This window comes from Bradyrhizobium sp. 31Argb (assembly GCF_043638955.1).
Taxonomy (GTDB): domain Bacteria; phylum Pseudomonadota; class Alphaproteobacteria; order Rhizobiales; family Xanthobacteraceae; genus Bradyrhizobium.
This window is the reverse complement of record NZ_JBEGDB010000029.1, coordinates 1-49,388: the sequence shown is the minus strand read 5'-3', so window position 1 is coordinate 49,388 and position 49,388 is coordinate 1. Positions and strand designations below refer to the sequence as shown.

43 protein-coding genes and 1 pseudogene are annotated in these 49,388 nt (G+C 63.8%); 19 read left to right on the top strand and 25 right to left on the bottom strand.

Annotation, left to right across the window (positions count from 1 at the left end; all coding sequences use genetic code 11):
- Nucleotides 1–197 precede the first annotated feature (197 nt).
- Together AAFX91_RS08465 and AAFX91_RS08460 are read right to left on the bottom strand one after the other, a co-directional pair.
- On the bottom strand, nucleotides 198–818 hold the full coding sequence (locus tag AAFX91_RS08465) for a GNAT family N-acetyltransferase (RefSeq protein WP_394566155.1): 621 nt from the start codon (nucleotides 816–818) through the stop codon (nucleotides 198–200).
- 66 nt (nucleotides 819–884) lie between these two features.
- Entirely contained in the window at nucleotides 885–1,100 is a 216-nt protein-coding gene (locus AAFX91_RS08460) for a DUF1127 domain-containing protein (protein WP_130578270.1), read from the bottom strand.
- A 118-nt stretch (nucleotides 1,101–1,218) separates the two neighbouring features.
- On the opposite strand from AAFX91_RS08460, the gene AAFX91_RS08455 reads away from it, so the two are divergent.
- Nucleotides 1,219–2,118 carry a transcriptional regulator GcvA gene (locus AAFX91_RS08455; protein WP_394566154.1) on the top strand — a complete coding sequence of 300 codons (900 nt, stop codon included), beginning with the start codon at nucleotides 1,219–1,221 and terminating at the stop codon, nucleotides 2,116–2,118.
- 122 nt (nucleotides 2,119–2,240) lie between these two features.
- Entirely contained in the window at nucleotides 2,241–3,551 is a 1,311-nt protein-coding gene (locus tag AAFX91_RS08450) for an MFS transporter (RefSeq protein ID WP_394566153.1), read from the top strand.
- A 116-nt stretch (nucleotides 3,552–3,667) separates the two neighbouring features.
- On the opposite strand, the gene AAFX91_RS08445 is transcribed toward AAFX91_RS08450, so the two are convergent.
- From AAFX91_RS08445 to AAFX91_RS08435, 3 genes are read right to left on the bottom strand one after another with little or no spacing between them, the layout of a single operon-like run.
- Nucleotides 3,668–4,081, bottom strand: coding sequence for a Rieske (2Fe-2S) protein (locus tag AAFX91_RS08445; protein ID WP_394566152.1), 414 nt, complete (start codon nucleotides 4,079–4,081; stop codon nucleotides 3,668–3,670).
- 52 nt (nucleotides 4,082–4,133) lie between these two features.
- The gene (locus AAFX91_RS08440; RefSeq protein ID WP_394566151.1) at nucleotides 4,134–5,243 is read right to left on the bottom strand and encodes an amidohydrolase family protein; all 1,110 of its coding nucleotides are present in this window, start codon (nucleotides 5,241–5,243) and stop codon (nucleotides 4,134–4,136) included.
- Nucleotides 5,240–6,322: an amidohydrolase family protein gene (locus AAFX91_RS08435; protein WP_394566150.1), complete on the bottom strand. Its 1,083-nt coding sequence runs from the start codon at nucleotides 6,320–6,322 to the stop codon at nucleotides 5,240–5,242. Before AAFX91_RS08435 ends, AAFX91_RS08440 begins: the two co-directional genes overlap by 4 nt.
- A 158-nt stretch (nucleotides 6,323–6,480) precedes the next feature.
- Between AAFX91_RS08435 and AAFX91_RS08430 the strand changes: the two genes are divergently transcribed.
- Entirely contained in the window at nucleotides 6,481–6,960 is a 480-nt protein-coding gene (locus tag AAFX91_RS08430) for a CinA family protein (protein ID WP_282529515.1), read from the top strand.
- Between the two features lie 182 nt (nucleotides 6,961–7,142).
- On the opposite strand, the gene AAFX91_RS08425 is transcribed toward AAFX91_RS08430, so the two are convergent.
- The 9 genes from AAFX91_RS08425 to AAFX91_RS08385 form a co-directional block, all read right to left on the bottom strand.
- A complete protein-coding gene (locus AAFX91_RS08425) occupies nucleotides 7,143–8,450 on the bottom strand; it encodes an HlyD family type I secretion periplasmic adaptor subunit (protein ID WP_130578277.1) in 1,308 nt (435 codons plus the stop codon).
- A complete protein-coding gene (locus tag AAFX91_RS08420; RefSeq protein ID WP_394566149.1) occupies nucleotides 8,447–10,192 on the bottom strand; it encodes a type I secretion system permease/ATPase in 1,746 nt (581 codons plus the stop codon). Before AAFX91_RS08420 ends, AAFX91_RS08425 begins: the two co-directional genes overlap by 4 nt.
- 235 nt (nucleotides 10,193–10,427) lie before the next feature.
- Nucleotides 10,428–11,420, bottom strand: a complete 993-nt coding sequence (locus tag AAFX91_RS08415) for an ABC transporter ATP-binding protein (protein ID WP_130578279.1) — start codon at nucleotides 11,418–11,420, stop codon at nucleotides 10,428–10,430.
- Complete coding sequence (locus AAFX91_RS08410; protein WP_394566148.1) at nucleotides 11,417–12,829, bottom strand: amidase; 1,413 nt, start codon at nucleotides 12,827–12,829, stop codon at nucleotides 11,417–11,419. The genes AAFX91_RS08415 and AAFX91_RS08410 overlap by 4 nt, the downstream gene beginning before the upstream one ends.
- Nucleotides 12,826–13,023, bottom strand: a complete 198-nt coding sequence (locus tag AAFX91_RS08405) for a hypothetical protein (RefSeq protein ID WP_394566147.1) — start codon at nucleotides 13,021–13,023, stop codon at nucleotides 12,826–12,828. Before AAFX91_RS08405 ends, AAFX91_RS08410 begins: the two co-directional genes overlap by 4 nt.
- Nucleotides 13,020–14,087 (bottom strand): ABC transporter ATP-binding protein, encoded by a 1,068-nt coding sequence (locus AAFX91_RS08400; RefSeq protein WP_394566146.1) that lies wholly within the window; start codon nucleotides 14,085–14,087, stop codon nucleotides 13,020–13,022. The genes AAFX91_RS08405 and AAFX91_RS08400 overlap by 4 nt, the downstream gene beginning before the upstream one ends.
- A 3-nt stretch (nucleotides 14,088–14,090) precedes the next feature.
- Nucleotides 14,091–14,978 (bottom strand): ABC transporter permease, encoded by an 888-nt coding sequence (locus tag AAFX91_RS08395; protein WP_394566145.1) that lies wholly within the window; start codon nucleotides 14,976–14,978, stop codon nucleotides 14,091–14,093.
- Nucleotides 14,979–14,982: 4 nt separating this feature from the next.
- Nucleotides 14,983–15,936: an ABC transporter permease gene (locus tag AAFX91_RS08390; RefSeq protein ID WP_130578283.1), complete on the bottom strand. Its 954-nt coding sequence runs from the start codon at nucleotides 15,934–15,936 to the stop codon at nucleotides 14,983–14,985.
- A gap of 201 nt (nucleotides 15,937–16,137) precedes the next feature.
- Complete coding sequence (locus AAFX91_RS08385; RefSeq protein WP_394566144.1) at nucleotides 16,138–17,793, bottom strand: ABC transporter substrate-binding protein; 1,656 nt, start codon at nucleotides 17,791–17,793, stop codon at nucleotides 16,138–16,140.
- Nucleotides 17,794–18,005: 212 nt separating this feature from the next.
- Here AAFX91_RS08385 and AAFX91_RS08380 point away from each other — a divergent pair, with 212 nt between their 5' ends.
- Complete coding sequence (locus AAFX91_RS08380) at nucleotides 18,006–19,613, top strand: ABC transporter substrate-binding protein (RefSeq protein ID WP_282529522.1); 1,608 nt, start codon at nucleotides 18,006–18,008, stop codon at nucleotides 19,611–19,613.
- Between the two features lie 203 nt (nucleotides 19,614–19,816).
- Here AAFX91_RS08380 and AAFX91_RS08375 read toward each other — a convergent pair whose 3' ends face one another.
- Nucleotides 19,817–22,045, bottom strand: coding sequence for a CHASE2 domain-containing protein (locus AAFX91_RS08375; protein ID WP_394566143.1), 2,229 nt, complete (start codon nucleotides 22,043–22,045; stop codon nucleotides 19,817–19,819).
- Nucleotides 22,046–22,130: 85 nt separating this feature from the next.
- Nucleotides 22,131–27,635 (bottom strand): nidogen-like domain-containing protein, encoded by a 5,505-nt coding sequence (locus AAFX91_RS08370; RefSeq protein WP_394566142.1) that lies wholly within the window; start codon nucleotides 27,633–27,635, stop codon nucleotides 22,131–22,133.
- Between the two features lie 677 nt (nucleotides 27,636–28,312).
- Between AAFX91_RS08370 and AAFX91_RS08365 the strand changes: the two genes are divergently transcribed.
- Nucleotides 28,313–29,047 carry a transglutaminase-like cysteine peptidase gene (locus AAFX91_RS08365; protein WP_394566141.1) on the top strand — a complete coding sequence of 245 codons (735 nt, stop codon included), beginning with the start codon at nucleotides 28,313–28,315 and terminating at the stop codon, nucleotides 29,045–29,047.
- A 110-nt stretch (nucleotides 29,048–29,157) separates the two neighbouring features.
- Here the strand turns inward: AAFX91_RS08365 and AAFX91_RS08360 are convergent, their stop codons facing one another.
- From AAFX91_RS08360 to AAFX91_RS08335, 6 genes are all read right to left on the bottom strand, one after another.
- The gene (locus tag AAFX91_RS08360; protein WP_394566140.1) at nucleotides 29,158–30,357 is read right to left on the bottom strand and encodes an ABC transporter substrate-binding protein; all 1,200 of its coding nucleotides are present in this window, start codon (nucleotides 30,355–30,357) and stop codon (nucleotides 29,158–29,160) included.
- A gap of 256 nt (nucleotides 30,358–30,613) precedes the next feature.
- Complete coding sequence (locus AAFX91_RS08355; RefSeq protein ID WP_394566139.1) at nucleotides 30,614–32,452, bottom strand: AMP-dependent synthetase/ligase; 1,839 nt, start codon at nucleotides 32,450–32,452, stop codon at nucleotides 30,614–30,616.
- A gap of 89 nt (nucleotides 32,453–32,541) precedes the next feature.
- Complete coding sequence (locus tag AAFX91_RS08350; RefSeq protein ID WP_394566138.1) at nucleotides 32,542–33,330, bottom strand: ABC transporter ATP-binding protein; 789 nt, start codon at nucleotides 33,328–33,330, stop codon at nucleotides 32,542–32,544.
- A gap of 4 nt (nucleotides 33,331–33,334) precedes the next feature.
- Nucleotides 33,335–34,093 (bottom strand): ABC transporter ATP-binding protein, encoded by a 759-nt coding sequence (locus tag AAFX91_RS08345; RefSeq protein WP_130578291.1) that lies wholly within the window; start codon nucleotides 34,091–34,093, stop codon nucleotides 33,335–33,337.
- Nucleotides 34,090–35,241 carry a branched-chain amino acid ABC transporter permease gene (locus AAFX91_RS08340; RefSeq protein ID WP_394566137.1) on the bottom strand — a complete coding sequence of 384 codons (1,152 nt, stop codon included), beginning with the start codon at nucleotides 35,239–35,241 and terminating at the stop codon, nucleotides 34,090–34,092. The genes AAFX91_RS08345 and AAFX91_RS08340 overlap by 4 nt, the downstream gene beginning before the upstream one ends.
- A 5-nt stretch (nucleotides 35,242–35,246) precedes the next feature.
- Entirely contained in the window at nucleotides 35,247–36,122 is an 876-nt protein-coding gene (locus AAFX91_RS08335) for a branched-chain amino acid ABC transporter permease (RefSeq protein WP_394566136.1), read from the bottom strand.
- Nucleotides 36,123–36,415: 293 nt separating this feature from the next.
- Between AAFX91_RS08335 and AAFX91_RS08330 the strand changes: the two genes are divergently transcribed.
- The 3 genes and pseudogenes from AAFX91_RS08330 to AAFX91_RS08320 all read left to right on the top strand — a co-directional run bounded on the left by AAFX91_RS08330 (nucleotide 36,416) and on the right by AAFX91_RS08320 (nucleotide 39,671).
- Nucleotides 36,416–37,168: an ABC transporter ATP-binding protein gene (locus AAFX91_RS08330; protein ID WP_394566135.1), complete on the top strand. Its 753-nt coding sequence runs from the start codon at nucleotides 36,416–36,418 to the stop codon at nucleotides 37,166–37,168.
- Nucleotides 37,165–38,687: pseudogene (locus AAFX91_RS08325) on the top strand (permease). Before AAFX91_RS08330 ends, AAFX91_RS08325 begins: the two are co-directional and overlap by 4 nt.
- A gap of 171 nt (nucleotides 38,688–38,858) precedes the next feature.
- The gene (locus tag AAFX91_RS08320) at nucleotides 38,859–39,671 is read left to right on the top strand and encodes an MBL fold metallo-hydrolase (protein ID WP_394566134.1); all 813 of its coding nucleotides are present in this window, start codon (nucleotides 38,859–38,861) and stop codon (nucleotides 39,669–39,671) included.
- A gap of 115 nt (nucleotides 39,672–39,786) precedes the next feature.
- On the opposite strand, the gene AAFX91_RS08315 is transcribed toward AAFX91_RS08320, so the two are convergent.
- Complete coding sequence (locus AAFX91_RS08315; RefSeq protein WP_394566133.1) at nucleotides 39,787–41,043, bottom strand: aminopeptidase; 1,257 nt, start codon at nucleotides 41,041–41,043, stop codon at nucleotides 39,787–39,789.
- Nucleotides 41,044–41,617: 574 nt separating this feature from the next.
- On the bottom strand, nucleotides 41,618–41,929 hold the full coding sequence (locus tag AAFX91_RS08310; RefSeq protein WP_394566132.1) for a helix-turn-helix transcriptional regulator: 312 nt from the start codon (nucleotides 41,927–41,929) through the stop codon (nucleotides 41,618–41,620).
- 397 nt (nucleotides 41,930–42,326) lie between these two features.
- Here AAFX91_RS08310 and AAFX91_RS08305 point away from each other — a divergent pair, with 397 nt between their 5' ends.
- The 11 genes from AAFX91_RS08305 to AAFX91_RS08255 all read left to right on the top strand — a co-directional run bounded on the left by AAFX91_RS08305 (nucleotide 42,327) and on the right by AAFX91_RS08255 (nucleotide 48,691).
- Nucleotides 42,327–43,697, top strand: a complete 1,371-nt coding sequence (locus tag AAFX91_RS08305; protein WP_394566131.1) for an AAA family ATPase — start codon at nucleotides 42,327–42,329, stop codon at nucleotides 43,695–43,697.
- A 73-nt stretch (nucleotides 43,698–43,770) separates the two neighbouring features.
- Nucleotides 43,771–44,139 (top strand): hypothetical protein, encoded by a 369-nt coding sequence (locus AAFX91_RS08300; RefSeq protein WP_394566130.1) that lies wholly within the window; start codon nucleotides 43,771–43,773, stop codon nucleotides 44,137–44,139.
- A gap of 65 nt (nucleotides 44,140–44,204) precedes the next feature.
- A complete protein-coding gene (locus tag AAFX91_RS08295) occupies nucleotides 44,205–44,492 on the top strand; it encodes a hypothetical protein (protein ID WP_394566129.1) in 288 nt (95 codons plus the stop codon).
- Between the two features lie 146 nt (nucleotides 44,493–44,638).
- Nucleotides 44,639–44,788, top strand: a complete 150-nt coding sequence (locus AAFX91_RS08290) for a hypothetical protein (RefSeq protein ID WP_394566128.1) — start codon at nucleotides 44,639–44,641, stop codon at nucleotides 44,786–44,788.
- Between the two features lie 60 nt (nucleotides 44,789–44,848).
- Nucleotides 44,849–45,916, top strand: coding sequence for a hypothetical protein (locus AAFX91_RS08285; protein WP_394566127.1), 1,068 nt, complete (start codon nucleotides 44,849–44,851; stop codon nucleotides 45,914–45,916).
- A gap of 12 nt (nucleotides 45,917–45,928) precedes the next feature.
- Nucleotides 45,929–46,456 (top strand): hypothetical protein, encoded by a 528-nt coding sequence (locus AAFX91_RS08280; RefSeq protein WP_394566126.1) that lies wholly within the window; start codon nucleotides 45,929–45,931, stop codon nucleotides 46,454–46,456.
- A complete protein-coding gene (locus AAFX91_RS08275) occupies nucleotides 46,456–46,695 on the top strand; it encodes a hypothetical protein (protein WP_394566125.1) in 240 nt (79 codons plus the stop codon). The genes AAFX91_RS08280 and AAFX91_RS08275 overlap by 1 nt, the downstream gene beginning before the upstream one ends.
- Nucleotides 46,661–46,975: a hypothetical protein gene (locus tag AAFX91_RS08270; protein WP_394566124.1), complete on the top strand. Its 315-nt coding sequence runs from the start codon at nucleotides 46,661–46,663 to the stop codon at nucleotides 46,973–46,975. Before AAFX91_RS08275 ends, AAFX91_RS08270 begins: the two co-directional genes overlap by 35 nt.
- A gap of 172 nt (nucleotides 46,976–47,147) precedes the next feature.
- Nucleotides 47,148–47,528 (top strand): hypothetical protein, encoded by a 381-nt coding sequence (locus tag AAFX91_RS08265; RefSeq protein ID WP_394566123.1) that lies wholly within the window; start codon nucleotides 47,148–47,150, stop codon nucleotides 47,526–47,528.
- Nucleotides 47,528–47,857, top strand: a complete 330-nt coding sequence (locus tag AAFX91_RS08260) for a hypothetical protein (RefSeq protein ID WP_394566122.1) — start codon at nucleotides 47,528–47,530, stop codon at nucleotides 47,855–47,857. Before AAFX91_RS08265 ends, AAFX91_RS08260 begins: the two co-directional genes overlap by 1 nt.
- A gap of 414 nt (nucleotides 47,858–48,271) precedes the next feature.
- Nucleotides 48,272–48,691: a hypothetical protein gene (locus AAFX91_RS08255; RefSeq protein ID WP_394566121.1), complete on the top strand. Its 420-nt coding sequence runs from the start codon at nucleotides 48,272–48,274 to the stop codon at nucleotides 48,689–48,691.
- Here AAFX91_RS08255 and AAFX91_RS08250 read toward each other — a convergent pair.
- The gene (locus tag AAFX91_RS08250; protein WP_394566120.1) at nucleotides 48,681–48,983 is read right to left on the bottom strand and encodes a hypothetical protein; all 303 of its coding nucleotides are present in this window, start codon (nucleotides 48,981–48,983) and stop codon (nucleotides 48,681–48,683) included. The genes AAFX91_RS08255 and AAFX91_RS08250 overlap by 11 nt on opposite strands.
- Between the last annotated feature and the right edge of the window lie 405 nt (nucleotides 48,984–49,388).

Genomic DNA, 49,388 nt, shown 5'->3' with positions numbered 1-49,388 from the left:
ATGGATGCAGCGATCCGATCACCTCAAAAGCTCTTGTGCCACGGGGGCCGTCCACATATGGGTCCCGGGTCCCGGCTACGCCAAAGGCTTCGCCGCGGCGCGCAAGCCCGGGACGACACTAGAGTGATGGCGGGCAGCCTCGTAAGCAACAAAAAGAAAAAAGCCCGGTTCTGGGGCGGCCAGAACCGGGCCAGTGATCAAACCGCAAGCGAGGAGAAAGCGGCCTTGTCGGCGGCAGCGAGCCGCCAACTGGCACATGGGATATCCCGCGGTTCGATAGCGATGTGTTTCGCAAAGCGCACCAGCTTCCAGTCGCCGGGGCTGTTGGTGAAGGCGTAACCTGCCTTTTTCGCCAGCCCGATCATGGCGTCGTTGGAACGCAAGGTGTCGCCGAACAGGCGCACCGCACCGAGCGCAGCGGCGCGGCATTCGAGATTCTTCAGGAGCGCCCGGCCGATGCCCTGGCCCTGCCAGCGGTCGTCGATCGAGACGCCGAACTCGATGCTCGCATCCTCCGCATGGAAGGCATAGCGCGCTTCGCCGACGATGACTTCGAAGCCGTCAACCATCACGGTGGCGACCACGCTGAACTGCTCGCGCTCGCCGACATGCACGAAATTTTCCAGCACGTTCTTCGGCAGTTCGCGCATGGCGCCAAAGAAACGGTTGTAACGGGAGCGAGTCGAGAGCGAGCGGAAGTAATTCTGCAGCTCCTCCGCATCGCGCGGCTCGACGAAACGCACGGTGATCTTGTCGCCGCTGCGCGAACGCAGCACGTCGGAATACTGCTTGAGATCGTCGAGACGCAGGGTGGTCATGACACGCTCTCCGAAAGAAATTGGCTGGCGCCCCGCTTCGGCGGCGACGCCAGCATTGGCGTCATCTCATGCCCGCCAGAAGGGTTTTTCGGCTTCGTGGGCGACGTCGCTCCAGGACTTGCCGATGTCGTGGAGATCGCGCTCGGACCACTGGGCCAGCTCGCGGCGCGTCTCGTAGCGCTGATGCCAGACGTGGAGGGTCTCGCTTAATTGGGTGAAGGCCTTTGCGAACAGGCCCTGTCCATGATGATTTATCATCGATTCATGGGTGCAAGTGGACATGCTCAGCTCCTATCGCTAATCTGTCACACGCAATATCGGCGCTATTTCTGCCTTGCACAAACGACACTTTGTCCCGCTTCACATGAGATAAAGTCATATATCAGGACGGATGCAGGAGATGACCGCGAGGCTGCCTTCGCTGAACGGTTTGCGGGCCTTCGAGGCCGCGGCGCGGCACCTGAGCTTCACCCAGGCGGCCGCCGAGCTGAACGTGACGCAGACCGCGATCAGCCATCAGATCAAGCGGCTCGAGCAGGAGCTCGGCGTCCGGCTGTTCGTGCGGCAGAACCGGGCGCTGACGCTGACGCCAAAGGCGGCCGAATATCTCCCCGGCGTCCGCGCTGCCTTCAACGACCTGAAGCTTGCCACCGACCGGCTGCTGCGGCGCGAGGACGACCACGTGCTGACAGTGTCGACGCTGGCCTCGCTCGCCGCGAAATGGCTGCTGCCGCGGCTTTCCACATTCCAGGAGGCGCATCCCGGCGTTGACGTCCGCATCACCACCTCGACCAGCCTGGTCGACTTCCAGCGCGACAATGTCGACGCCGCGATCCGCTACGGCCGCGGTCAATGGCAGGGATTGCGGGCCGATTGGCTGATGGCGGACGAGCTGTTTCCGGTCTGCAGCCCGTCGTTGCTCAAAGGTGAGAAGCCGCTGAAATGCCCTGAAGACCTCCGCGGCCACGTGCTCTTGCACACCAGCAACGCCAACAGCGACGACTGGCGGCTGTGGCTGACGGCGGCCGGGCTGCCGGCCGACCTCTCAAAACAACCGGGCATCACCTTCGACCTGATCTTCGTGACCATCCAGGCCGCGATCGACGGCATCGGCGTCGCCATGGGCCGGACATCCTACGTGCAGGACGACATCGCCAAGGGGCGGCTGCTGGTCCCCTTCAAGATAACGCTCCCCGCCGATGCCGGCTTCTACCTGGTCTCACCGCAGGCACGGGCTGATTCGCCGAAGCTCGCGGCGTTCCGGCAGTGGATGGTGGCATCGGCCCAAAGCAAGGCCTGAAGACCTGAAAAACCTGCAGATTTCCGGGTGACCGGCGCGTTTGCGGGTTGGTCGCATCGACTAGCTGTGCCAAATTGCCGCGCAGACGAGGCTTTTCGTCGCAGCACGGGGAGAAGACGCGCATGGCGCCAACGAGCACGGCAGAGATACCGCAGATCAAATCGCGCATCGGCGCCATCCTGCGCGCGACCAGCGGCAATTTCCTCGAGCAGTTCGATTTCTTCCTGTTCGGCTTTTATGCGAGCGCGATCGGCAAGGCGTTCTTCCCCTCCGACAACGAGACCGCCTCGCTGCTCAACACCTTCGGCGTGTTCTGGCTCGGCGCGCTGATGCGCCCGGTCGGCGCGATCGTGCTGGGCGCCTATATCGACCGCATCGGACGCCGCAAGGGCTTGATCGTCACGCTGGCGATCATGGCTGTGGGCACGGTGGTCATCGCGATCTGCCCGAGCTATGCAACGATCGGCATTGCCGCGCCCGTCATCGTGCTGATCGGCCGGCTGCTGCAGGGCTTTTCCGCCGGCGTCGAGCTTGGCGGCGTCTCGGTCTATCTGTCGGAGATCGCAACGCCCGGCAACCGCGGCTTCTACACCTCGTTCCAGTCGGCGAGCCAGCAGGTCGCGATCTTCGTCGCCGCGATCGTCGGCTATGTCCTGAGCGAGATGATCTCGCCGGCGACGGTGTCGGCCTGGGGCTGGCGCATCCCGTTCTTCATCGGCTGCCTGATCATCCCCTTCATCTTCGTGCTGCGGCGGACGCTGGAGGAGACGCCGGCGTTCCTCGCCATGAAGCGGCATCCGTCCGCGTCCGAAGTGTTCGCGTCCGCGCTCGCGAACTGGCGCATCGTGATCCTCGGCATGATGATCGCGATCCTGACCAGCGCGACCTTCTACTTCGTCACCGTCTACACGCCGACCTTCGGCAAGAACGTGCTGAAACTGTCGACGCATGACGCACTGCTGGTGACGCTGCTGGTGGCAGTGACCAATTTCATCTGGAACCCGGTCGGCGGCGCGGTCTCCGATCGGCTCGGCCGCAAGCCGGTGCTGCTGACGATCGCCGGGCTTTCCTTGATCACGGCCTATCCTGCACTGCACTGGCTGGTTGCCGCGCCGACCTTCGGCAAGATGCTGGCGGTCGAGATGATGTTCTCGTTCTATTTCGGCGTCTACAGCGGCACCATGCTCGGCTGCCTGGTCGAGATCGTGCCGTCGCATGTGCGCACCACCTGCTTCTCTCTGGCTTTTGCACTGGCGGCGGCGCTGTTCGGCACGTTCACGCCATTTGCCTCGACCTGGCTGATCGACCACACCGGCGACAAGGCCTCGCCGGGCTTCTGGCTGATGCTCGCGGCAACGCTCGGCATCATCGCGACCTTGACGGTCTATCGTGGCGGCGAGCGAGTCGAGGCGCGCGAAGCGGTTGCCGCCTGACGGAGCAATTACCGGGGAGCGCGAAGCCGTAGGGTGGGCAAAGCGCAGCGTGCCCACCATCGCGAGCACAGCATGAAATGGTGGGCACGCTTCGCTTTGCCCCCCCTACAACTCCACTACAAATCCACCACGACGTAGTCGCGTTCCACCGAGACCGCGATCGTCTCCGCGACATACGGACCCTTCACCACGTTCGTGCCCGGCTCGACATTGACCGGATAGGCCCGCGCACGGAAGCGCTTGGGGTCGCAGTAGGACTGGCCGGTGCGGATGTCGAATTCCCATCCGTGCCAGGGACAACGGATGATCTCGCCGAGTTTCGTGTACTCGATCTCGCCCGGATCGGACGATTGCGCGAGCCCGATCAACGGTCCCTCGCACAGCGAAGCGCCTTGATGCGGGCAGCGGTTCAAGAGGCCGAAGAACTCGCCCTTGACGTTGAAGACCGCGATGGGCCGGCCGTCGATCTCCATGAACTTCCGTGTGCCCGGCGGCAGTTCATTCACCGGGGCAACCACATGCCTGACCATCAGCGATTCTCGCGCATGATCTTTTCGGAAAACCGGTTCCCACTTTTCCGGATCATGCGAGCCCGTACAGCTTGCGCGCGTTGTCGAGATAGAACGCCTGCTTGTTGGCGTCGCTGACACCGGCCGGCAGCACGCGCGAGGGCTCGTCATAGTCCCAATGCGGGTAGTCGGTCGCGAACAACAGCCTGTCCCAGCCGATCCACTCGATGATCTGGAACAGATGCTCGCGGCTATCAGGATCCTCCATCGGCTGCGTGGTCCACCAGATATGGTCGCGGATATAGTCCGACGGCTTGCGCCTCAGATGCGGCACCTCGGCATGTAGCCGCTCGAACACCTTGTCGAGCCGCCAGGCCAGCGACGGCGCCCAGCCGAAGCCGGCCTCGACCATCACCATCTTCAGTTTCGAAAAACGCTCGAACACGCCTTCGAGCACGAGGCTCGCCAGCGCGGTCTGCTGGCATTGCGAGTGGCCGACCATCTCCTCGATATAGAAGCTCGGCCAGCCGGAGGCGGTGATTGGATTACCGCCGAAGCCGAAGGCATGGACGCCGACCGGAAGCCCGGCTTCCTCCGCGGCCTCATAGATCGGCCAATAGCGACGCTGACCGAGCGGCTCGACATTGCGGCTCAGCAGCAGCACCTGAACGAAGTTCGCATCGCCGGCGCGCCTGCGGATTTCCGCGGCCGCGGCTTGCCCGTCCTCATTGGCGACGACGACAGAACCCTTGAGGCGCGCGTCCTTGCTGGTCCATTTCTCGATCTGCCAGTCGTTGATCGCGGAACAGATCGCCGCCGCCAGATCCTGATTGCGGATGCCCTGCCCGGTGTTGAGCGGGTTGAGCACGCCGAGCGCAACATTGTTCGGATCGAGATGCTGCTGCTGCATGAAGGAGAGCGAGGAGCCTTGCGGCCCGCCTTCCGGCGGATAGGCGTCGCGGCGCGACGCATTCGGCTGCGCCTTGGGATAGGGCGGGCCACCCATCATGCCCTGATAGGGATGCACACCGAAGGTTTCGAGATGTGCGTGCCAGCGTTTGGCGAGGAATGGATAGAGCTCAGTTTGGGTAGCGCGCGCCGGATGGATGTCGCAATCGGCGATCGCGGTCTTGATGCTGGTGGACGATGCCGCATCGGGACGTTCACGAATCTGGACGTTCATGGCGTCGTCTCCTTCACAGGTAGCTTCAACCGGCTATAAGTCGCGAGCGGATTGTCGATCATGATCTTGCGGACCAGGTCGGGCGAAATCCCCTTCGGCAGCACCTCGTCGCCGTCGAATTGCCAGTGCGGATAGTCGGTCGAGAATAGGAGCAATTCGTCCGACTGCATATGGTCGAACAATCGGTTCAGCGTCTCGCCGTCCGGCGGCGCGTCGACCGGCTGCAGCGAGAAGCGGATGTTGCTGCGCACAATCTCCAGCGGCGCGCGATCGACCCACGGCGTCTCCATGCGGACGCCGCGCCAGAACTTGTGCAAGCGCCAGAGATAAGGCGGCAGCCAGGTGAAGCCGCTTTCGAGCATCACCATTTTCAGGTTCGGGTGGCGGGCGAATACGCCCTCGACGATCAGGCTGGTGAGTTGCGTCTGGAACGCCTGCGCCTGCGCGACATAATCCTCGATGTGATAGGAACCCCAGCCCACCGAGGTCGGCGGGTTGTGATAGGCGCTGCCGGCGTGCACGCCGATCGGCAAGCCCAGGCGCTCCGCCGCGGCATAGATCGGCCAATAGTGCCGCTTGCCCAAGGGCATGTCGCCCATAACAAGCATCAGCACCTGGACGAAGCGCGGATCCCTGGCGCAGCGCTCGATCTCCCTCACGGATTTCTCGATGCTCTGCACGGGGATCACCATCGAGCCGCGCAGCCGATCGTCCTTGTCGAGCCATTCCCTGGCGAGCCAGTCGTTCAGCGCGCGGCAAAACGTATCAGCCATGTCCTCACTGAACACCATCTGCACACCATAGAGAGGATTGCAGATGCCATAGGCGACACCGAACTTGTCGAGCGCCTGGCGCTGCATGTCGGCAAGATTGGAGCCGGGCTTGCCCTGCGCCGGCCGCCAATCCGGCCGCGCCGAGACCGGTGAATTGACCGGATAGGATTGCGACAGCAGATCCGTCATGCCACGCGTCGTCACCTGGTCGCGCCAGTAGTCGTTCATGTACGGCAACAGGCTGGTCAGATGGGGCACGGCGGGATGCAGATCGCAATCCACGCCACCCCCGATCGGCGACGTCATGACGTTTCCTCGTTTAAGCGCGTGCGCCGCGCCCGTTGATTGCTCTGCATTCAAGCAGGCCTGCCACTAGCCCGCAACTCGGCAGGCGCCGAAGTGATGTGCTAGGAAGGCAGGACGCCCCGGAGAATTTTCATGGCAAACAACAAGAGAGGCGGCCGATGAACGAACTGGTGTCCATTGCGGAAAAGATCGCAGCGAGGCTAATCGAGCGGAAGCAGACGATTGCAGTGGCGGAATCCTCGACCGGTGGCCTGATCTCGGCGGCGCTGCTCGCCGTGCCCGGCGCATCCGCCTATTTCATCGGCGGCGGCGTGATCTACACCCGCGATGCACGGCGCGTGCTGATGGACATTCCCAACGAGACGATGAAGGGCATCCGCTCGGCATCGGAACCTTACGCAAAATTGCTCGCGAGCCAGATCCGCACGCGCCTTGCGACCGACTGGGGCCTGTCTGAGACCGGCGCAGCGGGACCGGCCGGCAACCGCTATGGCGACGCGGCGGGCCATAGCTGCATGGCGGTAGCGGGGCCTGTGGAGGCCGCGATCACGCTCGAGACCGCTAGCTGCGACCGGCAAGCGAACATGCAGGCGTTCGCGAAGGCCGCGCTGAATTTGCTGCTGGAGAATTTACGGTAGCTCGTGGTCCCAACGAACGGGGGCGCGACAACGTGAAGTGTTGCCGTCATTGCGAGGAGCGATAGCGACGAAGCAATCCATGTCACCACTTGCGGAGGCATGGATTGCTTCGCTCCGCTCGCAATGACGGAGAGGAGGCACGGCAGTTCCTCGTCGTCGTCTTAAGCCCGGGACGACAAGACTTACTTCTCCCGGAACGAGCGCATGAACTGGTCGCTCAGGGGCTTCATCAGATAGGACAGCATGGTGCGGTCGCCGGTCTGGACGAAGGCTTCGACCGGCATGCCCGGGATAACCTTGACGTCGCCGAGGCGCTTGATCTCGTCCGGCGGCATCGAGACGCGGATGGTGTAGAAGCTCTGCCCGGTGCGCTGGTCGGTGGTGACGTCGGCCGAGACGCGGGTGACGACGCCGCTGATCTCCGGCGTGGTGCGCTGGTTGAAGGCCGACAGGCGCAAGAGCGTCTTCTGGCCGATCTGCAGCTTGTCGATATCCTGCGGATTGACCTTGGCCTCCACCGAAAGAGCGTCGGCCTGCGGCACGATCATCATGATGGCATCGCCCGCGGTGATCACGCCGCCGACGGTATGCACCGTCGACTGCAGCACCATGCCGTCCTGCGGCGCCCGGATGTCGATGCGGCGAAGCTGGTCTTCGGCAGTCACCTTGCGCTCGACGAATTCGCCGATCTTGTCGTTGGTCTCGCGCAGATCCTTGGAGACCTCGGCCAGCATGTCCTTGTCGACCTGGATGATCTGCAACTCGGTCTCGGTGATCTTGCCCTTGGCCTGCGCGCGGGCAGCGATGTATTGCGCCCGTTCGCCGGCGAGCCGCGCAGCGTCGCGCTCGAGCGTGTTCAGGCGCGTGAGCTGTACCAGACGCTGGTCATAGAGCTGGCGGACGCCGACGAGTTCCTGCTGCACCAGCTCGATCTCCTTGTCCTTCGCGACCTCCTGCGCCCTCAGGCCCTCGATCTCCTCCTTGAGCTGGGTGACGCGCTCGCGCAGTTGCGCCCTCTGGCCGATGCGGCCGTTGACGCGGACCTCGAACAGCTTGGTTTCGCTCGCCAGGACGTCGCGGACGTCGGGATCCTCGGCGCGGTCGGCCAAGACCTTCGGAAAGACGATCCTGTCGCGTCCCTGCTGCTCGGCCTCAAGGCGCGCCGCGCGCGCATAGAGCCCGTTGAGCGTCTTGACCACGATCGCAAGGCTCGCCTTCACCACCGTCTCGTCCAGCCGCACCACGATGTCGCCGGTCTTGACGAGGTCGCCGTCGCGCACGCGCACCTCGCCGACCACGCCGCCGGTCGGGTGCTGCACCTTCTTGACGTTGGAATCGACCACCACCGAGCCCGGCGCGATCAAGGCGCCCGAGATCGGCACGGTGGAGGCCCAGCCGCCGAAGCCGCCGGCCACCACCAGTACGACGACGAGGCCAACGACCAGATGCAGCCGGATCGAGCGCTGCGCCCTGCGCGATTCTTCGCTCATGATTTGGCTCCCGCGTCGGAGACGATCTTGATCGGCGGCGCCGGGGCGACGCGCGGCTGCAGCACCTGCGCCAGCACGGTTTCCTTCGGGCCGAAGGCCTGTATGCGGCCTTCCTTCAGCACCAGGATCTGGTCGACGCCCTCGATTCCGATCGGCCGGTGCGCCACCACCACCACAACGGCGCCGCGCTCGCGCGCCGAGCGCACCGCCCGCGTCAGCGCCTCGTCGCCTTCGCTATCGAGATTGGAATTCGGCTCGTCCAGCACGATCAGGAACGGATCGCCATAGAGCGCGCGCGCCAGCGCGATCCGCTGCGCCTGGCCGGCCGACAGCGCCGTGCCCTGCTCGCCGACCTGCGTGTCGTAGCCCTCGCGCATCTTGATGATCATCTCGTGCACGCCGGCTTCCTTGGCGGCGGCGATGATATCGTCCGACTTCGCGCCCGCGTCGAAGCGAGAGATATTCTGCGCCACCGTGCCCGCGAACAGTTCGACGTCCTGCGGCAGATAGCCGACATAGCGGCCGAGCACGTCCGGCGACCATTGGTCGAGCGCGGCGCCGTCGAGCCGCACCTTGCCGCGGAACGGCATCCAGACGCCGACCAGCGCGCGCACCAGCGATGACTTGCCTGAGCCGCTGGGACCGATGATGCCGACGCCGCTGCCGGCTTCGAGCACGAACGCCACGTCGGCCACGATCACCCGCTGGTCGCCCGGTGCCGCAAGCGAGACGGCCTCGACCGACAGCCGCTTGGTCGGCGCCTGCAGCACGGTCTGAGTGCCGGCCGGCGGCATCTGCTGCAGCAGCCGGCTGAGCCGATGCCAGCTCTGCCGCGCAGCGACAAACCCCTTCCAATGCGCGATCGCGAGATCGATCGGCGCCAGTGCGCGGGCGCTGAGGATGGAACCCGCGATGATGATGCCGCCGGTCGCCTCCTGGAAGATGACGAGATAGGCGCCGACCGCGAGCACCGCGGACTGCAGCATCATCCGCAGCACCTTGGCGACCGCGCCGAGCCCGCCGGCAACGTCGCTCGCGCGCTGGTTGCCCGCGAGATAATTCTCATTGGCCTCGCTCCAGCGCCGCTGCAGCCGGCCGGACATGCCCATCGCAACCAGCACTTCGGCGTTGCGGCGGCTCGCCGCCGCGAGATCGTTGCGACGGGCGGCGAGCGTCATGGCCTCCTTGGCGGGGCTGCGCGACATGAATTCGGTGATCAGCGTCAGCGTGATCAGGATGATCGCGCCGACCAGCGCGGTGACGCCGAGCAGCCAGTGGAAGGCGAAGCAGATCGCCATATAGAGCGGCAGCCATGGCAGGTCGAAGAACGCGCCCGGCCCCTGGCTGCCGAGGAACGACCTGACGTTGTCGAGATCGCGCAATGGCTGCAGGCCTTCGGTGCGATTGCCCATCAGCAGCGGCAGGCGCACGATGGTGTCGAACACACGGGCATTGATCGCCTCGTCCAGCGAGGTGCCGATCCGCCCGAGGATCCGTCCGCGCAGGAGATCAAGCACGCCCTGGGCGATGTAGAGGCCGGCGGCGAGCACGACCAGGCCGACCAGGGTCGGCACGCTGCGGCTCGGCAGCACGCGGTCGTAGACCTCCAGCATGAAGATCGAGCCGGTCAGATACAGGACGTTGATCACGCAGCTCATCAGGCCGACGCCGATGAAGGCGGCGCGGCAGGCGCGCAGCGCATCGCCGAGTTCGGAACGCCGGACGCCGGGAGCGGCTGCCATGAATGCTTATCTCTGCAAAAAGGGTCAAGTATTGACCACGTTTTACCGATGTTTGTGGCCAGCGTCTATTTATGTCGCGGCAGCCGCATTCTGGTTGCGTTAATTTCGGCGCAGTTCCGCACTGCGCAACCGTCAGGTCCAGGAAGGTTAATGACGGCCGCCGACTTCGTAGCCCGGGTGGAGCGGAACGCGAAACCCGGGACAACTGCGTCGGCGTTGGCGAGTGGTCCCCGGGTTACGCTAGCGCTTCACCCGGGCTACGGAGAGAGACTTCGGCCAGCACGCACCGCGCGATGCGGTCCGGCGTGACCTGCACGGCGGGCGGCAACTGCTCGGAGCAGCGCGGCTGCGCCTGGCTGCAGCGCGGCGCGAAGGAGCAACTGGTCGGCGCACGGTCGAGCGAGGGGGGCGTGCCCGGGATCGTCTCCAGCCGCTCCCCGCGCTTGGCGCCATGGATGGTCGAGGCCAGCAGGCCCTTGGCGTAGGGATGGACCGGAGAACGCACGATGCCACGGAGACTGCCCTGCTCGACGATCTGCCCGGCATACATGACGGCGACGCGGTCGCAGATCTCGATCGCAACGCCGATGTCGTGGGTCACGAAGATCACGGACATGCCGAATTCGCGCTGTAACTCGCGCAGCAGGAGCAGGATCTGGATCTGCACGGTGGCATCGAGCGCGGTGGTCGGCTCGTCCGCGAGCAGGATCTTCGGCTTGCAGGCGAGCGCAAGCGCAATCATCGCGCGCTGGCGCATGCCGCCTGACATCTCGTGCGGATAGGATTCGAGCCGGCGCTTGGCGGAGGGAATGCGCACCACCTCCAGCATCTCGAGCGCACGCGCCGTCGCCTCGCGCTCGCTCTTGCCCTCATGCCGCATCACGGTTTCCGCGATCTGGCGGCCGATGGTGTAGACCGGATCAAGCGCGAGCGCCGGCTCCTGGAAGATCATCGAGACGGTCTGGCCGCGAAAATTCGACAGCGCCTCGTCGTCCATCGCCAGCACGTCCTGTCCCAGCACCTTGACGCTGCCCGAGATCTGCGTCCGCTTCTTCGGCAACAGCCGCATCAACGCGCGCAGCGTGACGCTCTTGCCGGAGCCGGATTCGCCGAGCAGGCCGAGCACCTCGCCCTCACCGAGCGAGAGGCTCAGATCATTGACGGCGTGCACCGTGCGTTCGCCGGTGAAGCGGATGTTGAGATCCCGGACTTCGACAAGATTGGTCATGCGAGCTTCGGCACCTTAGCGTGGAAATCGGTGGCCCGCTGGAACGCCGCGCCGATGCGGAGCAGCGTGGCTTCCTCGAAGGAGCGGCCGATCAGTTGCATGCCGACCGGGAGCCCCGTGCGGGTGAAGCCCGAGGGGATCGCCAGCGACGGCAGGCCGAGATAGTTGACCGGGCGGGTGAAGCGCGTCAGCCGCTGGATCACCGCCTCGGCGCCAGGGCCATTGCCGACATCGCTCTCGGCGATCGTCGGCGCAGGCACCGGCGCTGCCGGGGCAATCACCGCATCCAAGCCGGCAACCGCGGCATTGTAGGCCGCAAGGGCCGGGCCGCGCCAGCGCATCGCCTCGAGATAGCTGACGGCGGGAACCGCGAGCCCGTTCTGCAGCCGCATCAACACCTGCGCGCCGTAATCCTGCGGACGCTCGATCATCCAGCGCTTGTGGAAGGCGGCCGCCTCGGCGGCAAGCACGATCTGGGATGCCGAACTGAGCTGGCGCTGGTCGGGCAACTCGACCTTGACGATCTCGGCGCCCTCGCGCTTGAGGACGGCGATGGTCTCGTCGAGGATGCGCGCCACCTCGGAATCGAGATCGTCGACATAGAAGGCAGTCGGCAGGCCGATCTTGAGGCCTTTCAGCGAGCCCTTGGCGGCTTCGAGATAATCCGGCACCGACAGCGTCGAGGCGGTCGGATCCTCAGGGTCGCTACCTGCCGTCAGGCCGAGCAGCAGCGCGCAATCCTCGGCGGTCTGCGCCAGGGGGCCGACGGTGTCGAGCGATTGCGACAGCGGCATTGCGCCGGCGCGGCTGACGCGGCCGACGGTCGTCTTCAGTCCGGTGACGCCGCAGAAATGCGCGGGCATGCGGACCGAGCCGCCCGTGTCCGATCCCAGCGCCGCAAATGTCAGTCGCGCGGCAACCGCCGAACCGGAGCCGGAGGAGGAGCCGCCGGTGATGTGGTCGACGTTCCAGGGATTATGGACCGGGCCGTAATGCACGTTGTGGCCGGTCGGGCCATAGGCGAACTCGACCATCTGCAGCGAGCCGAGCCGGATGGTTCCGGCATCCTTCAATCGCTGCAGCGCGGTCGCCGTGGTCTTGGCGACAAAGTCGCGGCGGATCAGCGAGCCGCAGGTCACGACCTTGCCGGCCTCGTAATACATATCCTTGTGCGCGAGCGGCACGCCGTGGAGGACGCCGCGGCTCCTGCCTTTCGCAAGTTCCGCATCCGCTTCATCGGCGGCGGCAAGGGCTTGTTCGGACTCGATGGCCATGAAAGCGTTGAGCTTGGGCTGCCACTCCGCGATGCGGTGCAGCAAGGCTCGCGTCACCTCGCGCGAGGAGACCTTCTTCTCGGCGATCGCTTTCGCGACCGCGGTCAGCGACATCAAGGCAAATTCGCTGCTCATTTCGACACCTTCGCGGTCTGCGCGAGCAGGAAGCTCGCGGGCTCGAGATCGAACGGCAGCGTGCCGGCAACCGGCGCGAAGCCGGCGAAGGCCGGGCTGATCGAATTGGAGATCCGCGCGGCGACTTCGCCGCCGACGGGAACGCCCGCGACGTCGGCCATCGCCATGGCTTCCTTCGGACTGGGTTTCGTCATGCCGCCTCTTCCTCCCTTGCCGGTGCGCGGCTATGCCCCGAGCCCGGAATAGCCATGTAGCACGCCGCCTGATGACCCGTACTATCGAGCGTGGTCAGTTGTGGAGTGGCTTTTGCGCAGAGCGGCTCCGCAAACGGGCAGCGGGTGTGAAACCGGCAGCCCGGCGGCGGATCGATCGGGTTCGGCGGATCGCCCGAGATCGGCGGCACCTCGGTGCGCTTGTCCGGATCGGAGGACGGCATCGCCGCCAGCAGCGCGCGCGTGTAGGGATGCGCAGGTTGATCCCACACTTTATCGACCGGGCCGAGCTCGACGACTTCGCCGAGATACATCACGAGCACGCGGTCGGAGATGTAGCGGACGACATTGAGGTCGTGGCTGATGAAGAGATAGGTCAGCCCGAACTCGCGCTTGAGGTCCGCGAGCAGATTGAGCACCTGCGCCTCGACCGATTTGTCGAGCGCGGAGACGGCTTCATCCAGGATCACCAGCCGAGGCGACAGCGCCAACGCACGCGCGATGTTGACGCGCTGGCGCTGGCCGCCGGAGATTTCGTGCGGATAGCGGTTGGCGAAGTTTTCCGGCCGCAGGCCCACCTTGCCGAGCAGTTCGCGCGCAAGCGCGCGCGCCGCGCTATCTGCCATGCCATGCACCTTCGGGCCGAAGGCGATGGATTCCTCGATGGTGAGGCGCGGATTGAGCGAGGCGTAGCTGTCCTGGAACACCATCTGCATGCCCCTGCGCAATTCGCGTAGCGACAATGCGCGGCCGACCTGCATGCCGTCATAGATGATCTCGCCGGAATCGCGCTTCATCAGGTGCATCAGGAGCCGCGCGGTGGTCGACTTGCCGCAGCCGGACTCGCCGACGATGCCGACGGTCTCGCCCTTGGCGATCGTGAAGGAGACATTGTCGACCGCCCGCACGGTCTTGCGCGCGCCGAACAATTCGCCGCGCACCGGGAAGTGCTTGGTCAGGCCGTTCACCTGAAGCAGCGGCTGCGCGGCGCCGCCGACGTCCTCCACGGGGGCAAGCATGTCGATGTGTGAATGCATCTCGCTCATGCCTCAGTTCCGGATATCCATGGCGCTGCGCATGCCGTCGCTCAACAGGTTGAAGCAGATCGAGACTGCGAAGATCATCACACCCGGCAGCGCCGCGACCCAGGGGTTGACGTAGATCGCGGTGCGCAGCGTGTTCAGCATCAGGCCCCATTCCGGCTCCGGCGGCTTGGTGCCGAGGCCGAGGAACGACAGGCCCGCGGCGAGGATCATCGAAACCGAGATCAGGCCGGTGGCGTAGACGAAGATCGGACCCAGCACGTTGCCGAGCATGTGCACGCGCATGATGGTGAGCGGACCCGCACCGGAGGCGCGCGCGGCCTCGACGAAATCCATGTTGCGCACGCCGGTCGTGACGCTCTCGGCAACGCGGGTGATCTGCGGCACGAACACGACGGTGAGCGACACGATGGAGTTGACGATGCCGGCGCCCAGCGCGCCGGAGATCGCGATCGCCAGGAGCACCGAAGGGAAGGCGTAGAACACGTCGATGGTGCGCATGATCGCGGTATTGAGCTTGCCGCCGACATAACCCGCGACCAGCCCGAGCCCGGTGCCGATCACGAAGGCCAAGATCACCGGCAGGATGCCGATGATCAGCGACAGCCGCCCGCCATAGACGAGACGCGACAGCATATCGCGGCCGAGCTCGTCGGTGCCGAGCAGATAGCCTGATGTACCGATGTGGCGCAGGCGGCGGATCATCGAGCCCTGGTAGGGATCGGCGAGCCCGAGCCATGGCGCGAACAGTGCCGCCGCAAAGATCAGGATCAAGATGAGCGCGCAGGCTATGCTGACCTTGTCGCGCATGATGCGGCGGCCGACGGTAGCCCAATAGCCTCGCGCCTTCGTCGCGGGGGCTGCTTGCAGTGCGAGATCGGTGATCGTGCTCATCGCGCTAGCCTCGCTTGATCCGCGGGTCGATCGCGGCCTGCGTGATATCGACCAGGAGGTTGAGCAGCACGAAGAACAGCGCCAGCACCAGGATCGTGCCCTGCAACAGCGGCAGGTCGCGCTGGAAGATCGCGGAGTTCAACAGCAATCCCGAGCCCGGCCAGGAGAACACGGTCTCGATCAGGATCGAGCCGCCGAGCATGTAGCCGAGCTGCAATCCCATCACCGCGAGCGCGGTGGGGGCCGCGTTCTTGATGACGTGGCGGAACACGTTGGTCTCGCGCAGGCCCTTGGCGCGCAAGGCCTCGACGAAATCCTGCGACAGGATATCGCCGGTCAGCGCGCGCACCGTGCGGGTGACGATCCCCATCGGGATCACCGAGCTCGTGACCGCAGGCAGGATCAGATAGCGCAAGTGGTCCCAATCCCATGCCCAGGCGCCGGAGCCGCCGGGACCGGCGCCGACCGCGGGCAGCCAGTTGAGCTGCACCGAGAAGATGATCACCAGCACCATGCCGAGCCAGTAATGCGGCACCGAGACGCCGGCGATCGCAAAGGAAGTCGCGAGCTTGTCGATCCAGCTATCGCGGAAATAGCCGGCGATCAGTCCGAATAGCAGCCCGAGCGTGAAGCCGATCATCGCGGCAAAGATCGCGAGCATCACAGTGTTGCTTACGGCGCGCATCACCTCCGACAGCACGGGCCGGCCGGTCGCGATGGAATTGCCGAGATCACCGTGCACAGCGCGCCACAGCCACAGCCCGAACTGCACCGGCAGCGGACGGTCGAAGCCGTAAGCCGTGCGCAATTGCTGCGCCAGCTCCTGCGAGGCGTCGGCCGGCAGCACCGCGACCAGAGGATCGCCGGGCGTGATATGCACGAGCAGGAAACACACCAGCGCGACGCTGATGACGATCGGAATCACATAGACGATGCGTCTGGCGATATAGGCAAACACGAGCGACTCTCTACTTCCGTTCTCCCCTTGTGGGAGAAGGTGGCGCGCATGAAATGCGCGCCGGATGAGGGGTTCTATCCGCGGATGCTAATGCTGCTAAGGAGAGGCCTCTATCCGCGGAGGCAGACCCCTCACCCGGCTTCGCGTTCCGCGAAGCCACCCTCTCCCACAAGGGGAGAGGGTGAACAGCGCAACTTACGTCTATTGCGTCATCGAGACCGGCGAAAAATCGACGAACCAGCTCTTCGGCTGCACGAAGCCCTTGACCTTCGGGCTCATCGCGCGCGGCGCGACGTCGTGGGCGACGTAAAGGAACGCCGCGTCGTCGACGGAGGCCGCATGCAGCTCGGCGAGCGCCGCGTCGCGCGCGGCGGGATCGAAGCTCTGGCGGGCCTTGGTCACGAGTTCATCGAATTTGGGGTTGTTGATATAGCCCCAATTGTTCGACACCGGCGGCGCCATCGACGACTGCAGGAAGCGCACCAGCGCGAAGAACGGATCCATCGCCGCATAGGTGACGTTGGTCGCGTTGGCACCATTGGCGGTCGGGTCCTTGGCGCCGCGCCGCCAATTGGTGAACAGCGTGTTCCATTCGATCACGTCGAGCTGCACGTCGAAATAACATTCGGCGAGCGCCTGCTGCAGATATTCGTTCATCGGCAGAGGCAGCATCTGACCTGAACCTGAAGCAGACGTCTGGATCTTCACCGTCAGCTTCTTGTTCGGACCGTAGCCCGCTTCCTGCATCAGCTTCTGCGCGGTAGGCTTGTCATATTTGATCTGGAAGGTCGGATTGCCGCGCCAGGGGTGGCCCGGCTCGAACGTGCCGGTCGCCGGCACCATCAACCCGGCAAGCAGGCCGTCGCGCAGACCTTCGCGATCGACGCAGAGATTGGCGGCCTTGCGGACGCGAATGTCGTTCCACGGCGAGCCCTCGATGCGGGAGAACTGCCAGGGCCAGACATGCGGCTCTTCATTGCTGTAGAGCACGAAGCCGCGCTGCTTGATCTCGGGCAGCGCGTCTGGCGCCGGCGCCTCGACCCAATCGACCTGACCGGAGAGCAGCGCGGCGGTGCGCGCATTGGCTTCCGGCATCGGCAGCAGCACCATCTTGTCGACCTTGGGAACGCGCGCCTTGTCCCAATAGGCAGCGTTCTTGACGAGCTCGAGCCGCTCGCGCGGTGTGAATTTCGTCATCTTCCACGGCCCGGTGCCCGAGGCGTCCCTGGCGAAGGCGGCCCAGGCGGCCTGCGATTTCGCCTTCGCATCGGCACCTTCGGCAGTGTCATAGAACTTCTGCCACTTTGCCGGGCTCGCCGTGAACAGGTTGGTCAGGTTGATCGGCAGGAAGCTGTCCGGCTCCTTGGTGGTGAGTTCAACCGTCATGTCGTCGATCTTGCGGGCCGAGGCCAGCGTCGGCATGCGCGAGGCGGTGACGCCGACCTGGCTCGGATCGAACTGCGGTGCATCCTGCTTGAGCACCTTGTCGACATTCCAGACAACGGCGTCGGCATTGAACGGCGAGCCGTCATGGAAGGTGACGCCGGGACGCAGCTTGAAGATCCATTTCTTCTTGTCGGCATCGTCGACCTTCCACTCGGTCGCAAGGCCGGGGATGACGACGCTCGCCTTGTCGGCCGACGACAGGTCCCACATCGTCAGCCCGTCATACATCGTGAGCCCGGTGAAGCGGTTGCCTTCGAAGCCCTGATCGGGCTGCCCGAGCGTGCGCGGAATATCGGCAGCGGTCATGCCGATGCGCAGCACCGTTTCGGCGCCGGCTGCGCGCGGCACGGCGGCCAGCGCAATCGCCAGCGCCGCTGCCAGCGCCATCGCTTTGGTTCTCTCAGTACGCATTGCAAAGGTCCCTTCTTCAACTTCGGGTGATTAATTGTTGGGCAATCGTATGCAATGCCTGTGCCAAGGGGAATAGTTCTGCGGAAAATCGCCCCGGGATGCGTCGATTCTTCTCAGTCCGTGCCGCGGGACGGAAAGATGTGCCTATTCTGGCATCAAGCTTGCTTGGTTGGCATCCGGTATTCGGAATACGTCAACGGAGCTTTGGTAACATGCGCACCCGATATTCGATTCTCGTAGCTGCTTTGGCGCTTGCCATCGGCGCAGGCTGGAGCAGCAAGCCGGCGCAAGCCGAATCCGTGGTGCGCTACGGAATCTCGATGGCGGATATCCCGCTCACGACCGGCCAGCCCGATCGCGGCGCAGGTGCCTATCAATTCACCGCCTATACGATCTACGATCCGCTCGTCGCCTGGGAGATGGATGTCGCCGACCGGCCGGGCAAACTGGTGCCCGGCCTCGCCACGGAATGGAAAGTCGACGACAAGGACAAGACCAAGTGGCGCTTCACGCTGCGCAAGGGCGTCAAGTTCCACGACGGCAGCGACTTCAACGCCGATGCCGTGATCTGGAATCTGGACAAGGTGCTGAACGACAAGGCACCGCAATTCGACAAGCGGCAGAGCGCGCAGGTGAAGACCCGCCTGCCCTCGGTCGCGAGCTACGCCAAGATCGACGATTTCACCGTGGAGATCACGACCAAGACGGTCGACTCCTTCTTCCCCTACCAGATGCTCTGGTTCCTGGTCTCGAGCCCCGCGCAATATGAAAAGCTCGGCAAGGACTGGGACAAGTTCGCAAGCCAGCCCTCCGGCACCGGCCCGTTCAAATTGACCAAGCTCGTGCCGCGCGAACTCGCCGAGCTCACCAAGAACGAGGACTATTGGAACAAGAAGCGCCTCCCCAAGGTCGACAAGATGGTGCTGATCCCGATGCCGGAGGCATTGACACGCACCAATGCGCTGCTCGCGGGCCAGGTCGACCTGATCGAGACGCCGGCGCCGGACGCCGTGCCGCAGCTCAAGGCCGCCGGCATGAAGATCGTCGACAACGTCACCCCGCATGTCTGGAACTATCATCTGAGCGTGCTGCCCGGCTCGCCCTGGACCGACATCCGCCTGCGCAAAGCGCTGAACCTCGCGATCGATCGCGATGCCGTAGTCGGGCTGATGAACGGACTGGCAAAACCTGCCAAGGGCCAGGTGGACCCCTCGAGCCCGTGGTTCGGCAAGCCGACCTTCGACATCAAATATGATCTCGCCGCCGCCAAGAAGCTCGTGCAGGAGGCCGGCTACTCCAAGGAGAAGCCGCTGAAGACGACCTTCATCATCGCCCAGGGCGGCACCGGCCAGATGCTGTCGCTGCCGATGAACGAATTCCTGCAGCAGAGCTTCAAGGAGATCGGCATCGACGTCGACTTCAAGGTGGTCGAGCTCGAAACTCTCTATACGCATTGGCGCAAGGGCGCGGCCGACGAGATGAACGCCGGCATCACCGCCAACAACATCGCCTATGTGACCTCGGACCCGCTCTACGCGATCGTCCGCTTCTTCCATTCCGGCCAGATCGCGCCTGTCGGCGTCAACTGGGGCGGCTACAAGAACCCGAAGGTCGATGCGCTGATCGACGAGGCCAAGCAGACCTTCGACACCACCAAGCAGGACGAACTGCTGGCGCAGGCGCACGCACTGATCGTCGACGATGCCGTGCTGGTGTGGGTGGTGCACGACACCAACCCGCATGCGCTGTCGCCCAAGGTCAAGACCTTCGTGCAGGCGCAGCATTGGTTCCAGGACCTGACGCAGATCGGGCTGCAGTAGTTCTCGCGTCGCCTCTTCGCGTCATTGCGAGCGAAGCGAAGCAATCCATTTCTCCGCTTGTGGAGGCGTGGATTGCTTCGTCGCCACGCTCCTCGCAATGACGGGATTCCGTAGGGTGGGCAAAGCGCAGCGTGCCCACCTTTTCTTGCGCTGCTCGGGATGGTGGGCACGCTTCGCTTTGCCCACCCTACAAAATCACCGCGCTATTTCGTCAGCAGCGCGAAGGCGCCGTTCCAATCTTTCGGGGGCGGGCTCTCGAGGAAATGGCGGATGCGCGCTTCATAGAGATTGTACAACCGTTCCAGCGCATGGCCCTCGTCGGTCTTGCGGCCGCGCTCGATGGCGGCTAGCGCGCCTTGCCAATCGCGGCCGCGGTAGCAGGCCAGCATCTCGATCGTGAGATTGCGCAGGCGCTGGAAGCGGCCGGACTGCGCAATGTCCTCGCGGCCGGCGATCGCGTAGATCACCTCCGGCTCCTTCTTGCCCTTGACCATGATGAAGTCGAGCTCGAGGATCGCGAACTTTTCCTTGGCGGCGAGCGCAGTCTTCGATCCCACGATGATTGGAAAACCGTATTCCTTGGACTGCCCCTCGAGGCGCGAGGCGAGGTTGACGCTGTCGCCCAGCACCGAATAGTCGAAGCGAAGGTCGGAGCCCATATTGCCGACCACGCAGACGCCGGTGTTGAGGCCGATGCCGACATTGAGCGGGATATAGACGTGCCCGCCCGCATCCGCCTCCTCCTTGCGCAGCCTGTTGAGCTCGTCGATGCGCTCGAGCATGTCGATCGCCGCCTCGCAGGCGTTGATCTCGTGCGCCTTGTCGTCGAGCGGCGCGTTCCAGAACGCCATGATCGCATCGCCCATATATTTGTCGATCGTTCCCTTGCGGGCGAGGATCGCATTGGTGAGCGGCGTCAGGAAGCGGTTCATCAGGGCGGTCAGTCCCCGCGGGTCGTGCTTGTAGGATTCCGAGATCGTGGTGAAGCCGCGGACGTCGGAGAACATGATGGTCATCTCGCGCTCCTCGCCGCCGAGCACGAGCTTCTCCGGCGACTGCGCGAGCTGTTCGACCAGCGCGGGCGACATGTACTGGGCGAACGCGCCGCGAATCTGCTTCCGCTGCTGCTGCTCGCGGACGAAGCTCGAGAAGATCAGCGTGAGATAGATCGCCGTGGTCGACATCAACGGATAGGTGAAATCGATCAGCAGGCGGTGCTGCGTGTAGAAGTACCAGGAGGTACCGATCAGCGCGGTCGCGAATACCGCGCCTAAGCCGACCAGCGTGATCGGCCCGAACAGCGGGGCGATTGCGATCACCAGCAGGCCGAACACCAGCGCTGTGGCGAACTCGAACGCGATGCCGTAGTTCGGCTGCGATACGCTGGCTCCGCTCAGCGCGCTCTCCAGCACCTGGGCGTGGATCTCCACGCCAGGCATCGCGGGTGTGACCGGCGTGGTCTTGATGTCGTTGAGCCCGACCGACGAGGTGCCGATCAGGACCAGCTTGCCCTGGACCCTCTCCGCCGGCACCCGCCCGTGCAGCACGTCGACCGCCGAGACGTAGATCGAAGGGTCAGCCTGGGCGAAGTGCACCCAGAGCTGGCCGTTGTGGTCGGTCGGAATCCGCAAGCCGCGGAGCGAGAGGCTCTTGATTCCGGCCTCGTCGGTATCGATCAGCACGGTGCCGGAGCCGGTCGCCACCCGCAGCACCTCGAAACTCAGCGACGGCATGGTGGCGCCTTGCGCCAGCATGATCATCGGCACGCGGCGGACGATGCCGTCGCGCTCGGGCCTGATCGTGAACAGGCCGCGGCCGGCGGCGGCCCCTTCCAGCACGGGGACGTTGCGCAGCAGGCCGGGAAAATCGAACATGAAAGGCTGCGGCTCTGCCCCCTTCATGGCGAGCGGCGTCAGCGGCAGCGACTTGTCGAATTCGGCGACCACGAACGGCAGGCCGGAGGCGCCCAGCACCACGCGCGACTTGCCCATCGCCTCCGCCAGGATCTGGTCGTTGCTCGGCAGCGCCCGCAGCTTGGCTCGGGTCTCCTCGTCGAGGTTGCGGATCGTATCGGCGGCGGCATCCGGATTGAGCCGATCGGGCTCCGAGAACACGATGTCGAAGGCGATCACGACCGCGCCAAGCTTGGTCAGGTTGGTGACGAGATCGGCGATCTGCGTGCGCGGCCAGGGAAACTGGCCGAGCTCGGACAGGCTCTGTTCGTCGATATCGACGATGGTGACCGGCCTGATCGTCTTGACCCGGGGCTCGATGAGCTGGAAACCGTCAAACATCCTGACCCGAAGTTCCTCGATCGCCGGCGGATCGAGCACCCTGAGCGCGGCGAAACCGACCAGTATCGCAAGACAGGCGAGCCGCGCATAGCCGAAGCGCCGCTTGAACCACCTTCGCAATGCCTTCAGCCGTCTCATGACGCTTCGATATCACGCCCGCGTCGATTGATCACGCCGGGAGTTTTCAAGAGTGCGGTGCACCCAGGCGTGCGGGCCGGCTCGGTCAGACGCTGCCCGGCGGAAGGATGAAGTCGTTGGCGTGCAGATGGGCCAGCGCGACGTTCTTCAGCAGGATCGTGCTGTGATCGTTGCCGTCAAGGTCGATCTGTACGTCATTGCCGTTGTTCACGCTGGTGGCGTGGCTTTCGAGCCAGTGATTGAAATCGTTCGGCCCGCTCGGATCGAAGGCGACATAGTCCAGCTCGATCTTGTCCTGGCCCGGCGTGAAATCGCCGATCGTGTCGTGGCCGATGCCGCCGGCATTCTGCTTGAAGACGAAAGTGTCGTTGCCGCCACCACCGAAGAGGACGTTGTCGTGGCCGTCGCCGGTCAGCGTGTCGGCGAACGCGGTGCCGCGCAGGTTCTCAATCGAGGAGAAGATATCGCCTGCGGCCGCGGTGCCCGCGGTAGCGCCGGTGAGCAGGTTGACGCTGATCGAACCGCTCGCGTGCGAGTAATCCACGGTGTCGCTGCCTGGATCGGTCGGGCCGAGCGGACCGCCGAGGCCGTTGAAGACATCTGGATGATTGCTGGCCAGGAACACGTCGGGGCCGACGCTGCCGACATAGTTGAAGGCAACCGCGCCGAAGATGTCGCCAAAGCTTGGTCCTGTGGACTGCACCGGATCGGACGGAGCAGTGGTATTGACGACGGCCTGGACACTCATGTTCCAGCCATGGGTGCTGACCAGCAGATGCGCCGCCGTGGCCTGGGCCGGATCTGTCGTACCGAAAATATCGATCTCGTCGATGACATAGGAGATAGAGCCGGTCTGCGGATCGAAGCTGTAGTCGCTGCTGACCATCTCGAAAACAATGCCTTTGCCGGCGTTGAGGACAAAGGCATGGTCGCTGGAGCCGTCACCCGTGACGGGCTGGCTCGCAGCGAAGTCGTCATAGAACGTGCTGAAGTCGTAACCATCGGGCGTATGCACGGCAACTGTAACGGTAACCGGCGTGACCGCCTGATCGAGCGTCAAGCTTGCCGTCGAGCTTGCGTGCAGCGCCCCGTCGGAGGCCACGTAGGTGAAGCTGACAGGGCCGGCATAGCCCGACGCCGGCGTGTAGATCCAGCTGCCGTTGTGATTGTCAACGAGATCGCCGCCACCACTCGCGATGCTGAGGCCGGTGATCGACAGCGACTGGCTGTCGATATCGCTCACGCCCGGAAGCAGATCGGAGGCATGGATGATGTAGGACGCGTCTTCGGTGCCATGCGTCAGCGTCACCGGCACCGCGACCGGCGCATCATTGGTGCCGGCGATCGTCCATGACACCGAGGCCTGTGTGATGGCGTCACCGTCGGAGACGCCATAATTGACTGTTACCGTGGTCTGCTCGCCCTGAGCCAGGTGCTGGTAGGCGGCAACGCTCGGATCGAGCGTGAAGGAATGCGTATCGGCGTTGTAGCACACCCCGTCCGGCAGTTGCGTCGGGACGTTGACGACCGTCAGCACGTCATGGTCGGAATCGGATGCGTTGGCGAGCGCGTCCAGCGTGCTGGGGCTGCCATCTTCCGTCGCCGATCCCGTAACCGCGCCCGAAACCACCGGCGCGTGGTTGCCGATCTCGTTCAGCGTGACGGATACGGTTTGGGTGAGCGTGCCGCCGTGACCGTCGCTGATCACGACGTTGAAGGTCTCGACCTTGCTGTGACCCGGCAAGCCGTCGAGCGCCTGCCGCACGGCTGCGGGATCGGCGGTGTAGGTCCAGGCGAATTGCCCGCCGACACCGCCGATGTCGGACTGCTTGACCAATGTCAGCGTTCCCAGCGCAGTGCCGCTGCCGGTATAGCTGCTGGTGGCGGTATGGACGTCGTTGAGGTCAGGATCGGCGAAATTGATCGCGCCTGTCGCGGTGAGGCCCACCTCGCCGTTGTGCACCTCGAACTGATCGACGCCGTCGATGCCGGTATTGCCGTCGGTGGTCGGAAGCGTGAGCAGCGCGTCCTGGTTTCCGGATTGCGGCAGCTCGTAGTAATGCGTGCCGTCGCCGGCCGAATAGCCGGCGCGCGCCGGGGTGCCACCGAGGCCATCGGAGCCGCCGCTGGCGTCACCGGTCGTCCATTTGATATCGCCGTAGCGATACTGGACGTCGAAATTGCCGTTGCCTTCGCTGATCAGGACGAGCTGGAACGAATTCAGCTTGTTCGCTCTCTCATTGTAATAGCCGACATCATCCCAAGTGATGGTCATGACGCCATCGGCCGCGTCGAGATCGTAATAGACGTTGCCATGGCCGCGGGTATCGACGTCGGCCCAGAACACCGCGATGATCGGATTGTTCAGGCCCGCGTCGATCACGCTGGGCGTATAGGCGTCGGTCGGCGAGCCGAAGGTGATGTTGCCGTTGTTGTTGATGTAGAGCGACTTGTATTGATGGCCGAAGAAATTGATGCCTTGCGCGCCGAACGCTGACGTGATGTCGATGGCTTCGGAGGAATTATCATCGCCATGGTCGAACGCGAGCTCGCCATAACCCTCCGCTCCGGGAAGATCCTTGATCAGGCCCGTCCCCAGAAGCTTTGCGGCAACCTCCTGGCTGACATGGTCATTCGAGACGGGCACGTTGATCACGCCATCCGTCACTGTTCCGCCCGCCAACGTCGGCGCATCGTTGACATTCGTGAAGGCAATGCTGCCCGCCTTCACATTGGAGAGCATTTCTCCATCATTGGCCTGGATCGAGAAGGTCGGCGCCGCCTCGCCGCCGTCGTGAACGAAGCGGACGTGCCCTGCGGCGAGATCGGCCGAGGTGAAGCTGGCGGTATCAATCCAGCCTTCGCCACCCAACACCTGGAACTTGCCATGCGTGACATTGGTGACCGTGAAGGTGAAGCTGGAATCGTCGAGGTCGGTGACGTTGATGTTCGCCGGCGTCAGCAGCACCACCCCGCCCTCGGACACCGCGAGCGTGGCATCGTGGACAACCGGAGGCGTGTCCGCCACCGGGATAGTCGGCGGAATGGCATTGTGGACGCCGATCGTGATCGGGATGGTCGTCGTGCCGCCGTTATATGTGAGCTTGATCAGGAATTGCTGGGTCGCCGTGTCGCCATAGACCAGCGAGGCAAAATCCGATTTGTTCTCGGCGAACGTCCAGTTCACAAAATTGCCGTCGGCGCTGAAGCTCGCGTGCAGGAGACCGGTCGGATTGCCCGCCGCGTCGGTGACAGAAAGCGAGACGTCGTTGATTCCGCCGGTGATGCCGACTTTGCCGTTGGTCGTCAGGACCGACCCCGAGTTGGCGGTCTGCTCAACGATCGCGTTGCGGCCGGAACTCGGATCGACCACGAAGATGTCGCCGCCAGGTCCGTCCGCGGTGGAAAGATTCGACGCGTTACTGCCGAAGGCGATGAACAGGCCACCGGCGCTGATGGTTGCGCCGAGGTTGGAGGCGGCGTTACCGGACGCCCCATCGGCCGCGGTCGACACCAGCATGATCTTCGGATGGGCGGGATCGGTGAGATTGACCACATAGGTATCGGCAACCGAATTGTGGTCGTTCGACGTCAGCGCGGCGTCGCTCGCGAAGATGATGAAATGGCCGTCGGGGCTGATGACGGGGTTGTAGCTCCCGCCGCTCGGGTTCGACGTGTGGAAGACGATCTGGTGGGTCTGCAGGTCGTAGAGGTAGATTTCCGAGTGCCCGCTCGCGTCGGCGCTTTGATAGACGACATAGCGGCCGTCGGCACTGAGCGAGGCGGCGCTCGCGCCGACCCCCTGCGCGGTGTCCGCGATCGTGCGGATGACCCCGGTTGACCGGTCATAGACGTAGAGATGGCCCGAATTGCCTCCGGGATCGGCACCCCAGAACGCAACCACATGGCCGTCAGCGCTGATCGCCGGCTTCAGCAACGATCCGCCGGCACCGGCATCGGCGGGCGTGATCGTGGTGAGGACGTGCCCCTGCCGATCGTAGACGATGATATTGCCGCCGTTCTCGACCGCGATCCTGCTGCCGTCGCCGCTGACCGCAGGCGACGTGCCCACGCCAATCTGTGTCGTCGTGTGGTACTGCGCCGAAGACGGATCGTTGTTGTAGAGGAAGATGACGCCGCTGGAGCTTTGATAGACGACGGAGTGACCATCCGAGCTGATGGTCGGCGAACCATAGATGCCCCCGGAAGGCGAGATCACGATGGTGACACCGGTCGCGCGGTCGAACAGATAGATGACGCCGTCGGGGTCATAAGTGACGAATTGCCCGTCGGCGCTCATCACCGGCCCGAAATGATCGCCAGTGCTGGTCGTGGAGATCCTGGTAACCGTTGGCGGATTGACGACGAACGGGATCGACGGCTGCGGCCCGGTGGGCTGGTTGTTTTGCTGCCCCGGGAGGCCCTGATCAAGCAATGCCTGATTTGATATACCGCCCGCGCCGGTTCCGTTGCCCGTATCCATCAGGACGGAAAAGGTCTTGGCGGAGCCGGTGTTGCTGCTGTTGATAGTGGTGTTGAGCGCCGAGCGGAATTCGGTTCCCGGCGAATTGGGCGAGGTCGAGCTGCCGATGTTCGCAAATTTCGTCCGCGGGTTGGCGTTGTTCTCGGTGTGCTGCGGCAGGTTCGGGTCGATCGCCTTCTGGATCTCGTAGGTATTGAGCACCGCCTGGAAGGTCGCGAATTCCTGCGCGATCTCCGCCAGCGTCTTGGCGCTTTCCCGCGCGATCAGCTCGAAAGCCGCAGTCGGCGTCAGCGTCAGGATGCTGCCATTGCTGGTCACCGTGCCGATCAGAACGCCGCGCGTGTTGAAGACCTGGACAGCATGGACCTGGTTGTCCTGCTGATCGACGACGGAGATCTTCACCGTGCCGTCGACCGACGAGATGTCGAGGATAACAGCGGTGCCGCGGATACCCATGGTCGCGATCGGGGTGGCGACTTTCATGTCGCCGGTCCTGGCGACCTGGCCGGCGACGAAGCTGGCGGCGCCCTGCACCAGCGTGATCAGCGAGGAGTTCGAATTGCTGCTGGCGTCATAGGTGAGCTCGTTCAGCATCAACCGCGCATTGGCGTTGAGGTTGAACGTGGTGCCGTCGTTCAGGACGAGGCCGAGCGTAGAATCGCTGCCGGTCTGCACCACGTCGCTCTGATAGACCGCTTCGCCATTATGCAGTTCGACGGTAACGCCGCTGCGCACCACGCTGGCACTGCCAGTCATCTTGGCGATATGGCCGACCAGATCTGCCGCCGGCGGCGTTCCCGCCTGCGCGTAAACAGTGTGCCCGGTCAGCGCATCAACGACCTTCGGATCGAGCGACGCGCCCTCGGGGGAAACCAGTATCGGGTGCTTGTCGCCATGGAAGTAGTTCGGCACCACCACGCGATGCAGCTCGTCGGAGATGACGAGATCGTTGCCGGATTTGTGGAAGTTGCCGGAGAACAGAAGATGCGCATCAGAAACAGTAAAGCTGTCCGCGTGGCCATCGCGGAACGAAAACGAATCAAGATCGACATGCGCGTTGGAAACAGACCCCAGCCCACTCGACGCAACGTTGTCGGCGTACTTCAATGCCCCCACCAGAAATAGTTAATAAAAATGTAAATTTCCTTAGCCAAACTTACACATATCATTAGGAGAAACCACGCGAAAGCACTCACACCGAGTGCGAGGCCCATTGGCAGCGCGGTCGGGAAGTCTTCTTTCAGCCTGGCACGAAGCAGATTTGATCCGGCGCGCGTTGTTGCCCGAAGAGCGCATGGAGCCCCATTTAATTTGCAGAAAATTGAAGTGAATTCAATTACTTCTTACGAAGGAAGGATATTTCCGACTGCTGGCCGTCCGCCCAACCGCGCCAACCTACACCGGCGTTCGGGCGCCCAATGTGATGTAGATTACGGATCAAGGGAAAAGCTGCCCCGTTAGTCATATGTTCAGAAAGACCGGCCGCCTGATGCGTCCGACGACTTCCGATGCTGTTGCGCCAGCCCGCCTGCGGACGCGCGCCTATTAAGCCAACATCAAGGATAAGACATCGTTACCCCCGAAAAGGTTCGACCGCGGGGGGTTGGCAAGATCGATAAAATTTTCGACGGTTTGGCGAGACCGGCTTCAGCGTCTTCCGCATTTCTCCCGCCCGTCCGCACCTCCTTAAACAGATCGCAAGCGCTCTCGCACGATCCTCTTCCCACGAAACGATCCGGTCACGCGCTGGCGAACGCCGCCGATATCCGGACAGGGGGTGTCAGATGGGAATGTTCGGTTATGCGGGCGCGCTGCGTGCGCTCATGTTGGCCTTTGCTCTGCTTTGGCTTGCACCGGTGGCACAGGTCAGCGCGGGGACGCTGCTGTCCCCGGGGGGCGCGGTCCTGATCAAGAAATCGATCGAGCCGTTCGGGCGCGTGACAGCCATCCTCTCGGAGGGCGGATTGCGCGACAAATGGCTCGGGCTGCAGCGCCGGCTCGCCGATGATCTGGTGCAGCTTGCGCTGTGCGAGGGCGACCGCGAGGGCTGTGTCTCGCCGGCCGCGCTGAAATTCCTCGCCGTCGTCGACGACGCGAAGGCCAGAGACGGCCGCGCCCGGCTCGGTGAAGTCAACCGCGCCGTCAATCTCGCGATCAGGCCCGCGGATGACCTCGTGCAATATGGCGCGATCGACGTCTGGGCTTCGCCGCTGATGACCTTTGCGAGCGGCGCCGGCGATTGCGAGGACTACGCCATCGCCAAATTCGTCGCGCTGCGGCTGGCCGGCATGGCGCCGGAAGACCTGCGGATCGTCATCATGCGTGACACGCTCCGCGGCGAGGATCATGCGGTGGCCGCAGTCCGGCTCGAGGGACAGTGGCTGACGCTGGACAACCGCCGTATGATGATGGTGGCCGATACCGACGTCAGAAACTACCGGCCGACTTTCGTGGTCGATGAGACCGGCGTCCGGCGCTATGCCGACATGCCGCTGGTGGCCGAAGCGGCGCTGCACTAACCGGCGAACTAAGGGACTCCGTCATTGCGAGGAGCGAAGCGACGAAGCAATCCATCTCTCCGAACGTGGCAGCATGGATTGCTTCGCTTCGCTCGCAATGACGGCGATACTCAGAACGACAGACTATCCTTCGTCAGCACCCAGCGGCCGTTCTTGATCTGCTGCACCTGCGTGATGGTGTTGGCGAGGTGGTCGTTCCTGGAGAACTTGGTCGGCGGCGAATTGAAGATGTCGAGGAACTTTTCGCCCGATTCAAGCGAATCCAGCATCTTCTGGCCGGTCAGATCCTTACCCGCCTTCTGCGCATAGAAGGCGAACGTCATCACCGCGTTGTAGCCGATGATCGCCTGCGTGTTGGCGTCGGTGCCGAACATCTTTTTGTAGTTGGCGAGCCAATCCTTCACCTTGCCCTTGGCGGTGTCCTCATAGGGGATCTCGAAGCCGGACGCCGCATAGAGACCCTCCACCGCTTCCTTGCCGAGCGCCGGCACTTCGAGCACGTTGGTCGGCGTCGCGCCGAGGAAGGTCACGTCCCAGCCGAGCTTCTTCGCCTCGTTCATCGCGCCGATGGTCTCGCGGATCACGGTGCCGAGCACGACAAGGTCGCAGCCGTCGGCCTTCATCTTGGCGACCTGGGCGCTGAAGTCGGAGGCGCCGCGCTTGTAGCTGGTGATCGAGGCCGGCTGCAGCTTCATCGCTGCGAGCTGCTGGGTGAAGCCGTCGAGCACGTTTTTGCCGTACTCGTCATCCTGATGCATGATGCAGGGCTTCTTCGGGTTCTTCTGCTCCACCATGTATTTGAGCGCGGCGCGCGTGCTCTCGACATAAGGCAGCAGGTTGTTGAACTTCAGCCGCTCCTGCGGCTTGCTCGGATCGAACTTGAAGGTGAATTCGGCCGCCGTCAGCGGGAAGAGCTGGAGCACGCCGGCATCGAACAGCACGTCCTGCGCGGCCAAGACGGTCGGCGAGCCCATCGGGCCGATCATCGCGAAGATCTTGTCGCGCTCGACCATCTTCTGCGAGGCCAGCACCGCCTTCTTCGGATCGTAGCCATTGTCCTCAAGGATCATTTTGATCTTGCGGCCGTTGATGCCGCCGCTCGCGTTGATCTCCTCCACCGCCAACTTCATGCCGTTGGAGACCGGCACGCCCCAGACCTTGATGGGGCCGGACAGGTCCTGATGGGTGCCGATGACGATCTCGTTCGCCGAGATGCCTTCATTGGTGACCTTGGTTTGCGCTGACGCCGGCAGGTGGGTCAGCGCCAGCGCGCCCACCGCAAGGCAAAATGCCTTGAACGCTTTCGACATAATGATCCTCCTCTCCATGGCCCATATCGAGCGAAGGACCGGGCCTGTTTGGGCTCCCTCGCCTTTCTCTTGACCTCGCCCCGCTTGCGGGGAGAGGTCGAAATTCAAGCGCAGCTTGAATTTCGGGTGAGGGGGAGCTTCCGCGAGTCCGTTTGTCACCGTGTTCGCGGAGAGAGCCCCTCACCCCAACCCTCTCAGAGCGAGCTCTGCTCATCTCGGTCCCGTAAGAACGGGGAGAGGGAGCAATAAGTCGTCCCTAAGCGACCGCGCGCTCGCTGTACATCGCCTCGATCTCGGCGGCGTAACGCTTGTTCACGAAGCTGCGCTTCAGCTTCATGGTCGGCGTCAATTCCTCGTCCTCGGGCGTGAGCTGGCGCTCGATCAGATAGAATTTCTTGATGGTCTCGACGCGCGCGAAATTGGCATTCACGGCCTCGATCTCGCGGTGGATCAGACCCTGGATCTCCGGCGCACGGCACAGGCTCGCATAATTGGTGAAGGGGATGTCGTGGTCCTGGGCGTATTTCTCGACATTCTCCTGGTCGATCATCACAAGGCAGGTGAGGTACGGCCGCTTGTCGCCGATCACCACCGCGTCCGAAACATAGGGCGAGAATTTGAGCTGATTCTCGATTTCCGAGGGCGTGATGTTCTTGCCGCCGGAGGTGATGATGATGTCCTTCATCCGGTCGGTGATCTTGACGTAGCCCTCGTTGTCGATCGTGCCGACATCGCCGGTATGCAGCCAGCCCCTGGCATCGATGGTCTCGACGGTCTTCTCGGGTTGGTTGAGATAACCCATGAACAGGAATTCGCCGCGGATCAGGATCTCGCCCTTCGGGCAGATCATCACCTCGCCCCAGGGCGCGGCCTTGCCGACCGAGCCGAGCTTGATGCGTTCGGTCGGCATGATGGTGGCGACCCCGCAATTCTCGGTCTGGCCATAGACCTCGCGCATGTCGATTCCGAGCGCGAGATACCAGCGGATCAGATCGGGCGCGATCGGCGCGGCGCCGGTGAGCGCGATCCGGCAACGGTCGAGCCCGAGCATGCGGCGGATGTTGCGGAACACCAGCCAGTAGGCCAGTCGGTTGGCAAAGCGTAGCGACAGCGGCGGTTGCTCGCCCTGCAGCCGATAGTCGGTCATACGATAGCCAATCGCCATCGCGCGGCGGTAGACCCAATTCTGGAACGGGGTCGCATCCTTCAGCGCGATCGTGATGCCGGAGTAGAATTTCTCCCACACCCTGGGCACGGCGAGGAAGGCGGTCGGCTGCACTTCGCGCAGATTGTCCGGCACGGTCTCGGGGCTCTCGGCGAAATTCATCACCGATCCCAGCGCGACCGAGATGTAATAGCCACCGACGCGCTCGGCGACATGGCAGAGCGGCAGGAACACCAGCCGCTCCTCGTGATCGGTCGACGGGTAGAGGTCGTTGGCATGGCGCATCTGATGCGTCACGCTGCGGTTGGCATGCATCGCACCCTTCGGCGGACCTGTGGTGCCGGAGGTATAGACGAGGATCGCGAGATCGCCGCTAGTCCTGCTTCCGATCATCTCGTCCCACAGCGCCTCATTGTCCTGCGCATGATTGCGGCCCAGCGCGGTGAACTCGGCAAGCGACATCACCATGGGATCGGAGAAGCCGCTCAGGCCCTCCATGTCGAAGACCACGATCCGCTCCAGCGTCGGGCAGCGCGAGCGGCAGGCGAGCAGCTTGTCAAGCTGCTCCTCGTCTTCCGCGAAGACCACGCGGGTGCTGGAATCATTGATGAGATACTCGACCTGGACCGGCGAGTCTGTCGGATAGATGCCCGAGGAGACGCCGCCGGCGCAGAGGATGCCCATATCGGCATAGACCCATTCCGGCACCGCGTTCGCGATGATGGAGGCGACATCATCGGGGCGGAAGCCAATGGCATGCAAGCCGTAGGCGATGTCCTTGGAGATCTGCAGCCACTCACGCCAGCTTGTCGGCTGCCAGATGCCGAATTTCTTCTCGCGGATCGCGGGTCTGTCGCCGCGCGTCTCCACCGCCAGCACAAAGCTCCTCGCGATCGTATCGGCGACCGTCAGCACCGCCGGTCCGGCCATGCCCGTTCCCTCCTCTCCTCGCCCGTCGCGATCGCCGGCTTTGCGCCGATCTTTTCGCGACAGGCCTTCAATCTACCGCCAAGTCCCTCTCAACGCCATGTTTTCTTCTTTTTCCAACGTCGCTCCCCCCGCGCACCCGCCTCCTTGGCGCCGAGATAGAACTCCTGGATATCCTTGGAATGCATCAATCGCTCGCAGGTGTCGTTCATCACGATCCGGCCGATCTCCAGCACATAGCCATAATGCGCCGTCTCCAGCGCGACCTTGGCGTTCTGTTCGACCAGGAGGATCGACATGCCCTGTTCTTCATTGACCCGGCGGATGATGGTGAAGATCTCCTTCACCAAGATCGGCGACAGCCCAAGCGATGGTTCGTCCAAAAGAAGCAGCGTCGGCCGGTTCATCAGCGCCCGCCCGATCGCGAGCATCTGCTGCTCGCCGCCGGAAAGCTGGCCGGCCGGCTGGTCGATCCGCTCCTTCAGCCGCGGGAAATAGCCGTAGACGCGCTCCAGATCCTCGGCGGCGCCGTCGCGGTCCTTTCGCGGATAGGCGCCCATCATCAGGTTCTCGCGCACCGACAGGAACGGAAACACCTCCCGCCCTTCCGGCACGTGGCTCAAGCCCAGCCGCACGATCTTGTCGGCTTCCATGCGCTGGATCGGTTTGCCGAGGAATTCGATCGAGCCCTTCTGCGGATCGAGGATGCCGGAAATCGTCTTCAGCACGGTGGTTTTGCCGGCGCCGTTGGCGCCCAACAGCGTGACGATCCTGCCGCGCGGTACTTCCAGGCTGATGCCTCTGATGGCCATGATCGGCCCGTAATAGCTCTCGATATTGCTGAGCTTCAGGATGGTCTCGGGCACGACGGTGGCGATCATGGCCTCAGGCTCCGAGATAGGCCGCGACGACGTCGGGATGCTGCTGCACTTCCGCAGGCGAGCCCATCGCAAGCACCCTGCCGTAGTTCAGCGCGATGACGCGGTCGGAGACGCGGTTCACCAAGGTCATGTCGTGCTCGACCATCAAAACGGTGATGCCGAGCTCGGATTTCATGTCGCGGATCCAGAACGACATGTCATCGGTTTCCTCCACATTCAGCCCCGACGATGGCTCGTCCAGCAGGATCAGCTTCGGCTCCGAGCACAGCGCGCGGGCCAGCTCGATCACCTTGCGCACGCCGTAAGGAAGCCCCGAGATCAGCTTGTCGCGATAGGGTTCGAGATCGAGGAACTCGATCACCTGTTCGACGCGGCGGCGATGCACTTTCTCGGCCGCTCGAACGCTCGGCAGGAACAATAGTTCTTGCCAGAGCTGCGTAGTGGAGTGGCGATGACGGCCGACCAACAGATTGGAAAGCACCGTCGCATTCTCGAACAATTCGATGTTCTGGAAGGTGCGGGCAATGCCGAGCTTGGCGATGTCATAGGCTGGCTGCTCGGTGATGTCCTGATCCTCGAAGAAGATCTTTCCCGAAGTCGTTGGGTAGATGCGCGAGATCAGGTTGAAGATCGAGCTTTTTCCTGCGCCGTTCGGCCCGATGATCGAGAGGATCTCGCCCTTCTCGACCGCGAAGCTGACGGCATCGACCGCCTTGAGGCCGCCGAAGTGAAGCGAAAGATTCTCGGCGCGGAAATAGCTCATCGGTTCCGCTCCGATTTCACATAGATCTTCTGCCGCTTGAAGGTGGCGCGCTTGTAGAGCGGGAACAGCTGGAAGAAGAGCTTTATCTTGAGCCAGCGGCCGTAAAGGCCGAGCGGCTCGAACAGCACGAACAGCACGATGATGATGCCGTAGATCGCGCCCTTCAGGCCGTTGGCGGAGGCAAAGGCCGCGACCGCGTCCTGGATATGCGCCGCGCGCACCTGGCCGGCGCCAAGCGTCGCGGCGAGGCCCGCGATCACGCCGGGCATATCGTCTTTCAAATAGGTCAGGAACGGATCGATCATCACCAGGAAGATCGCCCCCAGCACCGCGCCGTGCAGGCTGAAGGTGCCGCCGATCAGGATCACGATGATGAACTCGATCGAGAGCTGGAGCGTGAACATCTCCGGGCTGATGAAGGAGAGTTTGTGCGCGAACAGCACGCCGGCAAAGCCGGTGATGGCGGCGCTGATCGCAAACGACTTCACCTTGTAGAGCGAAACGTTGATGCCCATGCTGCGGGCAGCTGTCTCGCTGTCGCGGATCGCGACGAAGGCGCGGCCGGTCGGCGAGCGCAGCAGGTTGAGCGAGCCGACGATGGTCAGCACCAGCACGGCCAGGCAGAGATAGTAGAAGGTCGGCCCGTCGCGGGGCACCGCGGCGCCGAGGAAATAGAGCGTCTTGACCCGCATGCCCTCATTGCCATGGGTCACGCTCTCCCAGCGCGCCAGGATTTCCTCGACGATGAAGGCAAAGGAGATGGTGGCGATGACGAGATAAATGCCCTGCAGCCGGAGTGCCGGGAATCCGACGAGCGCGCCGACCACGCCGGTCAACAGCCCCGCGGCCAGGAAATAGACCGGAAAGGGCACGTTGAACTGCTGCAGATAGGCGGCGGTGTAGGCGCCGATCGCAAGAAACGCCGCATGCCCCAGCGAGGCCTGCCCGGTGAAGCCGGTGAGGATCAACAGCCCGACGCCCACCGTCGCATAGATGCAGACGAAGACGACCTGGCTCATCAGATAGCTCGACAGCACGTAGGGCGCGATCAGGAGCAACGCCAGCAACAGGCCATAGGAGAAGATGTAACCCGAATGCGGGAATAGCTTGATGTCGTCTTCGTAGTCGGTCTTGAACAGGAACCGCATGCTGCTCAAACCTTCTTGCGCACGTGAAGACCGAACAGGCCTTCGGGCTTCAGCAGCAGCACCGCGAGCAGCACGATGTAGGGCGCGACGTCCTTCCATCCTTGCGGCAGGTAGAAGCCGGCCATACTCTCGATCACCCCAATCAGCACGCCGCCGACGACCGCGCCGGGGATCGATCCGAAGCCGCCGAGGACGGCGGCCGGAAACGCCTTCAATCCCAGCACCAGGCCGACATTGGAATGGATGAACGTGATCGGCGCCAGCAGCACGCCGGCGCAGGTGGCGACCGCCGCCGAGATCGCCCACACGATCGAGACCACGCGCTTGACCGGGATGCCCATGTAATAGGCGGCCAGCATGTTCTCCGAGCTCGCCCGCATCGCGGTGCCGAGCGTGGTGCGGTTGAAGAACAGATAGAGCAGTGCGCACAGGATGATTGTCGCCGCGATCACCGACAGCTTGTCGTAGGCCAGCACCAGGCTGCCGATGCGCAGGACGCCCTGGCTGAACGGCGTCTCGATCTTGAAGTCGTCGGTGCCCCAGATGATGCCGGCGACCGAGCGCAGGAAGTAACCGAGCCCGATGGTCGCCATGATGATGGAGAACTGCGGATAGCCAAGGATCGGCCGCACCACCAGCCGCTCCGCCAGCATGCCGAACAGCGCCATCGCCGCCACCGCGCCGGCAAAGCCGATCCAATAAGTGAGACCGAGTATGCCGATGAAGGTGAAGGCGAAGAAGCCGCCCAGCATCATCAAATCGCCCTGGGCGAAATTGACGACCTCGGTTGCCTTGTAAACGAGCACGAAGCCGAGCGCGATCAGGCCGTAGACGCAGCCAAGCGCAATGCCGCTCACGAGCTGCTGAACAAAGTCCAGCATCGTTTTCCCTCCCCGATGCACGGCAATTCTTAATGATTGCTCGTTGCATCCCGCTTCCGCCCTCCTCTTTTCGGGAGCGCTGGAAGCTGCATGTGTCCGGTGACGATTTGAGCGCAAAGCGGGAAGCGCTGTCAACAAAGCGCTGCGCCCGCCGCCTGGCATAATAGCGCAGAAATGCCGCAGCCCGTAGTTCTCCGGCATTGCCGGCGATTTGCGGCCTCCGATTCACCGCGCCGAAACGCTTCTTGGCCCATGGTCCGCAACCAGACATCAACCTGGACCGTCCCCACATCATGCCATCCGATCCGCCAGCACTCGGAGTGCGAGGGTTAACCAAGCGTTTCGACCGGCCGGCGGTCGACGCGCTCGATCTGACCGTGCGGGCCGGCGAACTCTACGCGCTGCTCGGGCCGAACGGCGCCGGCAAGACCACGACGCTGCGGATGGTCGCCGGCCTGCTCAAGCCCGATGCCGGCTCGGTCTCGATCTTCGGCATCGACGCCCTGTCCGATCCGATCGCCGCCAAGCAGATCATGGCCTGGGTCTCGGATGAACCGATGATTTACGACAAGCTCACCCCCCTCGAATATCTCGAATTCGTCGCCGGCCTCTGGGGCATCGATCCCCGCCTTTCCGAACGCTCAGCCCAGAACCTCCTGGTCTCGCTCGGGCTCGAGCCGCATCTGCACGAGCGCTGCGAGGGGTTTTCCAAAGGCATGCGCCAGAAGGTGGCGCTCGCGGGTGCACTGGTCCACGATCCGCGCCTGATCATCCTCGACGAGCCGTTGACTGGCCTCGATGCGCTTTCCGCCCGCCACGTCAAGGGGCTGTTGCAAGAGCGCGTGCGCGCCGGCTCGACCGTGATCATGACCACGCACATCCTTGAAGTCGCCGAACGCATGGCCGACCGCATCGGCGTCATCGCGAAGGGCAGGCTCGTGGCCGAAGGCACGCTCGCAGAACTGCGCCAGCGCAATGGCCGCAACGACACCAGCCTCGAAGACGCCTTCATCGCCCTGGTCGAGACCGAGGCGGCCGCCGCATGAGTTCGGCCACCGACCTCACCTGGTTCGCCCGGCACGAGATCCGGCTCGCCTGGCGCGAATGGCTGGCGATGATGACGGGCCGACAGGGCCGGCGCAAACGCGCGGTGATCGGCCTCGTCATTTTCGCCGCCATCCTGCATCTGCCGGCCTATGCGGTGGTCGGCCGTTTTGCCAACCTGACGCTGCCGCTCGACAAGTCGGCGCTGATCGTGCTCTCGTCGACGATCTTCCTCGCCTGGGCGCTCATCCTCTCGCAGGCGGTCGAATCCGTGACGCGGGTGTTTTACGCCCGCGCCGACCTCGATCTGATCATGTCGTCGCCGGTCAGACTGACAAACATCTTCTCGGTCCGCATCGCCGCCATCGCACTGCAGGTCACGGGCATGGCGCTGTTGTTCTCGACGCCTTTCGTCGACGTGCTGGTGATCGGCGGCGGACCGCGCTGGCTTGCTGCTTTTGGCGTCGTCATCGCGATCGGCCTTTCGGCCGCGGCGGTCGCCACCGCCCTCACGGTGGCGCTGTTCCGCCCGATCGGCCCGCGCCGCACCCGGCTGGTGGCGCAAGTGCTGGCCGCGATCATCGGCGCCGGCTTCGTCATCGCGCTGCAGATCGCCGCGATTCTCTCTTAGGCACCCTGTCCCGCTTCGCCGTACTGACCTCCGATACCGTGGCTGGCTTCGCGCCTGATGCCGGCAGCATGCTGTGGTGGCCGGCCCGCGCCATGCTCGGCGACGGCGAGGCGCTCTCGCTCCTGCTCGCCTTCAGCCTCGCTCTGCTCGGCGTGGTGGTAGCAATCTTCTCGCCGCGCTTTGCCGACACCATCATCAGCATCTCGGCGAACCCGGCGATGGCCAGCCGAACGGCCAAGGTGCGGACATTCCAGCGCGGCTCGCGCCAGCAGGCGCTGCGCTGGAAGGAGTTCGTGCTGCTGCGGCGCGACCCCTGGCTGCTGTCGCAAAGCCTGATGCAATTGCTCTACCTCGCACCGCCGGCGCTGATGCTGTGGCGGAGCTTTTCCGATGGCTCCGCCGGCCTGATGCTGATCACGCCTGTCATCGTGATGGCGGCGGGCCAGCTCGCCGGCGGCCTCGCCTGGCTGACGATATCGGGCGAAGACGCCGCCGACCTGATCGCGACCGCGCCGCTTTCGCCGTCCCAGGTGATCCGCGCCAAGATCGAAGTCGTGCTGTTGTCGATCGCGCTCGTGGTCGCGCCGTTCGTCATCGCGCTGGCGTTCGCCTCGGCGCTCCAGGCTGTCGTCACAGTGCTCGGCGTGACCATCGCCACGATCTCGGCGGCCGCGATCCAGCTCTGGTTCCGCGTGCAGGCCAAGCGCAGCCAGTTCCGCCGCCGCCAAACCTCCTCGCGCGTCGCCACCTTCGCGGAAGCCTTCTGCTCGATCGGCTGGGCGGCCACATCGGCGCTCGCGCTGGCAATGCCGATCGCGGCCGTCATCACCGGCGCCATGACACTGATGGTGCTCGCCACGACCTGGAAGATCAGCCCGCGGCAGGAGTGATCTACTGACGTCATTGCGAGCGAAGCGAAGCAATCCGTCGCGTCGCGCGTGGAGGCATGGATTGCTTCGCTCCGCTCGCAATGACGGACATAGGCTGCGCCGGCAAGCCCGATGACGGCTGCGGAATTCGGCGATAGAGTGGCGCGACGTCACCGCCGACGGACCCTGCCCATGTTGCGATCGATCCTCGCCGCCTTTGCCCTGCTCGGCTTCCTCAGCATCGCGGCCCATGGGCAGGATGCCCAGCGCAGCGAATGCCTGGCGATGGCCAATGCGCCGCCGCGCGCCACGCCCGTCAGCCTGCGCCGCGTCGCCAAGGCCGACGAGGTCGCGATCACCTATGCCGGGCACTCCACCTATTACATCGACACCCCCGGCGGCATCCGGATCGCGACCGATTACAATGGCGCTTACCGCACCGGCCGCCTGCCTGATGTCGTCACCATGAACCGGGCGCATAGCACGCATTACACGCTGTTTCCCGACCCGAAGGTCCCGCATGTGCTGCAAGGCTGGGGCGAGAACGGACAGCCTGCCCATTACGCGACGCGGATCGGCGACGTCTTCATCCGCAATGTCACCACCGACATCCGCCGCACCTATGGCGACGATTCCGGTGGCGACATGATCAAGGACGGCAACTCGATCTTCATCTTCGAGGTCGCGGGCCTCTGCATCGGCCATCTCGGCCATTTGCATCACAAGCTCGACGAAAGCCATTTCGCCGCGATCGGCCGGCTCGACATCGTGATGGTGCCGATCGACGGCACCTACACCATGTCGCTTGCCGGCGTCTCCGAAATCACCAAGCGATTGCGCGCCGCCGTGGTCTTGCCGATGCACCGCTTCGCCACCCCGCTCGACGAGTTCATGCGCCTGATCGGCCAGCAGTTCGAGATCGACCAGCGCAGCGAGCGGACGCTGAGGATTTCGCGCGACACGCTGCCATCGACGCCGACGGTGATCATCCTCGATGGGGTGTAGTCGGAGTTTCGGGTGAGGGGGAGCCTCCGCGAAGATCGCTGTCATTGTGTTTGCGGAGAGAGCCCCTCACCCCGACCCTCTCCCCGCAAAGGGCGGGGAGAGGGAGGATACTCGCTTACGCCCACTCGCCCTTGCGGAAGACTGGCACGCGGCTGCCGTCGGTCCTGACGCCGTCGATATCGGTCTGGCCGGAGCCGATCATCCAGTCGATATGGATCAGGCTCTGGTTGCCGCCTTGGGCTGCGATCTGCTGCGGCGTCAGCTTGTCGCCGTCGATGAAGCATTTCGAATAGCACTGGCCGAGCGCGATATGGGAGGCGGCGTTCTCGTCGAACAGCGTGTTGAAGAACAGCAATCCGCTCTTGGAGATCGGTGAGGAGTGCGGCACGAGGGCGACCTCGCCGAGGCGGCGCGCGCCCTCGTCGGTATCGAGCACCTTCTTCAACACTTCCTCGCCGCACGAGGCCTTGGCCTCGACGATCCGACCTTCCTCGAACTTGACCTGGATATTGTCGATCAAGGTGCCCTGATAGGACAGCGGCTTCGAGCTCACGACGTGACCGTTGACGCGGCGGCAATGCGGGGTGGTGAAAACCTCTTCCGTCGGGATGTTGGCGTTGCAGGTGACGCCGTTCTTGGCAGTCGAGGCGCCGCCTTCCCATTCATGGCCGTCGGCGAGCCCGATCGTAAGATCTGTGCCGGGACCGGTGTAATGCAGCGCGTGGAAACGCTGGCCGTTGAGCCATTGGGTCCGCTCACGCAATACCGCGTTATGCTTCTCCCAGGCGGCGACCGCACCGTCCTGGTCGACGCGGGACGCCGCAAAGATCGCATCCGCCAGCTTTGCCACCGCGGTCTCCAGGGGATCGTCAGGAAAAACCCGCTTGGCCCAGGAGGCGCTGGGATAGGCGATAATGTTCCAGTTGACCTCGAAATTGACGATCTTCTCCAGCGCCGGCTGATAGGCGACCGAATTGGCCTTGCTGGCGCGCGCGACCTTGGTCGGATCCTCGCCCGACAGCAGCATCGGGTTATCGCCAACCACCGCCAGCCGCGCGGTGTTGGCCGAGAATGCCTTTGCCATGCCCTCGTAGAGCCAGTTCGCCGCGCGATCGAAGCCTTCATGATGGCCATAGCGATAACGCGCCAGCGTGACCTCTTCGTCGGAGAGGATCGGCGTGACCAGGCCGGCGCCGGCCTTGTAGGCATGAACCGCGAGCCGCCGCACCAGCGGCAGCGCCGACGACGGCGCGGTCAGGAGCAGGTCCTGTCCCGGCTGCAATCCGAGCCCGACCTTGATGGCGACTTCGGCGAGACGGTCGAGCTTTTCGGGATCGATTGCGGCGGAAAGGTTGCGTTGGGATGCGGTCATGCTGGATCCTCGAAATCGGTAACTTTAGCAGAGATAGGCGATCGGCGCGGGCCCTTCAACGTTTCACCGGGGACAGCACCGGTCCACCATTTCGGATGCAAGCCCGGGACGTGGGGAAGGTTGGGATTCAAATTTCAAACAGCGGAGGGGATGTGAGTCCGCATTCTCGCGGCACGGAGTGCCCGAGATTTGCATGATTGTTACCCTCCTCGATAACAGAGGGCGCAGGGAAAGCCGGGTGCTGGTTGCACCCGTGGGTCCCGTGCAACAAAAAGCACGGGGGTAGGACCACAGGTTCAACCGAAGCGACTCCGGCTTTCCCTGCGCGATGGTGTTACGGCTTATTTCGTGCTCTCCCCGGTGACCGGGCTTTCTTGCCACCGTCGTCTCTCGCGCGAACTTGTTCGCGCAAAAGACTTAGCGCCAGCGTCGGGGCGCCAGGACCACACGACTTGCTGTCCAGCGCTATTTTTTGAGAGGCAAAAATGAACAAAGCCCCTGCGGGACAGGGGCTTCTGGGATTTCCTCGGTGACGGGGCAGCCGGTCTGGCTTGTGGCTAGGCCCCAATAGGCCCTAGCCCGCGCGCTCGCTCTGACTGGCATCCGATGAAACACGCTGGCGCTGCCGGCGGCCTTTGCCCCGGCCACGGTTCGGGTTGAAGTGGTCGTGCTCGGCGAGGGCCTTCTGCCAGCCGACGATCTGGTCTCGCCACCAGCGCTTGGTGTTCGGCGCGATATAGACACCTGCCGGAAACATGCCCGCCTTCTCCATCCGATGAAGCGTGGTTCGCGACATTTTTGTCAGCGCCAGAACCTCCGGCTCGATCATCATCTCGCGAAGCTGATCCTGCGCGCCGACTTCGACTTCGGCTTTGGCTTCGATCATCGCGAGCCTCCCTCGTTCGGCGAGGCCCATGCTCCATCTCATTCGGCATCACCTGAAACAGCATGGGCGAGCAAGGTATAGCGCGCCGATTTGGCTTGCGGAGTGGTGTCCCGATCACATCGCTGGGAACAGATTATCTGCGTGATCGAAGAAGTGCCTGCGGCACAGCCATTTCTTAAATTCACGCAGATTATGTGTGATCGCCTGATCGCAGCTCGGCGCAAAAATTCTTTTTGGCGCGGACGATCGGCGCAGGCATGCTTCGAGTGAAAGAGGAAATGCGAGAGCCGCACCAGAAGGGGCTGGGTGCGGCTCTCAATGACCGACCGGTGAAGTCGGCGCTGTGAAGAGCCCGCCTTGTATCACCGGTCGTGACCTTCGTCGAGGGGAGCCGACCGTGACCGACCTCACCGCCAGCAACTCAGTCAGCGCCCTCGGCCCGTTTGCCGAAGGCTTCGCGAGCTGGCGCAGGATGCTGGCCGCCGTCGATGACCACACAGCTCGCACCAAGATTTTCACGAACGCTGCCGCCGAGGTTGCCAGCTACGTCGCGCACGGCCTCGATCGTGTCATTGCCGCCGACACATTGACGCAGTTGGCGACTGCGCACGGCCTCGACAATGTCGATCAGGTTCAGGCAATTATCGCAAAGGCTTTCGCTATTAAGCCGCGTCGAAAGCCACCATCACCACCGCAGCAGCCGCAGCCGCGCACGTTCGCGCTCAAGGCGTTCAAGGACATCCGGATGTCCACGGCGTCGAGCTGTCTGGTGCGAGGCATCCTCCCGCGCGTCGGGCTGGTCGTCGTGTGGGGACCGCCGAAGTGCGGAAAATCGTTCTGGGTGTTCGATCTCACCATGCACGTCGCGCTCGGCTGGAGCTATCGCGGCCACCGCGTGCTGCAAGGTCCCGTCGTCTATCTCGCGCTGGAAGGCGGCCATGGCTTCGCCAAGCGCGTCGAGGCGTGGCGCAGGTATCACCTCGCCAGCGAAACACCGACTGACGCGCCGTTCTGGCTGCTCGACGTGCCGGTCGATGTCATCGCCGACCGCGATCGGCTGGTCGCAGCGATCAGGGCGCAGCTCGGCGAGAAGATTCCCGCCGTCGTCGTGATCGACACGCTGAACCGGGGACTGAACGGCAGCGAGAACGAGCCGAAGGACATGGCGCGATTCATTCAAGCCGCCGACATCATCCGCGAGGCCTTCGGCTGCGTCGTCATCATCGTGCATCACTGCGGCATCGAAGGCACCCGGCCGCGCGGCCACACCAGTCTCGCCGGCGCCGCCGACGCCCAGATCGCGGTCGCGCGCGACGAGGACGACACCATCAGCGTCACCGTCGAGACCATGAAGGACGACGAACCGAGCGCGCCGATGGCCTGCCGTCTGGAACGGGTCGAGCTGGGCACCGACGACGAGGGCGAGCTGATCACGTCCTGCATCATGGTGGAAACCGACGAGGCGGCAGCCGCCAAGCGGCCGAAGAAGCTCACCGGGATGGAGAAGCTCGCGCTGGATCAGTTGCGGGAATTGAGCGCCGAGTTGGGCGTGCGATCAGCGGCTTCAAATCACATCCCACACAACGTCCGGGTGGTCCCGAAGGAACTTTGGCGGAAATACTTCCACAACAAGCATCCAAGCGACGACGCGGACACGACACGAAAGGCATTTGTCCGGGCCGTCGCCAAGCTGCAAGAGCTTCAACTCATTGGGCTTTGGAATGACGAGGCATGGCTGCCGGACGTGCCGGACAAAGCCGGACATTGAAGGAAATGTCCGGTGAACGGCTCAGGCGGCACACCCGGACGGACAAGGACATCACCCCTTAAGGGATGTCCGTATGTCCGGGTGTCCGTCCGTTTTTGAGTTGGAGAAAGCAAGTGGAGCAGAAAAAGTGGAGCAGAAAGACACCCCGCGATCAACGGAAAGCAAACCCGACAGCATGGTCGCGGTCGCTGCGTCGGCGGAGTTCGTCCTGTTCGACCGGCCATCGGCGGCACGCAATGGATGGCGCTCGCTCAAGCTGGTGCGGGTGAACGCTCGTCCGCACGAAAAGCGTCAGAAGCTGAACTGGTGGCTCGGCTGGAACGGCGAGCGGCTGTCGCGAAGCAGCGACGCCGAGTCGCTCAAGGAAGAACATCCCGCCTTGTACGACTGGGTGATCGGCGCGCTGCAGGAGCACGACAAAGCCGTGAGCACGGCGCGGTGACGAAGCAGGTGAGCAGTGACATCCGCGCCGGGCGGCTCCCGGCAACACAGTGAGAGGACCGACTGATGGATAAGCAAGACCTCAATCGCCGATGGACGCACAATGGCAAGGTCTACGACACCGCCGCGTCTGAGGTTATGGGCACCAAGAAGGGCAACTTCGACAATTGCGAGGATGATGGTAGCGGAGTTTCAATGATTGAGACCCTTTACCGCACCAAGGACGGGGAGGCTTTCGCGCACAACATCTGCGCCCACGATAGCGGCAAGGTCGAACATTCGATGTTCATCTGCACCGATGGCGGCAAGGCGTGGATGGCAACGCTCAAGTACAGCAACACGCACCAGCACTGAAGAGGCCGCCGCCTGACATGCATCGCCGCCCGCCACGCCAGCCGCCGAAGCGCCCGCCATCGGCGGGGGCAGTTCGCGCCCGCCGAAGCCGCAAGCTCCGCAATGCCGGCGTCCGGGTCTACCGGCTGCGGCTCCACGAACGTCGGTTGCTGGCGGCGCTGGTGCTGCGCGCCGAGCAACAGGCGGAACGGCTTGCCGACGACGCGACGCACGAGCAGATCGAAGGCCTCGTCACCGAGCTGGTCGAGGACTTCGTCGCGCGCTGGATCGGCCCCGCGAAAAAACCGTGCGCGTGACGGTCCGGAGGCCCGTCGCGGGCGTAGGCTCCGCCGAAACGACCAGCACGAGCCACGGCCATGAACATCCGACGCCCGCTTGTCCCCGAAGACCTCGACCGAGATGCCCTGCGCGTCGATCGCCGCGCTTGGAGCCGTGCGATCACCGCGCGAGCGCTGTCCTCGCCCCAGCGTAGCGCCGAGAAAATCCTCCGCAGTGCGTGGCCGCACGATGCCCGCGCCGCCACGATCCTGAATTTGAAAGCCGCCGTGTCGCCGACGAGCACGGCAGACTTTCCGCCCGTCGATCTGGTCGGTTCTTTCCGCTCGCTCTCGCCCGGATCAGCTCTGTGGAAATTGCTCGATCATCCGAGCGCGCTGAAGCTCAGTCTCGCTGGGGTTCGCCAGATCAGCGTCCCGCATGTCGCGAACTTCCCACCGCAGCCGGTCTTCGTCGCCGAAAATGCGCCCGGTCCCGTGGTGCAGTGGAGCATGACCAAGTCCATCGTCGGCCCCGCGCGAAAAATTCTGATCTTAAGCACCGTCAGCGAAGAACTGGAAAACGCCTCGCCGCAGTCCGTCAGCGCGGTGATCGGCCGTGTGTTGGCCGACAGCACCGATCGATCCGTTGACACGATTGGTTTCGACGCCAAGGCCGGCGACGCGATCAGGCCACCGGGCCTGCTGCACGGCGTGACGCCGACCGCTGCCGCGGCGGCCGGCGTTGACGCGATGAGCGAAGACTTGGGCGCGTTGGTCGCTGCCATCGGCAGCAACGGCATCGATCCGAGTGACGCCGTGTTCATCGCTGGTCCGCGCGAGGCCATGATCCTGAAGACGAAGACCGGGCCGAACTTCGATCATCAGGTGCTGATGTCGCTCGGCTTGCCCGCAAAGACCGTGGTTGCCGCCGCGCCTGCAGGCCTTGCGAGCGGCGTTCTGGGAGTGCCAGAGATCGACACGTCCAAGGAAACGGTGCTGCATCGCGAGGACACCAGTCCCGGTGAAATCGTGTCGTCGCCGGGCGTCTCCGCCGCGCCGAGCACGAGCGTTTTTCAGAGCTTCCTGATCGCCATCCGCGTCCGCGCCGAATGCGCGTGGGCCGCCGCGCAGGGAAGCGTGCAGATCGTCGAGAACGTCGCGTGGTGAAGGAGTGAGCCGATGAACAGGTACACGCCAGAGCAAGCCGCCGAGAGCATCGCGGAGGCGCGCAGCACGCTTGATCGCGTTGATCAGATGCGCGCTGGTCGGTCGTCGATCAGCGAGGCGATGGAAAGTTTGTACACAAATCCCGGCGCTGTACAAACTTCCGCAGCCGGTTTCGAGGCCCGCTCCGAAGATGCCGGCTTGAAGTGGCGGCGCGAGATGACCGAGCTGGAAGAGCAGCGGGCCGCCGAGCGAGCGCAGGCACAACGCGAGGAGCAGCGCGAGCGAGAAGCGCGGGAGCGGCGGATCAGCGTCTCCAGCCTTGAGCAGCGCATCACTGAGGTGGAGACTGAACTGCTCGACGCGGTCCGCGCCTGTAGCACGCTCGCTGAGGCCTATGAACACGAGCTGGCACGCCGATCAGTGGAAGTCGCCGAGCTGAAGACCGCGCAGGCCCGGCTCGAAAAGAACATCGCCGAGCTGGAGCTTCGGCTGGTCACCTCCGGCAAGGTGCTCGACCTGCCGTCGCGGCTGGTGCAGTGATGACACGCGACGAGGCCGTCCGCGCGCTGGCGAACGACATCAAGGTCGAGGTGAGGCTGATCGAGCTGCGCCGGCTCGCCGATGAGACGAGCACAGCCTTCACCGAGCTACTCGCGCATGGTACGCCGGCCGAAGCGGCGTTGCACTTCTTCGCGTGCGGTCGGTTGCTGCAGCGGCTGAACGAAGAGAGAGAGGAGATCGGCGATGCACTTGAGAAGGCGAGACCGGCACGAACTTGAGAGCTACGACGAATATGATCGCGTCGTGGTCCATCTCGACGACAGGACGCGCGTGATCGAATGCCGCGACGGCGTGCAATGGATCGTGCAGCGCGGCCATTCCGTCAACGGCGCTATGAGGTGGGATGGTGTGTCGTTCTGCCGGACCAAGCAGGCGTTGCTGCGATGCGCCGGAGTGCAACCGGGCGAGAACCCGACCCTCGATGCGCTGCCGGCCCGTTTCCCGGAAGCCAGAGAGGCAGGCACAGCCGAGACGGCCGAGATGGTCGAGGCTGAGTAGGCCGGCGACGGTTCGGCCGGCCCTGTGGGCCTCCGGCTCGGCGCAACGGATGTGGGAGTTCCTTTCAGGGCCGGGGGGCGGGTTAGGAAAAACGGAAGGGGCAGCATGTCCGAGCGCGGCGGCGCTCCAATTTTGGGCCATTTATTGTTTTCGAGGTAAAAGGGAATGCAAAATGACCCGTTTGCAACCCGCTCCTATCGCTATTTACCGGCCCGGAACCGCCCCGGAACCGCCGGCCACCCTCGGCGAGCATGGCCGCAGGCTGTGGCGGGACGTGGTGGCGGAATGGGACCTCTCGAACGTCTCCGATCTCGCCATTCTGGAGCAGGCCGCGCAAGCCTATGACCGCGCCGAGCGGATGCGGCTGCTGATCGCCGATCAGGGCGAGATGATCGCCACCGCGACCGGCTCGACCAAGCCCAATGGCTGCATCGCGCTCGAATTGACGGCGCGGGCGCTGTGCTCGCGTCTGATCGGCAAGCTGCATCTGTCGGACGAGCCGAAGCGCGATCGTCCCGGCCGGCCGCCGAACAACGCTCCGGGGCACTACTGATGGCGACCGCCGCGCGGAGCAGAACGTCATCGCTTCGGATCACCGACGAAATGCTCGATTTGTACGAGGCCGGCCTCCAGCTCGTCGCCGCAGGTCACGACGACGTCGATGACGAGAGCGAGGCGCACGACGAGTTCAAGCGGATCGACAAGGCGCTGTCGTGGAGCCTGCTGCACATCGTCAGCCTGTCGGTCTTCGATCGCTCGGTCGCCGATGACGAGATGCCGTCGTACATGACGGGGCGGCCGGTCGGCGAGGACTGGGTGACAATGCGGCAATGGCGCAAGGCGCTGCAGGCCGCGCTCGACGCACGGCGGTCCAAGGCGTGAGAGGAATCCAACGCGGTCTTGCAGCGCTGCCAAACCAACCTCGTCGGAATCGCGAATCCCCGACTTGCACCATTCGCGCCCAGATCGTCGGCGAAAATGCAAAATCGAAAGTTCCTCTTCGTGTCGGTCGTTTTACTAGCGCGCCGGTGGCGCTTTGTGCGCCGTTTTCTGGCGCGCTTTGGGCCACGTCCCTTTGGATTGTTTTGTGATTTACCCCCAGCACTTTCGCCGCCTGTCGCTGCGACATGCCGCATTCCGCCCAACGCTTGCGAGCCAGCCCCGCCCAGTGCATCAATCCGACCCGGCCGCTACCGAACACCGCCCACCGTGCCAACCCGCATCAGCGGGCTCGGCAAGCGATCTAAACGCTGCACTGAAAATCTGCGTTCGACGTTTTCACGGGAAACCAAAACGATGCCGACTTTCGAAATCGCGTGGACCCGCCGCACCTCGCATCAATGGCGCAAGCACGCCGACGACTGGGTTGTCGAGGCCACGCTCACCGAGCGCGCCATCGTCGGCGACAAGCCGGCGCTGAAGGTCGTCTGCAGGCTCGCGGTGATCGCAGAGGACAAGCTCGACGACATCGCCGAGCGCGATGCGTTCTGGCACCAAGCCCGCGCCCGGCTCGGCCGGCTGCAGCGGCTCGATGGCCGCGACATTGATGACATCGAGATGCAGCTCGCGAAGCGGGTGCCGAGGCCGGCACCGGCAACTTCCGAGCCGTCCGCGCCGGCGACGGTGCGCCCGTCCGCACACCCGATCCGAGGCCCTTGCGCGGACAGGCGCTGCGGGGACGGTGACGAGCTGGACAAGATGAGCTTCAGCCGTTGATGGCGCGGAACGCGGCTTGTCGGCATCTGTTGCCGCAGTATCTGCGCGTCCAATGGCCGGGACCGTCAAGCCGCACCGCGCCCTCGATAATCTTGCGGCACTGCTCGCATCGCGGCGGACGCATCTTCGCTTTGATGGCGTGACGTTCGGCCTTGCGTTTCGCGGCGAGCTTGCGGTTGCGCGCCTGACGCTGGGCGAGCTTGCAGGCCTCACAGGTGACATGCACCAGCGGGTACCAGTTCGTCAGCATCCGCTTGCTGCAGACCTTGCAGCCGCCGAACACCTCTTCCATGGCCCGGTCCTCCCGTAACGCATCATAGCATCTCGCCCGGTACCGAGCGAGATGCCATTAGCCGTTACGGTGAATTTTGGCTCGTTAGACCTTGTTAGACCGGCCGACCCGGCGCATCCCTTGCGCTTTGCAGGTGCGCCGTGTGGCGCACCTGATTTCCGTGCCCGGCGAACCGTGTTGCTGCCGACGCCGAAAGGGCGGTGATTTGCTCAGTCAGGTGACCGCTCGACCTATTTAACGAGCCGGTTTAGGCTTCCTAGGCTTGGATTGGTTTCTTCCCCGCTTGAGCTAGGGGAATCGCATATGGCCTTAGGGGGTATTGCATAGCGGAGCGAATTGGATTCTTCGGGTGTCTCCCGATTCCCGAAGGAGACCAAGATGCGCAATCTCAGGCGCATGTTTCGA

What these genes read in the sequence shown, in the direction of transcription:
- AAFX91_RS08465 (WP_394566155.1), bottom strand. Translation starts at nt 818, where the DNA reads ATGACCACCCTGCGTCTCGACGATCTCAAGCAGTATTCCGACGTGCTG.
- AAFX91_RS08460 (WP_130578270.1), bottom strand. Translation starts at nt 1,100, where the DNA reads ATGTCCACTTGCACCCATGAATCGATGATAAATCATCATGGACAGGGC.
- AAFX91_RS08455 (WP_394566154.1), top strand. Translation starts at nt 1,219, where the DNA reads ATGACCGCGAGGCTGCCTTCGCTGAACGGTTTGCGGGCCTTCGAGGCC.
- AAFX91_RS08450 (WP_394566153.1), top strand. Translation starts at nt 2,241, where the DNA reads ATGGCGCCAACGAGCACGGCAGAGATACCGCAGATCAAATCGCGCATC.
- AAFX91_RS08445 (WP_394566152.1), bottom strand. Translation starts at nt 4,081, where the DNA reads ATGGTCAGGCATGTGGTTGCCCCGGTGAATGAACTGCCGCCGGGCACA.
- AAFX91_RS08440 (WP_394566151.1), bottom strand. Translation starts at nt 5,243, where the DNA reads ATGAACGTCCAGATTCGTGAACGTCCCGATGCGGCATCGTCCACCAGC.
- AAFX91_RS08435 (WP_394566150.1), bottom strand. Translation starts at nt 6,322, where the DNA reads ATGACGTCGCCGATCGGGGGTGGCGTGGATTGCGATCTGCATCCCGCC.
- AAFX91_RS08430 (WP_282529515.1), top strand. Translation starts at nt 6,481, where the DNA reads ATGAACGAACTGGTGTCCATTGCGGAAAAGATCGCAGCGAGGCTAATC.
- AAFX91_RS08425 (WP_130578277.1), bottom strand. Translation starts at nt 8,450, where the DNA reads ATGAGCGAAGAATCGCGCAGGGCGCAGCGCTCGATCCGGCTGCATCTG.
- AAFX91_RS08420 (WP_394566149.1), bottom strand. Translation starts at nt 10,192, where the DNA reads ATGGCAGCCGCTCCCGGCGTCCGGCGTTCCGAACTCGGCGATGCGCTG.
- AAFX91_RS08415 (WP_130578279.1), bottom strand. Translation starts at nt 11,420, where the DNA reads ATGACCAATCTTGTCGAAGTCCGGGATCTCAACATCCGCTTCACCGGC.
- AAFX91_RS08410 (WP_394566148.1), bottom strand. Translation starts at nt 12,829, where the DNA reads ATGAGCAGCGAATTTGCCTTGATGTCGCTGACCGCGGTCGCGAAAGCG.
- AAFX91_RS08405 (WP_394566147.1), bottom strand. Translation starts at nt 13,023, where the DNA reads ATGACGAAACCCAGTCCGAAGGAAGCCATGGCGATGGCCGACGTCGCG.
- AAFX91_RS08400 (WP_394566146.1), bottom strand. Translation starts at nt 14,087, where the DNA reads ATGAGCGAGATGCATTCACACATCGACATGCTTGCCCCCGTGGAGGAC.
- AAFX91_RS08395 (WP_394566145.1), bottom strand. Translation starts at nt 14,978, where the DNA reads ATGAGCACGATCACCGATCTCGCACTGCAAGCAGCCCCCGCGACGAAG.
- AAFX91_RS08385 (WP_394566144.1), bottom strand. Translation starts at nt 17,793, where the DNA reads ATGCGTACTGAGAGAACCAAAGCGATGGCGCTGGCAGCGGCGCTGGCG.
- AAFX91_RS08380 (WP_282529522.1), top strand. Translation starts at nt 18,006, where the DNA reads ATGCGCACCCGATATTCGATTCTCGTAGCTGCTTTGGCGCTTGCCATC.
- AAFX91_RS08375 (WP_394566143.1), bottom strand. Translation starts at nt 22,045, where the DNA reads ATGAGACGGCTGAAGGCATTGCGAAGGTGGTTCAAGCGGCGCTTCGGC.
- AAFX91_RS08365 (WP_394566141.1), top strand. Translation starts at nt 28,313, where the DNA reads ATGGGAATGTTCGGTTATGCGGGCGCGCTGCGTGCGCTCATGTTGGCC.
- AAFX91_RS08360 (WP_394566140.1), bottom strand. Translation starts at nt 30,357, where the DNA reads ATGTCGAAAGCGTTCAAGGCATTTTGCCTTGCGGTGGGCGCGCTGGCG.
- AAFX91_RS08355 (WP_394566139.1), bottom strand. Translation starts at nt 32,452, where the DNA reads ATGGCCGGACCGGCGGTGCTGACGGTCGCCGATACGATCGCGAGGAGC.
- AAFX91_RS08350 (WP_394566138.1), bottom strand. Translation starts at nt 33,330, where the DNA reads ATGATCGCCACCGTCGTGCCCGAGACCATCCTGAAGCTCAGCAATATC.
- AAFX91_RS08345 (WP_130578291.1), bottom strand. Translation starts at nt 34,093, where the DNA reads ATGAGCTATTTCCGCGCCGAGAATCTTTCGCTTCACTTCGGCGGCCTC.
- AAFX91_RS08340 (WP_394566137.1), bottom strand. Translation starts at nt 35,241, where the DNA reads ATGCGGTTCCTGTTCAAGACCGACTACGAAGACGACATCAAGCTATTC.
- AAFX91_RS08335 (WP_394566136.1), bottom strand. Translation starts at nt 36,122, where the DNA reads ATGCTGGACTTTGTTCAGCAGCTCGTGAGCGGCATTGCGCTTGGCTGC.
- AAFX91_RS08330 (WP_394566135.1), top strand. Translation starts at nt 36,416, where the DNA reads ATGCCATCCGATCCGCCAGCACTCGGAGTGCGAGGGTTAACCAAGCGT.
- AAFX91_RS08320 (WP_394566134.1), top strand. Translation starts at nt 38,859, where the DNA reads ATGTTGCGATCGATCCTCGCCGCCTTTGCCCTGCTCGGCTTCCTCAGC.
- AAFX91_RS08315 (WP_394566133.1), bottom strand. Translation starts at nt 41,043, where the DNA reads ATGACCGCATCCCAACGCAACCTTTCCGCCGCAATCGATCCCGAAAAG.
- AAFX91_RS08310 (WP_394566132.1), bottom strand. Translation starts at nt 41,929, where the DNA reads ATGATCGAAGCCAAAGCCGAAGTCGAAGTCGGCGCGCAGGATCAGCTT.
- AAFX91_RS08300 (WP_394566130.1), top strand. Translation starts at nt 43,771, where the DNA reads ATGTCCGGGTGTCCGTCCGTTTTTGAGTTGGAGAAAGCAAGTGGAGCA.
- AAFX91_RS08295 (WP_394566129.1), top strand. Translation starts at nt 44,205, where the DNA reads ATGGATAAGCAAGACCTCAATCGCCGATGGACGCACAATGGCAAGGTC.
- AAFX91_RS08285 (WP_394566127.1), top strand. Translation starts at nt 44,849, where the DNA reads ATGAACATCCGACGCCCGCTTGTCCCCGAAGACCTCGACCGAGATGCC.
- AAFX91_RS08280 (WP_394566126.1), top strand. Translation starts at nt 45,929, where the DNA reads ATGAACAGGTACACGCCAGAGCAAGCCGCCGAGAGCATCGCGGAGGCG.
- AAFX91_RS08275 (WP_394566125.1), top strand. Translation starts at nt 46,456, where the DNA reads ATGACACGCGACGAGGCCGTCCGCGCGCTGGCGAACGACATCAAGGTC.
- AAFX91_RS08270 (WP_394566124.1), top strand. Translation starts at nt 46,661, where the DNA reads ATGCACTTGAGAAGGCGAGACCGGCACGAACTTGAGAGCTACGACGAA.
- AAFX91_RS08265 (WP_394566123.1), top strand. Translation starts at nt 47,148, where the DNA reads ATGACCCGTTTGCAACCCGCTCCTATCGCTATTTACCGGCCCGGAACC.
- AAFX91_RS08260 (WP_394566122.1), top strand. Translation starts at nt 47,528, where the DNA reads ATGGCGACCGCCGCGCGGAGCAGAACGTCATCGCTTCGGATCACCGAC.
- AAFX91_RS08255 (WP_394566121.1), top strand. Translation starts at nt 48,272, where the DNA reads ATGCCGACTTTCGAAATCGCGTGGACCCGCCGCACCTCGCATCAATGG.
- AAFX91_RS08250 (WP_394566120.1), bottom strand. Translation starts at nt 48,983, where the DNA reads ATGGAAGAGGTGTTCGGCGGCTGCAAGGTCTGCAGCAAGCGGATGCTG.